This window comes from Nitrosomonas nitrosa, from assembly GCF_003051105.1.
Classification (GTDB): Bacteria; Pseudomonadota; Gammaproteobacteria; order Burkholderiales; family Nitrosomonadaceae; genus Nitrosomonas; species Nitrosomonas nitrosa.
In genome coordinates, this window is the sequence record NZ_QAOO01000003.1 from 1 (window position 1) to 57,671 (window position 57,671).

The following is a 57,671-nucleotide window of genomic DNA, read 5'->3' on the forward strand; positions in this document are numbered from 1 at the left end:
TGGGGTTTATATAGATACCGGCATTTGGTGGAGAATGCTTTTGCACGGCTAAAGCAGTATCGGGCAATAGCGACACGATACGACAAACTGAAGCGGAATTACGAAAGTAGGGTAGCCATAGCGTGTGGGTATCTGTGGCTACCTATGTGAAATGTCAACAGACCCTAGGCGAAATCGATATACCGCAATCGTTTACGCAAAAACTGGCAGCGGAAGCACAGCAGCATATCAGAGCCACAATCAGTCAATCCCTGGAAGCGAATAACCATTTTTTAATGAAGCCCGGGAGAAACTGGAAAAATGGGCAGACGACATGATACTTGCCGCTGAAAAAGCACTTAAAGATACCAAAGAACAAATCAAAATTCAGCAACGGCAAGCCAGGCTTGCGACTAATCTCGATGAACAGCATGAAGTCCAGAAACAGATTCAAAAACTGGAAAAACAGCAACGACGCCAGCGGCAGGATATTTTTCAGGTGGAAGACAGCATTATTGAAAAACGCAACGCCTTGATAGATTCGCTGGAGCAACGTCTTTCCCAAAAAACCGAATCTAGCCAGCTGTTCACGATTTCCTGGGAAGTGATGTGACGTGTCGATAAATACAAAAAATATCAACATATTTTGTTGACGTGTCGTCGATATCGACATAAGCTGAGAATGTGTCGATAAAGCTGAATAATATAAACATGATTAATGAAACATGGAAGCCAGACCAACCCTACAACAGCATTCCTGTGCTGCCGCCCAAAGCGGACTTGGAGACCAAGACGGTATTGAAGCATTGCATTGCAGCAAGAGCTGCATTGGCAGAGCTTAGGCAGGCGGCTGAGCTTATTCCTAATCAGGGAATGTTGATTAACACCTTGCCATTACTGGAAGCCCGCGCCAGTTCTGAAATTGAAAATATCGTGACGACCACTGACAAGCTGTTCCAGCACATGTCGGGAGAAGAACACGCCGATCCTGCCACAAAAGAAGCTTTACGCTATAGCCATTCTTTGCTTAAGGGCTATCTTTCCCTGCGTGACCGTCCATTAAATACCACCATCGCCGAAGCGATATGCAGCCAGATCAAAGGGGTGGAAATGACGGTACGAAAAGTACCGGGCACAACGCTGACCAATGAATTGACCGGTGAAGTCATCTACACGCCGCCGGTAGGCGAATCACTGCTGAGAGATCTGCTTGCCAATTGGGAGCGCTTCCTGCATGAGCAAGTTGAACTGGACCCGCTGGTGCGCATGGCTGTGGCGCATTACCAATTCGAGGCGATCCACCCCTTTACTGATGGCAATGGCCGCACGGGACGGGTGCTGAACAGCCTGTTTCTGATTCAGGAAAACTTGCTGACTTTGCCTATCCTGTATCTGAGTCGTTACATCATTGCCAATAAGGCCGACTACTATCGTTTGCTGCTAAAGATTACCAAAGAGCAGACATGGGAAGAGTGGCTGCTATATATTCTCAAGGGAGTAGCGGAAACCGCTGCCTGGACGACCGCCAAAATTGGCGCAATTCGTGCACTGTCAGACCACACGAGAGAGCACGTGCGGCTTAATGCGCCAAAGATATACAGCCACGAACTGGTCAACCTGATTTTTGCATTGCCCTATTGCCGTATCCATAGCCTGAGTGAAGCCGGAATCGCCAAACGTCAGGCCGCATCCGTTTATTTGAAAAAACTGGCCAGCATTGGCGTCCTAACGGAAAATCAAATAGGCCGGGAAAAGCTGTTCATTCACCCCAAACTCATGCAGCTACTGACGCGCGATGGCAATACATTCACGCCATACCCATAACGAAAAACCGCTGCCAAGCCGGATGCTACAGCTGAATCCGCCAACAGTTTTCACGATCGAATGACAAATCGTTTGACGTAATCGAAGAATGTAAATTCTTATCCTGCCCCCTAGGGTCTGTTGACGTTTCAAGATAAGTATTTCATAGATATGAACAAACTCGTAATATTGGGGTTCCTATACCACCAACAAAACGAGTTTGCGATGCCCCGATTGATGCTCAGTGATGAGTTCTGGTCGAAGCTGGAGAAGATTCTGCTTCAAGAAGCGATTTATAACAAGCGCAATCTGCGCATGACGGTAGAAGGCATACTGTATCGAATGCGGGTTGGCGTCCGTGGCGAGACCTACCCAAGGCGTTCGGCTGCTGGAATTCCATCTATAAAAGATTCAATGCATGGTCATTGAGCAGGAAATGGCTCAGAATTTTCAAAGCGTTATCCATTGATTCGGATTGTGAATGGGAATTTATTGATGGAAGCTATGTTAAAGCACATCAGCATAGTGCGGGAGCAGCGAGTGAAGAATCGCAGGCTGAGGGTCAAAAGCCGTGCAGGCAATACCACAAAGATCCATTTGGCGGTCGATGGTTATGGTTTGCCAATTGAGTTTGAAATCACCGGTGGAGAAATCAATGACTGTTCTGCAGCACCTGGTTTGATTACCAGGCTGCCTGACACAAAAGCGATTGTTGTGGACAAGGGCTATGACAGCGAATGTATACGGGAACAGATAACGAAGAAGGGGGCTCGGGCTGTGATACCGAGAAAGCGCAACTCGTTGAAGGGTAACACAGATATGGATTGGGGTTTGTATAGATACCGGCATTTGGTGGAGAATGTTTTTGCACGGCTAAAGCAGTATCGGGCAATAGCGACACGATACGACAAACTGAAGCGAAATTACGAAAGTATGGTAGCCATAGCGTGTGGGTATCTGTGGCTACCTATGTGAAATGTCAACAGACCCTAGCCGATGCCGAACTTTTTTCGGCTAGCTCGTGAGAATTTTGCAAGAGACTCTCTTCAAGTCAACTCCCTGTGGAACTTATCACTCCGCCCCGTCCAACCGAGGAATCTGGGATCATTGCTGCGTTGGAACTCAATATTCTCCCAATTCGCCCCACGTGACTGCCGCATTGCCTGAAAGTGGCGTTGTGCCACAGGGTGATCTGGGTGATAAGTTCATTGCTGGAACTGCCAACAATATCCATGATTTGCTCAATCGCACCATGCTGGAAATACCGGCAATGTTTTAAAGAACGCCATATCGTGATTGGGCCAGAGCTGAGCGTTTTCCTGATTGGCAAGGGTTTTGAGTTTACGAATGCTGGCGAGCGCCAGTTCTACGTTATTCTGCCAACAACAGCCAGGTGCGATTTCATCTGCCAGATTCTCGTTCAGATCGGCTGCGTCACCACAGAGAATGACGGGTCGGCTTTGTGGAAGATCGATGAACAACGACATGTGCCCCGCTGTATGACCAGGGGTCGTGATAGCGTGGATGCCGGGAGCTAGCTCATACTCATCGGTTTGTACGCGCCACTGATTCGCATGAATCAGCTCATCGAGAAATATTCCGCTATCCAGTCCAGTCAGGGCTGCTTGTAATTCATTTTGGTGGACATGGACTTCACAGCCGGGCAGGTCGCACAATCCGCCCACATGGTCGAAATGCAGATGACCGATAAATACTAGATCAATGTCGGAAGAGGTCAACCCCAGCCGCCCGAGGTAATGCGGAATCCGTTGAGTGGGCTGCATGCAAGGGGCCTCGACAGTCGGGAGCATCGGCGTGAAGTGACGCGCACGCAGGGTCGGGTCGGTCACCTTACGGTAGTCGCATCCCACGTCATAGAGGATGCGACCATGAATGGTTTCAATCAGATAAGCCAATATCGGCGCATCAATCCATTGGCCATGCCCACGGTCATGCGTAGAAATCGTTTTTTCATAACGAATCGTGCCCGTCAGCAATGGCCAGATTTTAGTCTGATTGGGCATAGCCGGGCTCAAGTAAGCTATCAGCGATTATCGCTTGCGTTAGCGGGTAATCGGTTTGTAGCGTATGCGCTTCGGTTTGGCGCCTTCTTCGCCCAGGCGCTGGCGCTTGTCGGCTTCATATTCCTGATAATTACCCGCAAAAAAGGTCACTTGCGAATCGCCTTCAAAGGCCAGGATATGCGTGGCAATGCGGTCCAGGAACCAGCGATCATGTGAAATGACCAAAACGCATCCCGCAAATTCAAGAAGGGCATCTTCCAGCGCGCGCAGTGTTTCTACGTCAAGGTCATTGGATGGTTCATCGAGCAATAGGACATTACCGCCAGAAATCAATGTCTTGGCCAGGTGCAACCGGCCGCGCTCACCACCGGAAAGTTGTCCCACCATTTTTTGCTGATCGGGGCCCTTGAAGTTAAAGCGTCCAATATAGGCGCGGGAAGGCGTTTCATATTTGCCCACAGTGAGGATGTCATTGCCATCCGATACTGCTTCGAAGACGGTTTTATTGCTGTCGAGGATATCGCGCGATTGATCAACATAAGCAATTTTGACGGTTTCGCCGATTTTGATATTTCCCGTATCGGGTTGTTCACGACCGATGATCATGCGGAACAAGGTCGATTTGCCCGCACCATTGGGGCCGATGATGCCAACGATGGCGCCAGGCGGTATTTTGAAGCTCAGATCGTCGATCAATAAACGGTCGCCAAACGCTTTGGAGACATTGGTAAATTCGATGACTTCATTTCCCAGCCGATCGGCCACCGGGATAAAAATCTCTTGTGTTTCATTACGCTTTTGGTATTCCTGCGAGCTGAGTTCTTCAAAACGGGCAATCCGCGCTTTGGATTTGGCCTGCCGTCCCTTGGGATTTTGCCGCACCCATTCCAACTCTTTCTTGAGTGCTTTTTGCCGGGCAGATTCAGAAGATTCCTCTTGCTTGAGGCGAACTTCTTTTTGCTCGAGCCAGCTTGAGTAATTTCCTTTCCAGGGGATGCCATGTCCCCGGTCGAGCTCCAGTATCCATTCTGCGGCGTTATCCAGAAAATAGCGGTCATGCGTGACGGCAACGACCGTTCCGGGGAAACGTACTAAAAATTGCTCTAGCCATTCGACCGATTCCGCATCCAGGTGGTTGGTGGGTTCGTCCAGCAAAAGCATGTCCGGTTTGGATAGCAAAAGACGGCACAGCGCAACACGGCGCTTTTCGCCGCCCGATAGCTTTTCAATGACGGCGTCCCATTCGGGAAGGCGTAATGCATCTGCCGCAACCTCCATTTGCTGGGCAGTGTCGCCGCCACTCGTTGCGATGAGCGCTTCGAGACGGGTTTGTTCGGCAGCGAGTGCGTCGAAATCGGCATCCGGCTCCGCGTACGCAGCATAGATTTCATCCAGCTTTTGTTGGGCGTTGACGATATCCCCTAACCCTTCTTGCACCGCTTCGCGAACGGTATGTGCTGGATCGAGCTGGGGTTCCTGCGGCAGGAAGCCAATCTTCAGATTGGGCATGGGGGTCACTTCACCCTCGAAATCCTTATCGATACCGGCCATGATTTTCAGTAATGTGGATTTGCCCGAGCCATTCAGGCCAAGCAGTCCTATTTTTGCGCCGGGGAAGAAGCTGAGAGATATATCTTTAAGAATCGTGCGCTTGGGTGGAACAACCTTGCTGACGCGATTCATGATTAAAACGTATTGAGCCATAAAAATGTGAATAAAAGTAGGAGTTATTAAGAATTTAAATTTATGAGATTACTCTAAAATCTGGATCGTTCATCAATTGATGCTGCCAGTTAACGCGCGAGGGTTCTATCAATCTGCCAAACCGCACATGTTACCAGCCTATCGACCCGGAATTAATCTGATCGTCATCCGCTTGCTATTTTCTTGAATGATGCAAGCAGCCAGGAGAAAACCTATGAGTGTTATGGTTTATTTCAAATCAGGTGTGAGCCAGGTATTTATCGTTCCCCACAATATTTCTGCTGTCGAATTCCGGCGTATCGCAGAAACGGTGGGAGGGGGCTTTTATAAAGTCGATTTCATGCAGAGGCAGGTAAAACCAAGAAAATTGAATACATCATACTAGATTTTCGGCTTCATTAATTCCATATCCGGTTAAAAATGAAAAACCAATCGATTTATAGCGCTTCAAAAACGCCCGCAGCGCCCATGCCACTTCCCACGCACATGGTAACCATGCCATAGCGCTGGTGATGCCGGCGTAGTCCATGCAGCAGTGTCGCTACGCGAATCGCACCGGTGGCCCCAAGCGGATGACCTAACGCGATAGCGCCGCCCAGCGGGTTGACTTTAGCGCGATCCAGGCCAAGTTCGTTGATGACGGCCAAACTCTGCGCCGCAAAAGCTTCATTGAGCTCGATCCAATCGAGATCATCTTGATGTAATCCAACTTGCTTCAATACTTTGGGAATGGCCTTGATCGGCCCGATCCCCATGATTTCAGGCGGTACCCCCGCTACGGTATAGCCGATGAAACGGCCGATCGGCGTGAGATTAAAGCGTTGTAATGCGGCCGCGCTCATGACCATAACGGCCCCGGCGCCATCCGACATTTGTGAACTATTGCCTGCCGTAACCGAGCCATTCGCAGCAAACACCGATTTTAATTTTGCAAGTGCTTCCAGGTTGGTGTCGGCTCGCGGCCCTTCATCCGTGTCCTTCACAGATTTTATGACCTTGACCTCGTGTGAGGTCAGATCAGGGCGTTTTTCTTCAACAGGATAGGGTGCGATTTCCTGCTGAAATTCACCGGTTTCGATCGCTTTGAGCGCACGTTGATGGCTGGTCATTGCAAATTCATCTTGCTGCTCGCGACCGACTTTCCATTGTTGCGCGACCTTCTCGGCGGTAATCCCCATTCCATAAGCGATCGCTACATTTTCATCCTTAATGAACATGGCCGGATTCATAGCGACCTTGTTGCCCATCATCGGGATCATGCTCATGCTTTCCGTGCCTGCAGCAATGATCACATCCGCTTCACCCAAACGAATGCGATCGGCCGCCAAGGCCACGGCTTGCAGTCCGGACGCGCAGAAGCGATTGATTGTCATGCCTGGTACATTATCGGGCAATCCTGCCAGCAACAAGGCCACACGAGCGACATTGATACCTTGTTCGGCTTCAGGCATCGCGCAACCGGCGATGACATCATCGATGGCTGCCGGATCGAGCCCCTCGCACTGTTGCATGACGGCCTGCAGAACATGAACGAGCATATCATCTGGGCGAACGTTCTTGAACATGCCTCGTGGCGCTTTGCCGACGGGGGTACGTGCAGCCGCAACAATGTAGGCATCTTGAGTTTGCTTGGACATGGGTTTCTCCATCAATCTTAAATATCGTATTGAATCAACGGGCTAGTTTCTGAGCGGTTTGCCGGTTTTCAGCGTATGGGCGATGCGCGCTTGGGTTTTCTCGGTCGCCAGTAATTCGATGAAAGCGGTTCTCTCTAATCTGAGGAACCATTCCTCATCGACCAAGCTGCCTGGCGTGAGATCGCCTCCACATAGGACATGCGCAATCTTGCTGCCAATCAGATAATCGTGCTCCGAGATGAAATGACCTTCCAGCATATTGACGAGCATCCCTTTGATGGTCGCGATGCCTGTTGAGCCTGCTACCGGGATGGCGCGTGGCATCAAAGGCGGACGATAACCTGACTCGGCCAGCGCCAGTGCCTGCACTTTTGCAGCATGAAGAAGCTCAAAACGGTTCATGATGACCGGATCAGCCTCGCGCAAATAACCCAATTCTTTGGCTTGCTCGGCACTCTTGGCCAGTTGGGCCATCGCGACGGTTTGGAAGGTGTGCTTCAATTGCGGAAACGGGTCGTTATCGATCGCATTGCGTGCAGCTCTTAACGCAAGCTCTTTACAACCACCGCCAGCAGGCAGTAACCCTACCCCGGCTTCGACCAAACCGATATAGCTTTCCAGCGTTGCGACAGCACGATCGCAATGCATCACGAACTCGCAGCCTCCCCCTAAAGCGAGTCCATCAACAGCCGCCACGGTGGGAACCATCGAATATCTGAGGTGTTGTGAGAGCTGCTGAAAGCGTGTAATCAGCATTTCCACTTCTGCGAGCTTGCCTGCCATCAAAGCATCGGCCAGATCCAGGCTGCGCGCGGCTTGGAGCAGGGTCGACTGTGCCGATTTTTTGACTTTCTTCATGAATTGATCGAAAGCGGAGGGCGGCTCTTCTCGTTTTGGTTTTTCGGTGGCTTTTTGCAAGTTGGCGCCAGCAGAAAAAGGCGGCTCCGTTTGCCAAATCACCAAAGCGCGCCAGCGATGCTCGGCTTCTTCAATTGCTTGTTGTAATCCGTTGAGCACGTCGATATCGACCGTGTGCATTTTACTTTTGAAGCTGACGATGGCAATTTCGTCGCCGGTATGCCACATGCGGACGGCATCGGTTTCAAAGATGGTTTCTCCATAGACCACTTCTTCACCGGCTAAGCGGTCGGGGAATAATTGTCTTTTATAGACGGGCAAAGCCGAACGCGATTGCATCGACCGCGTGGCGGGTGCATAAGACCCCTGGGCTGTATGGACCGCCCGCCGCTCGCTTGTTTCGATGTCTTCGACCCATGCTGGCAGCGGTGTTTTGCTCATGCTCTTGCCTGATGCGATATCTTCCTTAATCCACTGGGTGACCTGTTTCCATCCGGCGATTTGCCAAGTTTCGAAAGGCCCCTGGTTCCAGCCAAACCCCCAACGGATGGCGAGATCGAGATCGCGCGCATTGTTTGCAATCGCAGCAAGATGAACGGCGCAGTAATGGAACAGATCGCGGTGTATCGCCCATAGGAATTGAGCCTGGGGGTGCTCGCTCGCGCGCAATGCTGCAAATTTCTCAACGGGGTCCTTGCGTTTTAACAACACTTCGATATCACTATCCAAGGTGCTTGTCGCGAGCTGGTAGCCATTCTTCTCAAGATCAAGCACATGAATTTCCTTGCCGATTTTCTGATAGATCCCTTTGCCAGATTTTTGCCCAAGCGCGCCTTGGTCGACCAAAGCCTGCAACCAGTCAGGCACTTGGTAATAAGCATGCCATGGATCATCGTGCAGCGTATCGTGCATAGTGCCGATGACGTGCGACAGCACATCTAGCCCGACCAAATCCGCGGTCCTGAAAGTGGCGCTCTTAGGACGGCCAATGAGCGATCCTGTCAGTTTATCGACCAGATCGAACCCAAGTCCAAATGCTTTCGCGTGATGCATGATCGCCAACATGGAGAAAACACCGACGCGGTTGGCGATAAAGTTGGGGGTATCTTTGGCGCGGATGACCCCTTTGCCCAAATAGGTGACCAAAAATGCTTCCAACGCGTCGAGTACGCTGATATCGCTTTCCTGGCAAGGAATCAACTCGATCAGATGCATATAACGCGGCGGATTAAAAAAATGGATGCCGCAAAAACGGTGACGCAGCTCTTCAGGAAGCGCTTGCGCGAGTTGATTGATGGATAGCCCGGAAGTGTTGCTGGCAAAAATCGTATGTTGGCCAAGATGCGGCGCGATCTTGAGGTAAAGATCGGTTTTCCAGTCGATGCGTTCTGCAATCGCTTCGATCACAAGATCGCAGTCAGTTAGCAGACCCAGATGTTGATCGTAATTAACGGGTTGAATGCATGCGGCCTTAGCGGCAAGCGAGAGCGGAGCGGGCTCGAGCTTTTTGAGTTTTTCGATGGCCTTGGCTGCGGGTGCGCTTGGGTCGCTCGACTTTTCATCTGGTAACTCAAATAACAGTGTTTCGATATTGGCATTGACTAAATGCGCCGCAATCTGCGCACCCATGACGCCTGCGCCTAATACCGCGGCTTTACGCACCATAAAGCGATGATTAATCAATTCGTCCTCCCCGCTCGATTTTGTTGTTCGATCATGCTGATTGCTGGATGTCTGCTCATTCAGATCATTCAGCTAATGATATTTCGTTCATTGATGAGGAGATTACAAGCATGAACTGTAAAGAGCAAGTGGCAATTGCCTCCTTTCTCTTTTACAGAAGCCTCTGATGCCTGGTTGAGATCGAATGCTATTCGCTGTTCCTTGCGTTCACGCAATATTGCCTTGCCATTGTCTTACCCAGTTCAGGCTATACTCGCGCATCATGCTTATTTTGAGAAGGAAAAGGAGGGGGTAATGAAATTAGTGACGATGCTGTCTATTGGATTGATCCTATTGGGGTTGACAGGTTGCTCGACCATGCAGCCTGTTTTGTATCCCAACACGCATTTTCTATCGGTGGGCAAGTCGGCTGCAGAGCAAGATATCGAAGCTTGCGAGCAACTTGCAAAAGCGGCTGGCGCCGATAAGGGCTATGGCAAAAGTGGCGATGTCGCATCGAGCACTGTGATCGGCGCAGGTGTGGGAGCTGCCGGAGGGGCAGCAGGGGGCGCGGTGACCGGTGCTGCGGGTACGGGTTCCATGGTGGGTGCGGTCAGTGGTGCGGTCTGGGGATTGCTGCGCGGGTTGTTTTATTCAAGGCCTTCTCAACCTAATCCAGCGTATGCCAATTTCGTGACGCGCTGCCTGCAGGAAAAAGGCTATGAGGTTACCGGTTGGCAATAACGCGGATTCATGTCCCACAGAACGTCTGATAGACGCGCTCTGTAGGAGAGGGCGGGGTGCGGTATATCTGATGAACTGGCATATCCGTATAAGGGTGGGTCACTGCCGACAATAACTGCTGCAGCGGCGAATAATCCCCCTGTTCGGAAGCGGCAGCCAGTGCGGCTTCGACATGGTGGTTGCGCGGGTGGATCGCCGGGTTATGTGCCTGCATCAAACTGAATGACGATTGTTTTGACTGAGGCTGACGCGCTAATCTTGCTTGCCAGTGTTGGTGCCACATGACAAATTCGCTATCGTTAGATAAGTTCTCCGCAGGCATGACTTCTTCTTCTGCCAGCGCACGGAAAGTATTGGTGTAATCTGCCTGATGCTGGTGCATCCAGGTGAGCAGGTTTTCGGCCAGCATTCTGTCCTCAGATTCCTCGGTGAATAACCCCAGTTTTTTGCGCATTCCGGTCAACCAGTGATCCTGGAAAATTGCGGGGAAACGATGAATCGCTTCTTCCGCCAATGCAACGGCCTTTTGCGGATCAGGGTGGAATAGCGGAAGGAGCGTTTCAGCGAAACGAGCAAGATTCCACTGAGCGATATGAGGCTGGTTGCTATAGCGATAGCGGCCATGATGATCGATCGAACTGAACACGATGTCCGGGTCGTATTCATCCATAAATGCGCAAGGTCCGTAATCAATCGTCTCGCCACTGATGGTCATATTATCTGTATTCATCACACCATGAACGAAACCGATCAGCAGCCATTTTGCCACCAACGACGCTTGACGGGCTATGACGGCCTGCAAGAGCGCTAGATAGGGGTTATCAGCCCCAGCAATATCGGGGTAGTGGCGTTGAATAACATAATCCGCCAAGGTTTTGACGCCTTCGCCATCACCGCGTAATCTCGCAACGTACTCAAACGTGCCGACACGAATGTGGCTTGACGCGACCCGGGTGAGGATCGCGCCGGGCAGCAGGGTCTCACGCAATACGGATTCTCCGGTGGTAACGACGGCAAGGCTGCGTGTGGTAGGTATCCCTAACGCATGCATGGCCTCGCTGACGAGGTATTCACGCAACATGGGGGCAAGCGCTGCCCGGCCATCGCCACGTCGCGAGAACGGCGTTTGGCCGGAGCCTTTTAGCTGGATGTCGAATCTGTCACCCGCCGCTGTAAGATGCTCGCCCAACAAAATGGCCCGCCCGTCGCCGAGCATGGTGAAATGCGCGTATTGGTGGCCAGCATAGGCCTGTGCAATGGGTTGTGCAGCTTCAGGCAATGTATTGCCCGCAAATAGCGATGCCGCTTCTTCATCGGACAATGCATGGCTATCCAACCCCAACGATGCGGCGAGGGCATGATTCAATATGGCGACGCGTGGCGCAGGGACAGGCACAGGGTGAAGCTGCACATAAAAGGAATCGGGTAAGCGGATATAGCTGTTATCGAATCGCCAGCCGATGGTGTTGCTTATGTATTGCTTGTTGGGTTTCATGTCATTAGATTGTGTTTTTGATGGGGTGCGGTCGATTGAAATGGTCATTGCTTTGTTTGATGTATACGCTTCGCACCTCAAAATTCGATTTTTATCATCCCTCATCCAACCTTCTCCCAGCGGGAGAAGGTATAGTTGCCGAATTTTGAAGTGGATGAGTATAGATGGCGTATTCAGTGTGATTCAATGTTTCATTGAATGGTTCGGCCAATTGTCAAAAAAGTTTTGGCTCTTCAGGAAAATTTGTGGGTAATGCTATAACGAATAGGTAACAAAGACGCTAGTTTTTTTGGGGTTTTTGAGGTAGGAGGTGTGCATCCTGTGCGATGAAATTACCAATTTCAAGGTAGAGGGGCTGCTGTCCTTGCTCACGCTCGCGCATGTGTACGGGCGTGAAAGTCTGGAGACGCTGCTATCTCAAACGGAAGTCAAGATTATCATAGGTGATCGTTCTTACAAGACCTGCCAGTTGATCTCGGACATGCTGGGCGAATCCACGATCATGGCGCTCTCCCATAATATCGGGCAGAGTATGTTCGATGCGCCTACAAGGTCGCTACAGGACGCCCCGCGCCGCCTCATGACCGCTGATGAGGTGCGCCGCACCGACGATACCATCCTGTTCGTGCGCAATCACCGGCCCATCCGTCTGTCCAAAATCGGCTACCATGAAATCAAACCCTGGTCGAAATGGGTCGGCATCAATCCGCTTTTTGGAAAACCGTTTAAGGGGAAAACGCGGTTGCGACTCTAAGCGTAGCCAACGCCTTTCATACCGGCACAATCGGCTGTAATATGGAATCGAAATTGAGTTTTACCGATTATGTATGTTCCTGAATCCCTATGAGCCTTTTTGACGTTTCAGCGCTGTTCATTATCATGATAATGCTTGCCGCCATGCCCAGCACGAGTGTGGCCCTGGTTATCGCCCGTTCGGCCACGATGAATCTGGCAAACGGTGTCGCCGTTTCAATGGGCATCGTGCTCGGCGATTTGATTTTTGTTGTGCTGGCAATACTGGGGCTAACAGCCCTGTCCGAACTGACGGGCGGGTTCTTTTTAGCGGTCAAAGTCGCAGCGGGTATGTACCTGATCTGGTTCGGTATCAATCTGATCCGCAGCCGGACGAAGAATTTGACCTGTAAATACTCCAGTACCGGTGGCGGATTACCTGCCAGTTTCCTCGCAGGGCTATTTGTTACGCTTGGCGATATAAAGGCGATAATCTTTTATGCCAGCCTGTTTCCGGCATTCGTTGATATATCCGCGCTGACCTTGCTGGACATCGCGATCATTCTGTTCATTACGGTCGCAACGGTCGGCGGCGTCAAACTGGCTTATGCTTTTGCGGCAACGAAAGTGATGACGATGGGCAAAAAATTGGGAGCCGAAAATAAAACCCGTCTGGCATCGGGCGCTCTTATGGTTGGCACAGGCACTTACCTGATCGCCAGGACTTAGCAGCGCATGGTTCTGGCCTGGCCCGGTTCAGATATCGGCTTCCGGCATCCAGATTAAATCCGTGACGCCGTAATCCAGACCGCACTGACTCAGCAATGTCGTTAACTGGCCTCTGTGATGCGTCTGGTGATTGAAAAAATGGATGACGGCCACGGCCATTTTATGAGTGCGCTCCACCGGATTAACGATGCTGGTATAGGTCAGGTCGCCATTCAGCGCCGTATCGGATAATCCTTCGGCCCATTGTATGATCTGCGCATCCGTCAGACTGCGCTCTTCCCTAAGTTGATCGAAGTCGGAATAGAGCTCCTGTGCCAGCGATTTCACCTGGAAGGGTTTGTTTTCGAAACGGCCAAGCCACACTCGATCCCCCAGCAGCAAATGGTTAAGCGTGCTGTGTAAGGAACCGAAAAAAGCTTTTCGGTCTTTTTTACGTTCCTCATCCGGCAGACGGCTGCATACATCGTATAGCCGTTCGTTCATCCACCGGTTATAACGGGCCAGCAATTTACATTCATCGACATGCATGCTTCTTTTTACGTCTGTTCGCGTTTGTATATTTTGATCCGGCACTCAATAGCGGATACCGGCGTTCAATCCTATCATTTGTCACTAATTTGCCGTGAGCGGTTTGTTGGAACGTGACCCGGTGCATATACGGCGCACATTTTTCAGCGCGGCTACATAAGGCTGACTGCAAGAAGTGTACTGTAATACAGTACCATCTTGGCGAGGGGGTTCACTGCGCACCCCCGTTGCATCCCCGGCTGAGATGGTGTGCTTATGGGAACGATTTTCGTTTCATACTTCACCACACCATCAAAACCTATCGCCGTTTTATCACTCGCAGGACTTGGAGATATGCCTCTCCACCTGCACCGAACCATGCGTTGGTCATCTAGCTCTGTTCAAAATTATGTCATTTGACATTCTTTGCGGTTGTCATTGTGTATTGGGTTGTTTTCCAATATTCTCCTGCTTGTTATTTGAGTGGATCGTTATATGACAGGGAAAAAATAAAACATGTTTGAGCAGGCATTTAAGAATATCGACGATGTGCTCTGGAAAGAAGCCGGATGTACGACCGAGCTGGATTATACCGAACAGACATCGTGGATGCTGTTCCTCAAATATCTCGACGATCTGGAGCATGAGCGTGCCCTGGAGACCGAACTGGTCGGCAAATCATACGATTTTATCATTGATGAGCCGCACCGCTGGTCGTCATGGGCTGCGCCGAAAAAGGATGACGGTTCGTTTGACCACGATACGGCCCTGACCGGCGATGACCTGATTGATTACGTGAACCGCGACCTGTTCCCGTATTTGCAGAGTTTCAAGCAACGCGCCCCCAATCCCGACACGATTGAGTACAAAATCGGCGAAATCTTCAGCGAGATAAAAAACAAGTTCCAGAGCGGCTATAGCCTGCGCGATGCGCTGGAATATATGGACGCCTTGCAATTCCGCTCCCAAAAACAAAAGCACGAGCTGTCGCACCTGTACGAGGCCAAAATCAAGAACATGGGCAATGCGGGCCGCAACGGCGGGGAATATTACACGCCGCGTCCGCTGATCCGCGCCATGATACAGGTCACAGCCCCCAAAATCGGTGAGCGCATCTATGACGGCGCGGTCGGCTCGGCGGGCTTCCTGTGCGAGGCGCATGATTACCTGCGGCAGTGCGAATTGACGACCAGCCAGCTCAACACCCTCCAAACCAGGACCTTTTACGGCAAGGAAAAGAAGAGCCTCGCTTACGTCATCGCCATTATGAACATGATCCTGCATGGTATCGACGCGCCGAACATCATCCACACCAACACGCTGGCGGAGAATATCAGCGATTTGCAGGATAAAGACCGCTTTGACGTGATCCTCGCCAATCCGCCCTTCGGCGGGAAAGAGCGCAAGGAAGTCCAGCAAAACTTCCCGATCAAGACCAGCGAAACCGCCTTCCTATTCCTCCAGCATTTCATGAAAAGCCTGAAGGCAGGCGGACGCGCCGCCGTGGTCATCAAGAACACTTTCCTGTCCAACGGCGATAATGCCTCCCGCGCCCTGCGGAAGGAACTGCTGGAGAGCTGTAACCTGCATACGATCCTCGACTGCCCGCAGGGGACGTTCCTTGGCGCAGGCGTGAAAACGGTTGTGCTGTTTTTCGAGAAAGGCGCACCGACCCGCAATATCTGGTATTACCAGCTCGACCCAGGCCGCAATATGGGCAAGACCAACGCCCTGAATGACGACGACCTGAAGGAATTTGTAAAATTGCAGGAAAGCAGCGCGGTAACGGAAAAATCATGGCTGCTAAATGTCGGCGATATTAACCCCGACACCTATGATCTGTCGGTCAAAAATCCCTTCAAACCCGAAGAAGACCCGATCCGCGAGCCGGAAGAGATCATAGCCGAAATGATTGCCCTGGACGCCGAAAGCGCCGACATCCTCGAAGATATACGGGGGATGTTATGAGTTGGGAGAGCAAAAAGCTCAAAGATATTTGCACCATCCGCCCTCCCAAAAAAGAGGCATCACAGCGTCTTAGACCGGAAGACATCGTGTCTTTTGTTCCTATGGATTGTCTTGGCATCCTCTCCAAAAACTTGACTTTGAGAGAAGAAAGAAAACTGGAGGATGTACAGGGCAGCTATACATACTTCGCTGATAACGATGTGCTTTTGGCTAAAATCACCCCTTGCTTCGAGAACGGAAAACTGGGGATAGCCAAAGGCCTTACAAATGGTGTCGGCTTTGGCTCCAGTGAATTTGTTATTTTGCGCTCTAGGGGAGAGATTAATCCCGAATTTCTCTTTTATTTCCTTTCACAGGATAAGTTTCGTGCGGACGGAGCACGTGTCATGACAGGGGCTGTCGGTCATAAACGTATCCCGAAGGAATATGTTGAAGATCACGAAATCCCGCTTCCACCGCTCGAAGAACAAAAGCGGATTGTCGCCATTCTGGATGAGGCGTTTGAGGGAATTGAAAAAGCGCAAGTCAATGCCGAACAGAACCTCGCCAACGCCCGCGAGCTTTATACGAGTGCGCTTCATGCCTGCTTTGGCCAAGAGAAACCTGAGCCCTCATGGATGTCTTGTGAAAAACGTAAATTTCTATCAAATGAAAAGACTCCTATCCCCCAAAAAGCAAATTCTACCGCGCGAGGCCGAGCGGCTACGGATCGCATCATTGAGGGAGAGCTTTCCTTATCCGTGGGAAAGCCGGGAATAACACCTCGGCCCGGCTGGATTTGGTCAAAATTAACTGATTTGGCGCGTCTTGAAAGTGGGCATACGCCCAGCCGTAGACATCCTGAATATTGGGCTGGTGATGTGGGCTGGATTGGGATTAAAGACGCAAAGGCTCATCATGGTCAGGTTATCTATAAAACCAACCAGCATACTAATCAGCTTGGTTTGGATAATTCGGCTGCACGGCTACTACCAAAAGATACTGTATGCTTATCACGCACGGCTTCTGTTGGATATGTCGTTGTTATGGGCACGGAGATGGCTACCAGCCAAGATTTTGTGAACTGGGTCTGTTCTCCAGAACTTGAACCACATTTTCTCAAATACCTTCTTCTTGCAGAAGGGGACGGGTTTCTAAAATATTCCAGCGGGGCGGTGCATCAAACAATTTATTTTCCAGAGGTGAAGGCCTTTCATATATGTCATCCTTCGATTGAGGTTCAGAGAAAGATCGTCGAGTTTCTGGATAAAACCTATGTTCTTTCTAAAAAATTAGAAGCTATTTACGAACAAAAACTCAAAGACCTTGCCGAGCTGAAGCAATCCCTCCTGCAAAAAGCGTTCAGCGGCGAGCTGACCTCCAGCAATGTTGTCGCTTTTACGCGCCCTGTGGCGGAGCAGCAGGCAGTGGCGACGACATCGCCGGAATTTGCGGCGAATGTGCTGGCTTACGCGCAGAACTGGCATGCTTCCCAGCAGCGGGATCGCACCTTTGGGCGCGTGAAGGCGCAGAAAGTCCTGCACATGGCCGAAAGCGTGGCCGGTGTTGATATGGGGCGGCAGCCGATCAAAGACGCGGCGGGGCCGAATGATTTTCAGCATATGCTCCGCGCCGAGGATTGGGCGAGGAGCAATCTGTTTTTCGAGTTTACCCCGCGCCTGACCGGCAACGGCTATGATTTCAAAAAACTCGGCGATTATAACAAATTGATCGGCGGGGCTTTGGAGACTGTGAAGCCGTATAAGGACAAGCTGGATAAAATTCTCGCCCTCATGATGCCCTTGAATACGCGGGAGGCGGAGGTTCTGGCGACCGTCCATGCCGCCTGGAACAACCTGGTGCTGGATAGTGCCGAAGTAACCGACGATAAAATTCATGAGGCTTGCAAAACATGGCACGAAAGAAAGCAGCCCATTACAGAGGCAGAATTTCGTAAGGCGATCACGACCATACGCAATAACGGCATTGTTCCTGACGGTACAGCCAAGCGCGTAATCGGCCAGGAGAGCCTGCCGCTATGAACCATTCCCCTTCCAACAATGTTGTTGTGAGCGCCATGATCAGTCAGGAGCGTGATATTGCCCTGATTGATGAATTGCGCGGTGCGGATGCTGAAACGGCTTGTGTTGAATTTAAGCAGAATAATGCCGATCCCGACCGGATCGGGGTTTTATGCTCGGCATTATCTAACTCCGCCAGAATAGAAGACAAGGCTGTGGCCTATGTTTTGTGGGGCATCAATGATAGCAGCCATAACGTCATAGGCACTACGTTCAGTCCGGACGCACAGAAAGTCGGTAATCAGGATTTTCAATTCTGGCTGACACAGATGCTTAAACCGGATATAGCGTTGTCGTTCCGAACGCTTCAGCATCCTGATGGCAAAGTCGTGATGCTGGAGATTCCGGCGGCCACATCCGCGCCCATTGAATTTAAAGGTACTGCCTATTGCCGCATCGGCAGCGCAACACCGAAATTATCGGATCACCCTCAGCGTTTTCAGAAACTGATTAACAACCTGCGCCCCTATCGCTGGGAAAAAGAAAATGCGAAAACCTATCAGGACGCAGATGAGGTTTTAAAACTTCTTGATTATCCGAAGTATTTTAGCCTGACTGGACAGAATCTGCCGGATCACAAGGCAGGTATTCTGGAACGCCTAGAAGCTGATCATCTGATTGTTCGTGATGTTGGTGGACGGTGGAACATAACCAATCTCGGCGCTATCCTCTTTGCAACAGATTTGGGAAAGTTCGATACTTCACTTGCTCGTAAAGCTGTGCGTTTTATCGCTTATGGTGGTCATAACAAATCAGCTACCGTTACTCATCGTCATGACGGAGTAAAAGGCTATGCTTCAGGTTTTGAGGGACTGGTCGGGTATATTAATGGGCTCTTGCCAGTAAATGAGCATATCGGCGCTGCGTTTCGGGAAAGTCGGCCATTATTTCCCGAAATTGCCATTCGGGAATTGATTGCCAATGCATTGATTCATCAGGATATGACAATACAAGGTGCAGGGCCGCAAATAGAGCTGTTTCAGGATCGCATCGAAATCACTAATCCCGGCGATCCTCTGGTGCAGCCGGATCGGATGATTGATCTGCCGCCACGTTCACGAAACGAAATGCTGGCCTCCCTTATGCGGCGCATGCGCTTTTGTGAAGAACAAGGCAGCGGCCTTGATAAAGTTGTTATGAACATTGAGGTTTACCAGCTTCCGCCATTAAAAATTCAGGCCGAAGGTGGATCAACCCAGGTCATTTTATACGGCCCGCGTTCTTTCGCTGAAATGAATAGATCGGAGCGGGTGCGGGCCTGTTACCAGCATGCAGTGCTTAAATGGCTAAGCGGCGAGAAAATGAAAAACTCTACGCTGTGTGAGCGTTTCGGCATAGATAAGAAAAATGCCGCCCAGGCAAGCCAAGTCATCAGCGCCGCGCTGGAGGAAGGGAAAATTAAAGTCGCTGATCCAGATCATCCGAGAGCGGGATATTTTCCGTTCTGGGGGTAAGTATATTTTCTTGATCCATTTTTGATTATTAGAGTAAGAAAATTAGTCTAGAGTATAAACAGTTTATATATATCAAATGGTTATGCTGTATTCTTCCAATAAAATTTTCTTGATCGGGTTTTGATTGTAAAGAACTAAAAGCGAGTATTAATGAACGAAGCAGAAACACGAGCGGAGCTGATCGATCCTGCCCTCAAATCAGCAGGATGGGGTGTCGTAGAAGGTAGTCGCGTCCGCCGTGAGCTGATAACGCTAGGCCGTTTGCAGGGTGCTGGCCGTCGCGCCAGTCAGGACATCGCCGATTACGTTCTGTTTTACAAAGGGCAGAAGCTCGCCGTGATCGAGGCCAAGCGCCGTGATGCACAGGATACTGAAGGTGTAGGACAGGCGAAGCGATACGCCGAGATGCTCCAGACTCGATTTGCCTATTCCACCAACGGAGATGGCATTTACCAGATCGACATGCTCACCGGCGCGGAAAGCTACATCGATGCTTATCCTGCACCGGAAGAATTATGGACGATGACCTATGCCGCGGAGAACGCCCGCAAGCAGGAATGGCTGGAGCGGTTTGGCGATGTGCCGTTTGAGGATAAGGGTGGACAGTGGGAAGCCCGTTATTACCAGCACAATGCGATTAACAAAACGCTGGAGGCTCTGGCGGAAGGACAGGAGCGCATCCTGCTGACGCTGGCGACCGGCACCGGTAAGACCTTTATCGCGTTTCAACTTGCGTGGAAGCTGTTCCGCAGTCGCTGGAACCTAAGCCGCGAGCCTTCCCGCCGCCCGCGCATCCTGTTTCTGGCCGACCGGAACATTCTGGCCGATCAGGCGTACAATGCTTTTTCCGCCTTTCCTGAAGATGCGCTGGTGCGGATTGACCCTGAAAGCATCCGCAAGAAAGGCCGCGTTCCCAAAAACGGTAGCATCTTTTTTACGATCTTCCAGACCTTCATGTCCGGTAGCGATGCAGAAGGAAGGCCCGCGCCCAGCTTTGGTGAGTATCCGCCGGATTTCTTTGATTTTATCATCATCGATGAGTGTCATAGGGGCGGTGCCAATGATGAAAGCAACTGGCGCGGCATTTTAGAATATTTCTCGCCTGCGGTGCAGCTCGGCCTGACGGCCACGCCGAAACGCAAACACAATGCCGATACTTACGCCTATTTCGGCGAGCCGGTTTATATCTACTCCCTGAAGGAAGGGATCAATGACGGCTTCCTGACCCCGTTCAAGGTCAAACAGATCGCCACCACGCTGGATGAATACGTCTATACCTCCGACGATGAGCTGATAGAGGGTGAAGTCGAGGAAGGCAGGCGGTATGTCGAAGATGATTTTAACCGCGTGATCGAAATAAAAGAGCGGGAGAAATACCGTGTCAAGCTGTTCATGGATATGATCGACCAGCGGGAAAAGACCATCGTTTTCTGCGCCACGCAGGAACATGCGCTGGCGGTGCGCGATCTCATCAACCAGATCAAAACCAGCAAAGACCCGCATTACTGCGCCCGTGTCACCGCCAATGACGGCGCTATCGGAGAACAACACCTGCGCCATTTTCAGGATAATGAGAAGACTATTCCGACGATCCTGACCACATCACAGAAACTCTCGACCGGTGTGGATGCGCGGAATGTGCGAAACATCGTGCTGATGAGGCCCGTCAATTCCATGATCGAGTTTAAGCAGATTATCGGGCGCGGAACCCGCCTGTATGACGGCAAGGACTACTTCACGATCTACGATTACGTGAAAGCCTATGAGCATTTTAACGATCCTGAATGGGACGGCGAGCCTATTGAGCCGGTGACGCCAGAGCCTCGTGGTGGCGATGACGGCCACGACGAGGCCGATGAACCCAATTCAGGCGCTCATGAGGGCGGTGACGAAGGTGAAGGTCCTGACGGGGACGGAGAAAATCCACAAAGATCGAAGAGAATAAAAATCAAGTTGGCGGACGGCAAAGAACGCACGATCCAATACATGGTAGCTACAACATTCTGGAGTCCTAACGGCAAGCCGATGTCGGTGGCGGAATTCATAGAACGCTTGTTCGGCGAGTTTCCTGCCCTGTTTCGCGATGAGGATGAACTGCGGAAGCTGTGGGGCCAGCCGGAAACCCGAAAAGCCCTGATGGATACGCTGGCCGAGAAAGGCTATGGCGAAGATCAACTCGTCGAAATCAGCCGTATGATTAACGCCGAAAAAAGCGACATTTTCGATGTGCTGGCCTATATCGCCTTCGCCCTTTCCCCCATATCACGTCAGGAGCGTGTCGAACAGCACAGGGAGGTAATCTTTTCCGAATACGACGACAAGCTCCAGGCGTTTCTGGATTTTGTTCTGTCGCAGTATGTGCAGGAAGGCGTGGGCGAGCTGGATCAGGAAAAATTACCGCACCTGCTAGAGCTGAAATACCGCGCCATCAGCGATGCCGCCGAACAACTCGGCGGTGTCAGCCGCATCCGCGAGGCTTTCGTCGGATTTCAGCGGCATTTGTATTGAGGAGAAGAGTATGGGGGGTATAAACGCACAAAAATATTTCAAAACGGAAGAATTAAAAACCGCAATTGGCTCTGTATCAGAAAAGAATGCCGATGTCTCCGGTAATAGCCCGTTAGATTATGTTTTAAACTCCGATGACAAGCTGGCTTCTATTTCGCAAAAATGTCTCAATGGAAAATATAAATTCCCTCCATATAACCTGAAGCTGTTTCTGAAGGGGCCGGGCAAACCTCCTAGGGAAATTTCTGTACCATCTTTACTTGATCAGGCGCTTTTAAAATCAATAGATCAAGCGTTAAAAAATACTTGCCCAATAGAAAACCAAACGGCTCTGGCATTTTTTATTATTCAGGATTTGAAAGATTATATGCAAAACCTACCAGAAGCAGCCCAAGTTATGCGTTTGGATATCAAGCAATTTTTTGATCGTATCCAGCATGAAACGTTATTGCAAAAATTGAACGAAAAGAAATGCCCAGACTGGCTTATGAAGCTAGTTTCAACAGCAATTACAACACCAGCAAAAGAAAAAGGTATTAAAACACCTCGAAAAAAAGAGATTGGTGTACCACAGGGAATTTCTATAGCGAGCTATCTTGCCGATCTTTATCTTGAGAACTTTGATAAAGAACTTCAGAATCATTGTTTGAAATCAGCACGATATGTAGACGATATACTTATTATCTATTCGCCAAAACAGGAAACGGGTTTGCTTTCCTTCCTAAAAGAGCATCTGGCGTCATTGGGGCTAGAATTCCATGAAGAAGGGAACGAGCATAAGTTTTTTAAAGGCAGCATATACGCAGAGAACGGAGTTGATTTCCTAGGATATCACTTTTTCGTAAAGCAAGATGGATTACTCGTTTCTGTAAGAAATTCAAGCGCACAAAAATTTGTAAATTCACTTGTTGGCTTAGTAACGAAATATAAAAAAGGGGGGTATGGCCTGAACTACCCAGATACGTGTCTGGCGGAAGATGTTTTTCGCTATGACCTTAATGAAAGGATCACCGGAGCGTTTAAGGGTGATCAAAGATATGGGTGGCTGTGGTATTTCCGACAAATGAATGACCTGCCTCTTTTAGACCGGATTGATAAAATCGTAAAAAGAGAATTGGCTAAATCGTCTGATACCAAGCATATAAAGACCAAAAGATTAAAAAGAGCCTATTACGAAATACAAAATTTTTCTCCAGGGAACACGTATATTTTAAATTACGGCCTTACTGATGCAGAAAAAATCCAAAAATATTTTGGTTTTCTAGATGCAAGGATTTCTAGGTCGCAGACGGACGAAAAAAACTTTGGCGGCTTTTAACCATTTTACAAATACACGATTAAAACGCCTAATTCTTGATGAAATCAGAGCTTCCTGATAGATTCATGATCGAGAGGGCCTAATCCAGAAATGGATAGACTGCTGTGCATTTTCAATGTCCACCAGTAATTCTGTTACCAACAGTCTTTAATGGCTACCCTGCAAAGGAGCACCCCATAGGGGTAAACTTGTAACTACCGATTATTCGGAAGGCCCTCTCACTTATATCTTGAAAAGGTAACGATGTATGGCTGATAAAGAAAATAAAGCGCCGATAGAACAGCTTCAGGATGATTTGTATCGTACTAAATGTGCCCGTTTCAATGCTGATGAACGGTTGAGAATTGAACATAAACTGGCGCATTTTTCTTTGATGTTTTTGGCTGTGTATAATTGTTGCCTTATCAGTTGCGCCCGCATTTGATGTATTATCATGGGCTAAAGGAAACGATGTAGATTTTTGGTCTTTGGTACTGTCGGTAATATTGCTCGGAATTGCGGCTCTTGAAGCGGGTGACAATAGATTGGAAAAAGCATCCCGTCTGCATGAAAATGCTTTAAAAATTGATGATTTGTATAGAAGAACCAAAACTCTTGCAAAGAACGAGATCAGTAAAGAAAAGCTGGATGAACTGGCGACAGAGTATGGCTCGATTTTATCGAAATGTCAGTTCAATCATAATGAAATTGATATTTTACGAAATAATTTTACCAATTCATGGCTTGGCTGGTGCGTAAGAGGGTTCAGTTTATTGGGGTGGTTTTTGCTTTCAATAAAACACTATGGAATTTACTGGTCGGTTATATTAGGGCCTCCAGCGGCTTTGTTTTTGACTATGAAATAAATTTTTTACCGCCTCATTATCAGCAATGTCTGACGTATAACAGCTACTATCCATTGTATTTTTTTCCAATATCAGAGCTGCATCTTAGAATAGGCTTCTTTGTAGTGGGAAAACTCAGGATGTTGGTCAACCCTCATGTGGGAATCCAGGGTTTAAAATACAGTTCTGCCGTTCAGACGGTACAAAGGAAGGTGGCAGAGCGATAGCGCGGTCCTATTCCTTCATTCTGGCATCGATGGCGGTGGCGATATTATGTGGTGTCTCCTACTGAGAGACAGTTTCGTCACCGTGTATTGCTGCCAATACCAGTTATGCTTTGAATTTACTCGAATATTGCGTGTACTTTTTACTTATCGTCATAAGCTCCTTTTTAATTTTGTTAGAGCTTAACAATCTGTACAGTTTTGCGATACCACTTCTGGGCCTTCCCCCCTCGAATATCAAGAAAAATGACGGTTTCCGCCTGATCCACTCACGTGGGGCAGACCCTCCGCAGTTTTTCTTGACTTTTTTACGCCCGCCTTAGTGCCCTAGTCGGCAGAGGTTCATGAGCGAGCAAAACGCTTCGCTTAGAACCTCAACACCGAACTTTAGGAGAAAAGACTATGAGCAACGATATCAGAATCTATGTGGCAGATTTGGCGGCTTACAATAACGGCAAACTTCATGGCGTTTGGATCAACGCGACCGATGACCTGGATGATATTTGGGAGCAGCAGGTTAATCAAATGCTGGCAGAAAGCCCGGAAGGTTTCGCGGAAGAATACGCGATTCATGACTATGAAGGTTTTGACGGTTACGCTTTGAGCGAATATGAAGGGCTTGAAGCGGTGCAGAAAATCGCCTGTTTCATTGAGGAATACCCGGATTTTGGTGGAGAGTTGCTGAACAATTTCGGCGGCGACCTGGGGAAGCCAGAACAGCGGCAGAAGACAATTATTGCGGCTGTTATAAATCGCTGGCTGATTTTGCGGATGAGCTGACCGAAGACACCACGCAGATTCCTGAAAACCTGGCTTATTATATCGACTATGAGCGCATGGGCCGGGATATGGAATTAAACGGTGATATCTTCACCATAGAAACGGGCTACGAGGAAATTCACATCTTTTGGAATCACTAAACACTTAAGCGCTGCCGGTTTGAAGCTGGCAGTGCTTTTTTTATCTGAGGGGTGAAAATTCGTGCCGCCGAAACCCTGCGGCTTTCGGCGGGTCTTGAATCAGGGCCATACAATATTGAGAACAGCATTACAAATGCTGTTCGATATCCATACGGTCATGCAGGATGCGGACAATCTCGACTTGGCCTTTACCGGCGCGACGGTAAAAAATCACATGTTTGCCAACGCCGTATTTGAAATAGCCTTCCCGGATGTCATCGCATGAGCGGCCAAGATCGGGTTTGTCCGCCAGATCGTGAAACGCACAGTCAATCTGCGTCAGATAGCGGATTTGTTGCGCTTTTCCCCATTCTTTCCGGGTATAACGGCCAATCGCAAGTAGATCATCTCTGGCTTTTTGCTTGAGGATAAACGACCCCATCTAATCTTCACTTTCCAGCTCATCCAGTACGTTTTGCAGGGAATAATCGGCAGAACCGCTTTGCTCGCCCTCGATCAGAGCGCGGCGCAGCGCTTCCAGTTTAGCCTCGCGCTCTTCCAGCAGGCGCAGCCCGGCGCGGATCGCTTCACTTGCCGAGCCGTAACGCCCGGTTTCGATCTGGTGCGCCAGAAACTTCTCAAAATGTTCGCCCAGCGTGACGCTGGTATTCTTCTGAACAGGCATATACCCCTCCCTTTATTCAAATATCTATACCTAATTATAATATTTGTTGGTATCAATAACAATTTAAATCCGATTTGAGAGGCATTCTGCCCTTGTACGATACCATTCTCCCTGATCCGGTTAAGGAATTTTGGCTCTTCAGGAAAATTTGTGGGTAATGCTATAACGAATAGGTAACAAAGACGCTAGTTTTTTGGGGTTTTTGAGGTAGGAGGTGTGCATCCTGTTGTTCTTCTGAGAAGATGGAGGTGTTGAGCAACCATCAACCAGAAGGAAAGGAACAGGATGCACATCAAGACTATCCTCAATCGTGTTCAAAAATTCAAGTCTTTTGTATATGGAAAAGTCTGTTGGGTGGAAAATGCGTTAGTCCCGACAGTAGATGTTGAACTACAGCCACGCAGGAATAGCCGCCCGGTGTGTAGCGGATGCAGGCGTGAGAGGCCTGGTTACGACAGGCAGCCGACTCATAGCACTGAATTTATTCCATTGTGGGGCATCAAGGTATTTTTTCTCTATGCGCCACGTCGTGTTGCGTGTCCTGATTGTGGTATTCGGGTGGAATGGATGCCTTGGGTGTCAGGCAAACATCGGCTGTCCGAGCTGCTAAAGCATATTTCGTCAGCGATTGGGTTTAGGTTTGTTCATGAGCGCAATAAGCGTTGCGGTGGGGATGAATCCATCTATCTGCTCGGTCATGTCGAGCGCCTCCAACCCGTATAAAAGCCCGCTTGTACCAAACATGGCGGCGCAAAGCGCGCAACCGACCAGTTCCCCGCCAAATGGAATGACGAACAGCGTCCGTCCCAATGTCAGATCGAGCACATCATAGATAATGCAAACAGCGAGCTTGAGTTCCCACATAAAAAATCATCTCATTCTAGTTATTTTCGGGATAAGTTGTTTTTGGAAAAATCACCCTAGGTTAGATTCCTCCGTCGATCGCTCAGCGTCTCGATGGAACCCATGAAAGCGATCGAGCAAATGAACTCATTTTTTACCCAGATCGTTCAGCATGTGTTCATTTTCTTCATTATAAAGTGATCACTACCAGAGCAATTCTGGAGAAAAGACATCATAGAGGAGGTGTATTATGAACACAAAAACCAGAATACTCGCACCTAAAAAATGGTGGATTGGCATGGTGCTGAGTATCGCGCTGGCCGTTCCGATGGTCGTTGAAGCGGGAAGAGGCCATCATCGTCACCACCACCATCACCACCATCATCACGATCATGGGCATCACTATTATAATGCCGGGCCGGGTTATGGGGGCTATGGTTATGGCCCTCCAGGTCATTACCGACCGCGACACAAACACCGGCATATTCAGCATCACCACCATCATTACAACAATAGCCGGCATATTTATTATGGTCAGCCGTACTATCCCCCTGCGTATGGCGCCGGCTATTATGGTGTAGCGCCTGGCAATTTTTTCCTGGGCATCAGCACGGGAGATATGCGTTTTATGTTAGGCTATTAACTCATCATGCTCAGTGGCAGGCAGGCAGGCAGGCAGTCAGACAGGGGAAGCCTGCCACGGGTACTTTATAGCCTATAGAAAATGATTACCTATCGTTACTGTGTGTTAATGCTTGTACTGATTGCAAGTTTTTCATCAGGAGCAACGACTGCGTTTGCGCAAAAAAATCTGCGCTATCATCATGCGAGCAACCAGCTAGCCGAAATATCACAGCAGCAAGCGGTTGCCATCGCACAGCAACATGTGCCCGGGCGCTTGCTGTCCGTCCAACGTACGACAGAAAGCTACCGCGTCAAAATTCTAAGCCACAAAGGGACCGTTCACGTCGTGACAATAGACTCGAGAAGCGGGGCGGTCATCGCGACCCATTAGCAATCAAGGGGTACGTTATCCTATCACTTCATCCAATAGCTTGATGACACCATGCGTATTTTGATCATTGAAGATGAAATCAAACTGCAAAAGCAAATTCGCCAGCAACTGGAAGCGGATGGTTACATGGTCGATACTTCCGATAACGGCGAGGAAGGTCTGTACTTTGCGAGCGAATATCCATTGGATGCCGCCATTGTCGATATCGGCTTGCCAGGGATGTCAGGTCTCGAGGTCATCGCCGCATTGCGCAAGCGCGGTAGCCTGTTGCCCATCCTCATTTTAACTGCGCGCAATAGCTGGCAGGACAAGGTCAAAGGCTTGGAAATGGGGGCCGATGATTATCTTGCCAAACCTTTCCAGATGGAGGAATTGCAAGCCCGGCTCAGGGCACTGTTGCGGCGTGCGAGTGCCGTTCCCAATACGCTTTTGCAAGCCGGACCGATCACATTGGACATGGCCGAGCAAACCGTGAAGATCAATGAGCAGGCTGTCGAACTGACAACCTTCGAATACCGTTTGCTGGAGCTCTTAATGCGTCACCATGGCGAGGTCATTTCCAAGCAGACATTGACAGATTATCTCTACCCCCATGATGACAATCATGACAGTAACGTGTTGGAAGTGATGATCGGGCGCCTGCGCCGTAAGCTGGATCCGGATGGCAAGCTCAATCCGATTGAAACGCTGCGTGGCCGTGGCTACCGGTTCGCCATCAAAACTTCGTCATGAGATCGCTCAATCAGCGTATTTTAGCCAGCGCATCGCTGGTGTTGCTGGTGTTTGTCGTGGGCACAGCCTTGACACTTGATCGGGCTTTTTATGACAGCGGAAAGACGGCATTGCAAGATCGTATGCTGGGAAAGCTGTTTCTACTGATGGGCGAAGCCGAAGTCGATGACCATGGCAGGCTTGTCATGCCCGAGGAGCTGCCGGGTTTGATGGAATTCGAGCACCTCAATTCAGGTATTTATGCGTTTATCGCCGATGAAAGGAATACCCAAGTCTGGAAATCGATGTCTACGCTGAGCATTCAGATACCCTTCCGGGCATCATTGCCTGAAGGAGAGAAAGTATTCGAGCAGATCGAGCTCAACGAAAAGCCGCATTTTATCTATAGCTTTGGGGTAGCATGGGAAACGGAAGTGCGCGACTACCCGTTTACTTTTCACGTGATCATGGATAGTACCTCGCTCGAGGAGCAAATCGATCTCTATCGCCGAGATTTGTGGGGATGGCTGGCTGTGATGGGTGTGTTGCTGCTGATCATGCAAATGTCGGTTTTGCGCTGGGGGCTTCGCCCGATGCGGCAGGTTTCATCCGAATTGAGTGCGGTCGAATCGGGGCTGCAAGAAAGCGTGCAGGGGATTTATCCGGTCGAGCTCAAGCGCCTGACCGATAATATCAACTCCTTGATCAATCATGAAAGAAAGCACCAACAGCGCTACCGCAATGCACTGGCCGATTTGGCGCACAGCCTCAAGACACCCCTGACGATTCTGCGGGGAGCGATCAACACGGAAAACGATGCCCAGGTGATGCGAGCTTTGCTCAATGAGCAGATTGATCGAATGGATAATATCGTTCAGTACCAGTTGCGCCGCGCCGCGACAGCCGGGAGTTCGCCCGGTACGCGTTTGATCGCTTTACGCCCGGTTGTCGAGAAAATCGTCAATACCGTCCATCGTGCTTATTACGAAAAATACCCCAAAGTGACCCTTGAGATACCCCCCGAATTTTGTCTGAGAATGGACGAAGGCGATTTGATGGAGCTGCTCGGGAATGTCATCGATAATGCTTATAAGTGGTGTCGGCAGGACATCACCATTTCGGCATCCTACGAGCATGATGAAGTGGTGATCAGAGTGGAAGACGACGGACGGGGGATCAAACGCGAGGAATTGGGCAAAATACTCGAACGGGGCGTCCGGGCGGATCAGTCGATCCCCGGGCATGGCATCGGTCTGGCCATTGTCCGTGATATCGTCGAGGCTTACGACGGCAGTTTGTCGATCGATCCGACGAGGACTAGTGGTGCCGCTTTTGTCATTCGGGTCAAACGATAAGAGCGGTTTCAGCCAGTATATGCCTGCTTGAAACCAGTAGTGCCCTGATGATTTTCTACATGTGGCTGCGTCATGAAAGAAATGATATGAGATAATACGGCATAATCATTTTAGTCAGCTTTGACCTCAGCCCTATTATCGTCGCTTGATTCACTGAAAAACCAAGCATGTCCAGATTAATTGCACTGATTCCCGCAGCCGGTTCGGGTTCGCGTATGGGGAATCAACTCCCTAAACAATATCTGCCGTTGGCAGGCAAGCCAATGATTTACCATGCATTAGCTACGCTGTGCCATGCTCCGCGAATCGACCAGGTTTGTGTCGTGCTCGCACCCGACGATGAGGTATGGGTTCGCTACGATTGGTCACCTTTTTCCAATAAACTCAAAGTGCTTTATCGGGGTGGCGCCACGCGTGCGCAAAGCGTGCTGTATGGTTTGAATGCCCTGCAATCCGAAGGCGCGATCCAAGATGATGATTGGGTGCTCGTGCATGATGCAGCACGCCCTTGTCTGAGTTCGGCCCAGCTTGACCGGCTCATCGATGCGCTCGTGCAAGACGAAGTAGGCGGATTATTGGCGATACCGGTCGCGGATACCCTGAAACGAGCGGATGAAAAGCAGTGCGTGATTGGCACGGCAGCGAGAGAGGGGCTTTGGCAAGCACAGACCCCCCAGATGTTTCGCATGGGCTTGTTGATGGCTGCATTGAATAAAGCGGACAATACCGCGATCACCGACGATGCGAGTGCCATCGAGGCGCTGGGGTTAAGCCCGCGGCTGGTACTCGCGGATGCTTATAATTTCAAGGTAACCTATCCTCAGGATTTAGCACTGGCAGAACTCATTTTGCAGCAAAGGGGGACAACGTGACAAATTTTAGAATCGGTCAAGGGTTTGATGTGCACCAATTGGTAGCCGGGCGCGATTTGATCATCGGCGGCGTGACGATTCCTTTCGAAAAAGGCTTATTGGGGCATTCGGATGCCGATGTGTTGCTCCATGCGCTATGCGATGCCTTGCTCGGTGCGGCGGCATTAGGCGATATCGGCCAGCATTTTTCAGACAGAGATGCCCGTTTCAAAGATATCGACAGCCGCTTGCTGGTACGCGAAGTTCACCGCATGCTCACCAACAAACGTTATCGAGTGGTCAACATCGATGCGACGATTATTGCCCAAGCACCTAAAATGGCGCCCCATATTCCGGTCATGATCGATAACATTGCGCACGATCTGAACATGTCCAGCGGCGATATCAATATCAAGGCGAAGACTGCGGAAAAGCTGGGTTTTGTGGGCAGGGGAGAAGGGATTGTGGCGGAAGTCGTCTGTTTGATCAGCACGCATGCTGATGATATTTACTCGTGATCGAAACGCCAATCAGCCGAGAAGCCCGTTCGAAAGTTTTCTTTGCTCTATGGCCCGATGCGGCCGCGCGCAAAAAATTGAGCAAGCTGGCGGGTGAGCTTGCCACCGTTTGCGGCGGTAAACCAACGCGTTCGGACATGATCCACCTTACGCTGGTATTTATTGGCAATGTGACCCAGCAGCATCTGCAAATGCTGCGTGAAGCCGCCGACGGGGTCAAGCAGCTTAGTTTCGATCTGACCCTCGATCAAATTCAATATTGGCCGCATAATCGTATTGCGCATGCTGGCCCAAAGCAGTGCCCAGCCGAATTGCTCACCCTGGTGGCCGATTTGTACAATCGATTGACGCAAGCAGGCTTTACGCTCGAACAGCGCCGTTACATTCCGCATGTGACGTTAGTCAGGAAAGCGAAGTGTACAAATGTGCTGGATGTGACAGCCTCGATCACTTGGCGCGTAAACGAGTGGGCCTTGGTGGAATCCAGGCAGACGCGTCGCGGCGCTGAGTATACTTCGCTTGCTCGTTGGTCACTGCAGCCAGTCTGAAAGTTGTAGCGCATGATGGAATTGAACTGCCGAGATATACCCGAGACAACTACCTGCGTCGCTTCATGAAAATTCTTGCACTCGATACCTCCACCGAATATTGCTCGCTTGCGTTATGGCTGGATGGGGATGTGCTCACCAAAGAAGTGCTCGCCGGCCAGCAACATACCGAATTGTTGCTGCCGATGGTGCAAACAATGCTGGCGGAATCGGGGCTGGCGTTGACGCAGTTGGACGGTTACGCTTTCGGTGCGGGTCCGGGATCGTTTACGGGATTGCGCATCGCCTGCGGCGTCGTTCAAGGGCTGGCTTTTGCAACCGATCTGCCGGTCATCGGCATCAGCACGCTGGAAGCGATGGCGCAGAAAATCAATGCGCGCCATGTCATGGCAGCACTGGATGCCCGTATGGGCGAGATCTATTTTGCGGCTTATCGCCAAACAGAGTCAGGTTGGTCGGTTGTACAAACGCCGGTGCTTTGTTTGCCGGAGCTCGCACCGCGGATTGAAGAAAGAGTGAAGTGGGTCGGTTGTGGCAGTGGCTTTGATCTCTACGGCGAGCGACTGAGTGCATATTATGGCGATTGTTTGGTTGGAATCGAATCGGGATGTTATCCGCACGCCCGCGAAATCGCACAACTTGCAGTACCAAAATTGCTGGCGGGTTTGGGAGTGTCTGCCGAAGAGGCCGCGCCGGTATATGTTCGGGACAAAGTCGCATTGAAAGTGAGTGAACGATGAGTGTCATTCAGCAAACCGATCAAATCAGAGAAATGCAACTGGAGGATGTGGGGCGTATCATACTGATCGAGCGGGAGATTTTTCTTTTTCCCTGGTCAGTGATGAATTTCATCGATTCCATCAAGTCAGGCTATTATTGCCGCGTGCTGGAACAAGATGATGAACTCATCGGTTACGGCATCATGATGATGGGACCGGATGAAGCGCATATTCTGACACTGGGCATCGCGGCCCAACGGCAGTATCAGGGTTGGGGAGGCAAGCTACTGGATTATTTCATTCAGCTCGCTAAGCAAAATAACGCCTTGGCAGTGATACTCGATGTGCGTAAGTCCAACACCAGCGCCATCAATTTATACCGCCGATTGGGATTCAAGCAAATTGCACTACGCAAGGGATATTATCCTGCGATGTGTGGACGCGAAGATGCATTGGTAATGAGATTGGATTTATGAAGGATCGGCGCAAGGCAGTTCTGCAAGAGCTGGGCCTCATCCCTGTTTGGCGGCACAAGAAAGAAGCCACCTTGACCGAGTGCGAATCTGACGTAAATCAAGCGGTCGAGACAACCCAAATGACAGAGCCTGATGAAAAGCGGAGTGACGACCGATCGGCACGCATTGCCAGGATGGATTGGGCGGCGCTGAAAGCATCTGTTGCGAGTTGCACGGCTTGCCCACTCAGCCAATCCAGAACGCAAACCGTTTTTGGTGTAGGCGATGAGCAAGCCGATTGGTTATTCATCGGAGAAGGGCCCGGTGCAAAAGAGGATGAGCTGGGCGAACCGTTTGTCGGGCAGGCCGGTAAATTACTTGACAATATGCTGATGTCGATTCAATTGCGGCGCGGCGAGCGGGTTTATATCACCAACATCGTCAAATGCCGTCCACCGAACAACCGTAACCCCGAATCTTTCGAAGCTGAGCAATGCCATCCCTATTTGGCACGGCAAATCGTGCTGATCAAACCCAAGCTGATTGTCGCGCTCGGCAAGGTGGCTGCGCAGAACTTGTTGCATAGCAGTGAGAGCATCGCCAGCTTGCGCGGAAAACTCCACTACTATGAAACCATTCCTGTGATCGTGACCTACCATCCTGCGTATCTATTGCGTTCCTTGGCCGATAAAGCCAAGGCATGGGAAGATCTATGCTTCGCCAGGGAGACGATGCAATCACTATCGGCTCATTCGGCGTGACGGCATTTCCATGCTTTTTCCATGCAAGGAAGTAACCGTTTATTTCTTTGGATAATCAGTGTATTTTGCGCATTCCGATCAAGTGCAGCGAGTCTTGTTTGCTCTGATTGGTGAGATGCCATTTGCGGATGATGACCATCGAGATCGATACGAACGCGCCAAATAGCCCGATGACGATGTAGATATGCACATCCAACATGATCAGCAGCGCATACAGTAATAGCATGCTCAGGATGCTGAGGTTTTCGTTGAAATTCTGTACCGCAATCGAGTGCCCTGCACCCATGAGAATATGACCGCGATGCTGGAGTAAAGCATTCATCGGTACGACGAAGAAACCTGCCAACCCGCCGATCAAAATGAGGAGGATGACAGCGAGCCACAAATCACGGACAACGATCATGATCATGACAACGATACCCATGGCGATCCCCAGCGGAATGACCTTGACCGAATCGCGCAACGTAATCATCTTGGCTGCCAGAACGGAGCCAGCGGCTATGCCTAACGCCACCACGCCTTGTAGCTGAGCGGCCTGATTGAGCGCGAAGCCCAACGCGATATCGGCCCATTTCAACACGATGAATTGTAAGGTTGCTCCTGCTCCCCAGAACAAAGTAGTCACGGCGAGAGAGATCTGGCCCAGCTTGTCGCTCCACAATAACTTGACGCAGTGTGCAAATTCATGGATCAGAAAGAAAGGGCTTTTTTTCGGAATACGGTGATCGATGCCCGTATCCGGGATAAATAAGTTGAAGGTAGCAGCAATCGTATAAAAGAAGGCAATCAGCAAGATAGCTGATTCGATCGGCGAATCGATCCCGGTATCGATGAGCGGGAAATCGATAGACAGCAAGGCCGAGGCAATGGCAGGCGTAATCAGCAATCCCCCTAGCACCGTTCCCAATACGATGGAGCCGACAGTCAATCCTTCGATCCAGCCATTGGCGATCACCAGTTTTTCCGGCGGCAGCAACTCGGTCAATATACCGTATTTGGCAGGTGAGTAAGCCGCCGCACCTAATCCGACGATCGCGTAAGCACCAAGCGCGGAATACTGGTGCGTCGCAAAGAACAAGAGAATACACCCTGCGATTTTGATGGAATTGCTGATGAACATGACGCGGCCTTTGGCCATGGAATCAGCGAATGCGCCTACGAAGGGCGCCAGGATGACGTAGAACAGTACAAAAACGAATTTAAGAATAGGCGTTAGAAAAGCAGGTGCATGCAGATCGATTAATAGCGCGATCGCAACGACCAGCAACGCATTGTCGGCGAGCGACGAGAAAAATTGTGCCGCCATTATCGTATAGAATCCGCGCCCCAAATGACCTCCTCAGTAGCCTCTATTTAAAATTTTTCTTAACACTCAGCAGATGACGGCAGGGTGATATCACAAGGGCACCACTTAAAATTCAGAGCACTCAACAGGGCGGGGCGAGACAAACACATGCCGACGCAGCCTATTGCCGATAAATAAGGAAACATTTTATTTATGAGCGACGATGTATCGTGACGAAAAATGAAAGTTTAGGGTGCCCAAGATTTTCATGATTATATAAGCGAAATGATACTGCTGATGCATTTCATCGCGATGAAAATTTATCTCAGTGCGCTACTACTTATACCCCTCGCACCTCAAAATTCGCAACTATACCTTCTCCCGCTGGGAGAAGGTTGGATGAGGGATGATAAAAAATCGAATTTTGAGGTGCGAAGTGTATAAAAATATATTAGGGGCAGTTGGTTCGGGCAAAAATAGGTAAAGTGACCATTGGGTCAATCGTTAATAAACGAGTAGCCCAATCTTTTCAATTATTTGGCAGAGAGGTTATGTTCTTCGTTTGATGGAAACGGCTATGTGCTCTAATGAAGGGCGTACACAGTCACCCAAACACCCAAAAAGTTTATGGGGTTTATGGCAGCAAGTTGATAAGTGTGATGCAATTATCTACGGATTGCTCGCCACGCTTTCGAGATATTCCACTTTTACTTCGGTAAGCCCCTGTTTATGTAAGCCAATGCGTTTTGCTGCCCCCTGCGATAGATCGATCAATCGATTTTTCTTGAAAGGCCCGCGATCATTGACAATGACATCGACGCTGCGGCCATTGCGAAGATTGGTCACTCTGACTTTACTGGGAAGCGGCAGCGTTTTGTGAGCGGCAGTGAGTCCATGCGGGTTGAAACGCGTGCCCATCGCTGTGCGGTTACCGGATTCTGAACCATACCATGATGCGATACCCCGTTCCTTGTATCCGATGGCTGAAGACATAGGATAATAGGTTTGGCCGCGTACTTTGTAGGGTTTGTTATAGGGTTTGTTGTGGGGGGCGGTCGATTGAGGGCGGCTGAGCGAGGGTGTGGGGGATTTAATGGGCGCAGAACAACCGCTGAATAAAAACACCATCAGCAATAACGATAAACCAGCGAGTCTGAGAGAGGTGAATATCTGCGTTGTAGACTGAATATGCGCGGGCGGTTGATTGAATAAACACTTTGTTGATTCATTTATCGTCATAATAATCATTACCTTCTATTATCAAAATTGGTTAGTTTAATAGCTGCAAGCAGCTTGCGAATTTGTGTAAAACAGGCTGCACGCACTGTAATGAATGATACGGGTTGCCTATCATAACAATCGTTGCCCAGATTGACCAAATTAGGCGGGCCAAAAAATAAATTGGGAGACCCTGCAAACCATGGCGGATCAACGATTCTGAAACCTTCCGGCATTCTGTATGTCAATTATTTATTTATATTAATCATTGAGTTATCAATAATATTTCATGCCAACACCCACCACATCCAGCAATGTTATTTCCGTTAATTGGTCAGGGGATATCCGGATCGATGCGCTCATGTTTGGCCAGCGATGGACGAATTCGACTATTTCTTACAGTTTTCCTAACCAGTATTCCTTCTGGTCGACGGATCCTTTTACTGGCTACGGCCCAGAAAATGGGGATGAAGAACCCTGGAGCAGCGCTTTTTCGCCGCTTACGCCCTCCGATCAGGAAGCGTTTAATCTTGCTTTGCAGCGCTGGTCGAATGTCGCCGCGATCCAATTCAATCCGGTGACCGAATCGCAGTTTACCGTGGGTGACCTGCGCGCAGCTTATACCTTCACCACTGAAATGACGGGGGCAGAAGCATGGACTTATTTGCCAACCGGTATTCCAGCGGGAGGTGATATCTGGTTCAACAAGGAAAGCAACAGCGCCAGAGTGAAATGGTCTGAGGGCAACTATTCGTTTCTGACGGCCATGCATGAGATTGGCCATGCGTTGGGTCTTACGCATCCGTTCGATAATAGGCAATTTCCCGCTTCGCTTGACACGATGTCATCGACCATCATGAGTTATTCGGCTATCGCTGGAGATAAGAGCTCGGGGCTGACATTTTATCCGACGACCCCGATGCTGTTGGATATCCTGGCCATTCAGCATATGTATGGCGCAAACGAACTTTATCATCGGGAAGATAACGTCTATCAGTTCGATGACACCCGAACTTACCATGAGACGATTTGGGATGGCGGCGGCATCGATTGGATTCAATACCACGGAACACAAGCCGCGCGCATAGACCTGAGAGAAGCGGAAGGGTCCTCTATCGGCAATACCGTTATGGCCTTGGATAGTAACAGCGAGCACGCCATACCCAATGTCTGGATCGCTTATGGAACGGTGATCGAGCATGCGCAAGGAGGACAGAGCGACGACTTGCTGATCGGTAACGATCATGACAACATTTTGGTCGGCGGCAATGGCCGGGATACCTTGGTCGGGCTAGGGGGGCGCGATACGTTCCACGGCGAGGCAGGGGTCGATACCGTTTTGTATTTGGGAGAGCGCGCACGTTACGCGGTATCCCAATCCGAGGGTGGCTATACCGTCGTTGATCAAGCGGGATCCGATGGGCAGGACAATGCAACGGGGATCGAGCGTTTGCAATTCAACGATATGGGATTGGCACTGGATTTGGATGGTTACGCCGGTCAAGTGGCAAAATTGCTGGGTGCTGTCTTTGGCGCGGCCGAAGTGGATAACAAAGCGTATGTCGGTACGGGTTTATGGCTGTTTGATGGGGGCATGAACCATGAAGCGGTAGCGACAGTCGCGCTCGATGCGGTCGGGGTAAGCACGCATGACGAGGTGGTGACGCTGCTCTGGCGCAACCTGTTTGGCAGCAATCCCACCCAAGCTGAAAAACAACCTTATTTGCAAGTATTGGAGAGCGGAGAAGTTTCGGCGGCTGCTTTGGCGATCTACGCTGCCGATTCGGCGATCAATACGGGCAACATCGATCTCGTCGGCTTGATGCAAACGGGGGTCGAATACACCCTGTAGACGATGGTAAACGGGTGATCAGGTTCAATTAGCATTATAATAACAAGCCTATTTATACGCATCGCACCTCAAAATTCGATTTTTTATCATCCCTCATCCAACCTTCTCCCAGCGGGAGAAGGTATGGTTGCCGAATTTTGAGGTGCGATGCGTATATCAAATCAATTTTTTGGATAGCTCATGGACATAGAACAAATCAATAGCCTTACGCATCAATTGACCGATTTGCAAGATCGGCAGAAATCCTTGCGGAGGTATCTTTGACTTCGATAACAAGAAACTACGCTTAACGGAAGTCTCAAGGCAGGCAGAAGATCCCTCGGTCTGGAACGATGCGCAGCGCGCCCAAGAACTCGGGCGTGAAAAGAAAGCACTGGAAAGTGTGGTGTTGACGCTCGAAACGATCGAGCGGCAATTGCAGGATGCCGTCGAATTACTGCAAATCGCCAGGGAAGAAAACGACGAAGCGACGTTGCAAAGCATCGTCACCGATGTGACGGGAATCGAAAAGACCGTGGCGGACATGGAATTTCGCCGTATGTTCGCAGATCCGATGGACCCGAATAACTGCTTCATCGATATTCAATCCGGATCGGGTGGAACGGAAGCACAGGATTGGGCGTCCATGCTGGAGCGCATGTATTTGCGTTACTGCGAACGCCGTGGCTTCGCCGTCGAATTGCTGGAAGAGTCTGCGGGGGATACCGCAGGAATCAAGAGCGCTACCCTTAAAGTGACGGGCGAATACGCCTATGGCTATCTGCGCACCGAAACCGGCGTGCATCGACTAGTGCGTAAATCCCCGTTCGATTCAGGCAATCGCCGCCATACTTCTTTTGCGAGTGTCTTCGTTTACCCGGAAGTCGATGACAGCATCGAAATCGACATTAACCCTGCCGATTTGCGCATCGACACTTTCCGCGCTTCCGGCGCCGGTGGGCAGCATATCAACAAGACCGATTCGGCCGTGCGGATCACGCATCTGCCCACCAACATCGTGGTGCAATGCCAAAGCGGCCGCTCGCAACACCGCAATAGAGCCGATGCTATGGCCATGCTCAAATCCCGTCTTTACGAAGCGGAGTTGCGCAAACGCAACGAAACCAAGCAAGCGGTGGAAGACGCCAAAACCGATATCGCCTGGGGATACCAGATCCGCTCCTACGTACTGGACCAATCCCGCATCAAGGATTTACGCACCAATGTCGAGATCGGCAATACCCAAGCGGTGCTCGATGGCGATTTGGACGATTTTATTCAAGCGAGCCTGAAGCAGGGTGTCGATGCATGACGGCCCGAGGTAGGGTGCAAAAAGCCAAGCGCATTGCAGTGTAATGCATCGTGAGGCGGGTATAGGCTACATTTGGCGCAATGCCCTGTGGCTATTGCGCCTTTACGGTTTACCGTCTAACGTGGGTTTGAATCATTTTGAGCGAGCTGGATCGTTTCTTGTTTGTTGAAAAATGCCACTTCGCTGGCGATATCTTGGCCGAGCAAGATTTTGAGCTGGGTGTCTGAACGCAGTTCGGCTGTTTCCATTATCTTGACGGAACTCGGCATGAGTTGACTGATTTTCTCGGCAAGCGCCAACGCGCTTGGATGGTAATGAATTTCGGTATGGGCTTGCCGGAATGTTTCATGATTCGTCAGACGCGTATTGTCAAAGCCGAATTGTTTTAGGTAAGTAGCGATGTTTCTCGCCATGCCGGTGACGCCATTGCCGTTGGATACTTCAATTTTATGAGGGTGTATTGCGGCGGTGTCTGTTTTTTCCCTGGGTTGGACTTCTGCTGCACGGTCTGCAACCAGGGGTGTCAGTTGGATAGGCTGATCGATCGTCGATGCGGTAACAGGGATTGCCCTGGAAGCCCGGATGGGTTCGGGTTCTGCGGTTAACGTTGTAGCGGGGGCTGCAGGCAGTGCTTGTGCAGGTTTTTGATCTTCGTTTCTGAACTCATAAACCTGCGGTGCAACCTGTACAAGCGATTGAGAGGATTGGGGGCTACTGAGTTGCATGATCTGCGATTGTGGCGCATTCGCGGTGAGCGTAACGATCGCAGGTCTTTGCTCGGTAGCTGGATCGATCGACGCGATGGCATCCTGCTCGTTCAATCCCATACGTTTTTGTACAGTAGCCAGGTTGCGGCTGGCTTTCGAGTTGCTCGGGTCAAAATGCAGCGCTTCCCGAAATGCGTCGGCCGCTTCTCGATACCGTTCCTGCAGGAGATAGGCATAACCAAGATTGTTATGCAGATAAGTGGCAGTCGGAGTCAGCTCGATCGCTTTCTGAAAATGCTCCAATGCCAATGAATAGTCTCCCTGCGACGAATAGACCACGCCCAACGCATTGTGCGCTTCGACGTAATCGGGATCAGCCATGAGCGCTTTTTGATAGGTGGCGATGGCATTCGCGTAGCTGAGCATCCTGTGGTAGTAGCGGCCCAGGTGATACAGATTCTCTGCACTGGTGTCCGCATGCCGCACATTCATGACGGGATTGATATGCAATGCCGAGTATTCCTTGCCGGAGTAGAGGGAAGAACAGCCCGATAACGCGGTCAGGCAACCCAATGCCCAAGCCAGCTTTTGTTTGTTTGCATCCATAATTCAGTCTCCCGTGGTTTCTGTTTTGTTACGAATGGCGTTCAAATTAGCGCGTGCGTTCACGTTTTCCGGGTCGAGCCGCAACGCGTGTTCAAACGCCCCGATCGCCTCTGCGTCGCGCCCCATCAATAAATAGGCATAACCGAGGTTGTTGCGTAAATGCGAAGCCAGCGGCGCCAACGACACGGCTTTTTGTAGGTGCTGAAGCGCAGGTTCGAATCTACCCTGGATGGCATAAATCACCCCCAGCCCGTTGTGCGCCTCGGCATGATTGGGATCGATCGCCAGAATATGTTCATAGGTGGTGATCGCCTCTGAAAATTGCGCCGCTTCCTGCTGTTTGCGGCCGAGCTGGTACATTTGTTCCATTCTTTGGGCAAGTTGCTGCTGGTTTTTCTCGCTTGCGCCAGCCGATCCGGTAGCCTGTTTGCCAAGCTGGCTGGCGCAGCCGGTGAAGAGGAAGAGACAGCCGAGCACCCACAATAATCGTTTTAGATTCACCATAATGTTTTCCTTTATTCGCCTGCAAAGGTAGGTAGCAAGATACGGTATATACTGATAAACGCTGGTCCCATGAGCACGACCATCAGGGAAGGGAAGATAAAAAAAATCAGCGGAAATAGCAGCTTCAATGCAATTTTAGCAGCCGCTTCTTCGGCTCGCAGACGGCGCTTGGTACGCAAGGTATCCGAATAGACACGCAGCGAATCTGCCGTGCTCGTACCAAAGCGGTCTGCTTGAACGAGCATGGCAACCAAAGCTTCTATTTCCTCAACGCCTGTACGTAAAGCAAGATTACGCAGCGCTTTTTCCCGAGAAGCGCCCGCGCGTAACTCCAGTCCTACCAAATGGATTTCTTCTGCCAGAACTTGACTACTGATTTTCATTTCCTCCCCGACTTTGGCTAATGCTGCATCTAGACCCAATCCCGCTTCAACGCAGACGGTCATCAAATCAATTGCATCAGGAAAATTCTCGAAGAGCTCGCGTTGACGGGAGGCTATGAGGCGAGCAAGTATTATATTGGGTAGGTAATAACCTAGTGTCGCCAATAGTAGTAATGTGAAAGCGGCGCCACTAGCGCTCAATTCTAGCCGACCAATACCTGTCGATAATAAGAAGATGGCCGGCAACATCAAGGCAAGCACTGTTTTGGTAGCAAAATAAATTGTAGGTGCTGCGCTTGAACGAAAACCAGCATGCATGAAGCGTGCACGAAATGCCGATTTATTCCAATCTTCTTCGGGTAAAGAGAGTTTTGCTAATGGTTCCGATAGTTTAACCACTGTTTCCTTCCAAACATCAGCTTCTTTGTCTTTATCCAGTGTATTGCCTTTTCTAGCAATCTGTTTTAGACGGACCTGGGTGGCGCCTGGCGATACTATTAGCATTATTGCATAAGCAATGCCCGCAACGGCAAGAAAAACTATGACTAGAAAAATAGTTTGTTCAGAAATCATCATATGCTCACCTTTATGTCCAGTGGAGAGAAACAATTAGTAGATTCATGATATTTTTTATTAATCAGACATGTGTGACTCATACGCGTATTTTTATGATACGCGACATGGCAAAAATACCGACTACCATCATTCCGAGTGCAACCGCGATGATGAATGGACCTGCTGGATCAGTCCACAAGATGCTCATGAAACTTGGATTAACGATATTGAGTAATACTGCCATGGCGAAAGGCAAGGATGAGAGAATCCATGCAGATAGACGGCCTTCTGCTGATAGGACGCGTACCTTACCAAGAAGAGTGAGCCTAGCGCGTATCAAACTACTGATTTTATCCAGGAGCTCGGCTAAATTTCCGCCACTCTCGCGTTGAATAAGTACAGCAATGACAAAATATCGCAAGTCAGTAATAGGTACACGCGTGGCGAGACCCATCAGTGCAGTGTGTATGGGCACGCCGTAATTGACCTCATCAAAGACCATGCGAAATTCGCTGGCAGTGGGTTCGCTGCTTTCGGTTGCTGCCATTTGAAGTGCGCCAGGAAAAGCATGACCCGCTTTGAGTGCGCGCGACATTAGATCTATGGTTTCAGGCAGTTGCTGCTCAATTGCGCGTAGACGTTTATTTTTTTCCCTGAATATAAAGAAAAAAGGCAGCGAACCGCCAACAATCGCGCTTAGCAGAATGACGGGCAATGACATATTGAACAATGCGGCAACTGCCATTGCACCTATTCCCATTATGAAAATATAGCCTATAAATCTGGAAACCAATAGCGGCTGCCCTGATTGCAGCAATAATTGATCCAGAATATGCACGCGTGGAATGCTGAGCAACAATTTTTGGAGGGGGGGAGAATGACTCAGCAGTCGTTGTTTGAGCAAAGATACATTGCCATCTTCGTTTTGGCTGATAGTAATTTCTTGTAAACGTTTCTGGATGCGCTGGACCTTTTTCCCCAGATGTGCGTTCCAAATCAAGTAGCCGCCCTCTAATAACAAAACGACTGCAAGAAAGGCAAGTACTATAAAGAAATAATAAAGGTAGTCCATAGATGCCTCCTATTCATAGCGTCTGGAGGGGTCAAAAATTTCATCCCGTAATGGATAGCCATGGACACGCAAACGCTCTGCAAATTTGGGGCGAATACCGGTTGCGCGAAAATGCCCCTGTACCATACCATCCGCTGCAACGCCAGTTCGCTCAAATGTATAAATTTCCTGCATAGTGATGACATCACCCTCCATGCCGGTAATTTCTTGAATACTCAATATCTTGCGTTTGCCATCAGGTAAACGGGAAGCTTGAATTACCACCGTAATGGCCGAACAGATTTGCTGACGGATTGCCTTGGCTGAAAGGTTGAGTCCGGCCATACCTACCATGTTTTCGATCCGGCTGATTGCATCGCGTGGGGTATTAGCATGTATCGTAGCCATTGATCCTTCATGGCCAGTGTTCATTGCTTGCAACATATCGACCGCTTCTGCTCCACGAACTTCACCGATGATTACTCGGTCAGGGCGCATGCGCAAACTATTCTTAACTAGAGCACGTTGCGATATTTCACCTTTACCCTCGACATTGGGAGGCCTTGTTTCCAAACGAACGACATGAGGTTGTTGCAATTGAAGTTCAGCAGCGTCTTCAATAGTGATAATCCTTTCGTCATGTGGAATGAAGCTGGATAAGATATTAAGCAAAGTGGTCTTGCCACTGCCCGTGCCTCCGGAAATTAATATGCTGCATTTTGCCTTAACTAGCCCATTAATAATTTCGGCTACTTCAGAAGTCATCGACTTATAGCGAATCAGATCATCTACCTTGAGTGGGACGACAGCAAAGCGACGAATCGAGACGGATGCCCCATCGATTGCAAGAGGTGGGATGATCGCATTGACACGGGAACCATCTGGCAGGCGCGCGTCGACCATGGGACTGGATTCGTCGACACGGCGGCCAACTCTTGACACGATGCGGTCAATAATTTTTCTCAAGTGATTTTCATTAGCAAAGTGAATATCGGTAAGTTCCAGTTTGCCCCGCCGTTCAACATAAACCTGGCGATGAGAATTTACCAAAATATCCGAGATAGTCGGATCTGCAAGCAGTGGTTCGAGTGGACCAAGACCCAATATTTCATGCTGAATATCCTGGATGATACGTAGGCGCTCCGTATCATTGATCGGGGTATGCTCTTCAATTAAAAGCCGCTCCACCAGGCTCTTGATTTCTGTCATTAGTCGTTCTTGCGGCAGGTTTTCCATGACTGCCAAATCCATTCGATTGAGCAATCCTTCGTGGATGCGGGATTTTAATTCATGGTATCCCGCATTGTCATGCAGTGCCTTTTGATTGTTAACTATTGCAACAGCGGCTAAATTGGAAGATGCTTTATGAGTGATGCCTATTTCCTGAAAACGATCGCGTATTGACATGATAAGTGTTCCTTAATGGTGAAATAATTTCATGAAATCTGGAACGAAAATAGCTTTTTAAGTAATCCGTTTTGCTCATTACCCTGAGTCAATTCACGGGTGATTTCTTGCAATGATTTCGCGACTATACTTCGACGTGCGAGCTTGATAACAGGTATGCCTTGATTAACAGATTCAGCAACCACGCTATAGTCATTGGGGACTGTCTTGAATACGTTCAGATTCAATGTGTTGGTTACATCGGTAACAGTGATGTCATCCTTCTTACCGAAACGATTCAAAATCAAGCGGATTTTATTAGCGGGGTACCCTAATGAGTAGAACGTATCAATGACACGTTTTGCGTTCCGAATAAACGGCAATGTTTGTTGTAGCACCGGAAAAATCAAATCAGCATGATCTAAGCACTGGATTGAAATGGCGTCGAACGAGCAACCGATATCCAGAATAACAAAATCGTAATGTTTTTTAGCAACCTGTATCAGGGATTTAACATGCTCTGGCTTGATCTCGGCTGCCTTTTCTGGTTCCTCTGGAGCTGCCAACACATCGAAATTAGGCAATACATGGATCGAGCTGGAAGAGAGGAACGAGCCATCCAGCCGCTGGATTTGTCTCGTTACATCGGCAATGGAAGTGGTAGGGGTGCTATCTTGTACAAATAGTGAGGCATCCCCAAGTTGCAAGTTGAAATCGATTAAGATGACGCGTTTGCTTTCTATCGCGGCTAAGGAGTAAGCAATATTGCTCGCGAGAAAAGTAGCTCCGCTGCCGCCTTTGCAAGGAATAAAAGCCAGCACTTGGCCATCATGCAATGGGGCTTTAGCCAGCGCTTTTCTCTGTCTAAAACGCTCGACAGCATCGATCAGTACATGTTGATTGAGAGGGGTAGGGACAATCTCACGTATTCCTACTCGCATAGCTTCCAGCAAAAACTCTTGAGGTTGTGGTGGACATAGCATAATGACACCCAAATCAGGAAAATGAGATGTCACAATACTCAGGATTTGTTGCTCTCCTGGATTAAGTTTTATGCCCTCCAGTAACAAGAGATCGGGATGTTCCTGCTCGATAACAGCAGGGATTTGCTGCGCACCCCCTGTTATCGCTACCATAGGGGTTGATGCACAGGCATCCGCAAGGTATTTCTGGATATCATTCAGACATTGTGGGTCTTGGGCGATCGTTGCGATTTTCACTTGCAGAACTCCTTTGTTTTGTGGCTACCCATGTATCGTTCCATTATGAGAATGTTCGTAGCATTGTCATGACACTGCATTAATAGCTCAATGATTAAATGGTTCATGGTCTTCTAACTGCAATCTGGGTTGATATTGCCTTTACCATCGTTACTGATCATACTTTCACGGGGCAGAGTCGTGCTGAAGGGGGGCATATCAATATCCAACGGTATGAGTGGAATCAGCGTAGATACGGTTAAACCGGAAATGCTGACTGTGACGGATCTGCAGTCATCAATGGTACAACCACTCGGTAAGTAATCGACATCGATATGACTTGGCGAAAGTACACCGAGTATGCTCTGCATTTTTGTCTTAATTACGCTTGCATCCTGATCGCAGACAACAGCGAGGCGTGCGCCTAGCCGTGTTGCTTCGGTAGCGGTATTCCAGTAGAACAATACGCGGCTCATTTCGACGACACCAAATAATAGGGTGAACAGCAGCGTGGCCATCAAGGTAAACTCAACGGCAGCCGCGCCACGCTGGTGAATGTTATGGGTCGCCTGCTGTTTAAGAATGATTCTTTGCGAAGATTTCATGATTGCCTCATCGTTGCGCGAATATCACCGAATGTTAACGATTCTTCACCACTTCCAATCAATGAGAGCGGATTCAAAAAGAAATTGAAGGAATAACCCGTAATTCTGACTTCTACCAGCGTTATGGGTGTGCCTTCCTTTGTCGTGTCGTTAACGGGGTTGATTGACACCATGTCGGTCGTCAGGCCAGGCGCAAGCGGTTGCCCCGTACAGTCGGTATTGCCGTACACGGCAAGACATTTAGCTTCAGTCTGGGTTTTTGCATAGTCGGGCGATACTGGATTCATGTGCGACAGATGACGGACAGCATCGCGGGCCGCTTTGACAACCGTATTGTATTGATAAAGCGCGCGGCCATATTCGGCAGCCCCGAGTGCCAGTACTAACAATGGGATCATGAGAAGTGCAAGCTCAACCGCAATTGCGCCACGCATGGCATCCTGTTTGCCACCAGAGCATTTTTGTAAAGTGTGTAGTCGAGACATGTGATTTACCTCACTAGCGTTGGCACCATTGGACCAATTGCATTCGGTCCCGCAGGTACACCATTCGTTGCGCAAGGGCTGTTCTGCATATTCGAGCGGCCAAGATATTCCAAATACATGCGGGTTGACCCTGTGCCGCTTCCGCCTTGCGAATTATTGATCGGGTGCAACATCATGACACATGCCCAATCCACGACAGCTGAAGTAGTGTTGCCACCTGCAAGGGCATCGCAGTCTACGACCGCAGCGGTAGCCAACCTGCGATCTTCGCCATTCTCTTTGAGGTAGGTGCTGTCTTTAATGGTGCCCTTTACATTCAAACCGGTATCTTTATTGCCCTGGTAGGCAGCGTTGCTGCCGCGCTTGTTCAGAAAATCGGAAAATGCATTGAATTTCGATGGCCAGTTAATTTCCGTGTAGGCGTAGCCGCTATAATCTGGACGTGCATCACTTTGATTGACATTTCCTTGATAAATACCAAATCGGCTGTTCCAGTCATTGCCGAGTGAGGATATTACGCCAGCCTGGCCAACTTGAGAGCCGAGCGCGGGTAGATTGCATTGCCCTGGTCCTGTCAGAAGTTCTGCCAATTCGGCAGCACCGCCCGCTGGTGGCGTAAAATCCACCCACATGAAATTACCTGTCAGGTTTACGTTATCCTTATTATTTCCTCCTCCTCTAGGTGGGCCCAACACACTTTCCACCCATGTGCCGACTGGGGTGTTGGGAGGTACATCATCGATGCAGATACCGACGGGTATCGCGCATGAAGTTATCTGCGATGGGGATAGCGTCGCAACAGCGCTGGCGACTACTGTTTGATCACCGATATCGATACCTGGAAAAAGATTGAGTATTTGGATAAACCAGTTAGCGATACCTGACCGATTCACTTCGCAACGTGCAAATCTCAAATTGGTCGCGCCGGGCCCAGAAAAGGCGTCTTGGTAGCTGCCTGCGAGCATATCGCTGAACGTCACACTGCTGACCTTAATTTGCTCGTCCTGGAACATGACGTTATGCCGTTCTCCCGTGGTAATACCAGCGGCTTCGGCTATTACCAGTTGGTTGGTGTTGGCGCCTGTCAACTCGCGTGCGGCAGCCAGTGCGCACGCGTCCGCACTATTTTGCAGCTCGGTTTTGGCAACATAGAGCTTACCCACATCCAGTGCCAGGCCGGCAGCGCCAATCAAGCCCACCAGCGATAACGCGACGACGACAGCGACGGCTCCCGCCTCTTTTCGGGGGAGGCGCTCGTAGTGGTGACAAGATGATCTAATCGGCGATAGATTCATATAGAGTTCTCCTTTCATAAAGTAGCGCTGGTCATGACACATTGCCTAGTTGCCGCTGCCACCTTGAGCACCACCGCCGCCTGTTCCCAAATTAAGAACGCCTCTCATTGGCGGTTGTGGATTTCTGAATGAATTACGGAAGTTGTCAAAGATCGCATCACCCGCTTGCCCATCAATACCCAGAAGTGGATCCAGTTAGTTGGACACTAGAGAGTCAAAGTTAAGGAGTTATTTTCTGTATGATTATTTTTATAAATAACAGGAGTACAGAAAATGAGCAAGAAACGCAGAAATCATTCACCGGAGTTTAAATCAAAAGTTGCACTGGCGGCAATCAAGGGTGACAAGACGCTAACCGAGTTATCCCAGCAGTATGGCATCAACAGCAATCTGATTGTGAAGTGGAAGAAGCAGTTGATTGAGAACAGCACTGAAGTATTTGCGTCGGGTAAGGGGTTGGCGCCGGATCGGGAGTCAGAAATTCAGTCACTGCAAGCCAAGATTGGTCAATTGACCATGGAGAATGATTTTTTGTCCAAAGCGCTCGGTCGCTAGATCGGGCGCGGAGGAAAGATATGGTTCAGACGGCGCATCAGCTACCAAAGGCGCGGCGTTGCAAATTGTTGGATATACCAAGATCGAGCAGTTATTATCAACCGCAACCGGTAGCTAAAGAAGACCTGTTGCTGATGCAATTGATTGACCGGATTCACATGGACAAACCTTTTCTCGGGTCACGGCGTATAGTTGATGCCCTGACAGAACAGGGGTATGAAACAGGTCGAAAACATGTGCGACGTTTAATGCGGCTCATGGGCATACAAGCGATCCATCCTGGCCCGAAGACTTCGAAGCCGCATCCGCGACACAAGATATATCCATACCTGCTGCGTGGCCTGGAGATCAACCGGGCCAATCAGGTGTGGTGCAGCGATGTGACCTATCTGCCGATGGCATCCGGTTTTCTTTATCTGACAGTCATCATGGATTGGTATAGCCGTAAGGTGCTGAGTTGGCGTGTGTCTAACAGCCTTGATGCCAGTTTTTGTGTTGATGCGCTTGAAGAGGCGATTTACCGTTACGGGACACCGGGTATATTCAATACGGATCAGGGCTCACAGTATACCAGTGAGGCCTTCACCGAAGTTTTGGAGAACCACGGGATTAAGATCAGCATGGATGGCAAAGGTGCCTGGAAAGACAATGTATTTGTTGAACGCCTGTGGCGCAGTGTCAAATATGAGGAAGTTTATCTTAATGCCTATGAGTCAGCTTCTGAGGCTAAACAATCGTTGGCAAAGTATTTTCACTTTTACAATGAAAAACGGAAGCACCAGACCTTGATGGCTACGCCAGATCAGGTTTATTATGAGTCAGTCAGGCTGCAAGGAGCAGGTTGATATGTCGGAAAATAACTCCTTAGAAACCTGTCCAAAAAATGGGGTCCACCTCTCTTCTAGGAAGTGCTTAAAAATTAGGCAGCTCACTGTCGAAAAAATGGGGTTTTCGGGCTGACACTAGTTAGATTATGCATGGTTTGCTTGATGACACTAGCGCGTCTTGGTATTTTATCCTAGGGTTGCTATTGACTATACCCATGATCCGCCACACAACCCATGATTATTATGAATGATGAGTAATCATCTCGTATTTCTCCCCTTAGATAAGAATTTGAGAATGGGGAATGCCGCATTTTCGAAATGACGCTTTATATGGATGAGAAGCCTTTTAATAACTCAAGGTTAACTCTAAAAATCCATATTTCGTTACAATATATCATTGCTCACAAAAAATGTTTCCTTACCTATTAATCATAGGCTGCGTCAACATTTTTTGCTTGCGCCTTATCCTGTTTAAAATTCTGAATTGTTAGAGGTACCTATGAAATTTACCTTTGTTTAACTGTACCCTTGTTAAGTATGGTACGGTTGTTTAGTCAGGCAATAATGATATTGCGTTAGAAACGCTATACGATTGATCCATTCCAGAAAAATTTGTTGGATGACCATTCGGATTTGCTTTGCCGAATGTTGGAACCAGTAGTTCATTCTCAGGGTGGCAAGTACTACTTCATTAATATCCCATGTATCAAGCGGCTGGGAGGCCTTAGCGTGACTAAGAACAATAGTGTTTCAGTTTGGTAGAACACTTGGTTGCTTCTGCCTACAATGAAGCAGGCAGAAGCAACCAATCTAGCGTTTTGCTACATTCTCCCATTGAAAATGGAGGCCATACAATATAGCCTATCAAAGCTTAACTTCTTTTCCTTCTGTTTGCCCAAAGCCCAATTAATGCAGCACTGAACAAAGCGATAGAACCCGGTTCTGGTATTTCTGCTGGAGGAAACCTTACCTCCGTTTTTTCTCCATTAATTTGGCTGATTTTAATAAAATCTAGGCTATCGCCAAATTTAGGAGCAAGAATTAAGTAGGGCCCAGAATAACTCGCTAGATTTTGCTGTGTATTGATAGGCACATCGTTGAAATCGAATTTGGTAAAGCCGAGACTTGCAAGGTCAGAAAATTTTTTGCTGGTGAAGTCATAGTCTGCCATCAGGCCTTCACCACCAATCCACACGCTAACATCAGAATCCCAATATCTCCAGCCAATTTCAAAACTAGTATACTCAAACGTAATAAAATCTGATGGAGACGCGTATTCAAAAACGACGAGGTCATCTCTGCCGTTATTATCGACAGCATGGTTAGGATTGGAGTTTTCATTGCTACTATCAGGATTCTTTACTCCGAGGCCACCATCCCAAATGGTGAGCGTTGCTTTCTTAAATGCACCTGTGCCACTATTATTATTCGTTGCATAAGCGCGTGCCTTGAGTATTTCGCCATCATTGCCCGTAAATGTGCAAGAGTTTCCTGCGCCGCTCGTACATGAACCCGTGCCTGAGACTGTATCCCAAGTAATTGGGCCGGCTACTGCAGAACCTATCCATCCAGAACAAAAAATGGCTATCCCTGCCACAATTATTTTTTTCATTATTTCTCTCCTTGATAAAAATATTTAAGCCGTCGAATGGCTGCATATTTTATCAAGCAAAATTTGTGCCAAATTTTATATAATTAAAAAAACAATAGGTTGTACATGAACTATAGTTGGATATTGAGACTTATGTAAAGCCAGTCGACATGTACTAAAGTACTAGAAATCCACGCTTGTGTCTCTTTCCTATCAAGGAAAAACCTGATTGCTGTCATCCCCAACTACCTATCGTTAACGTGGTTGCAACTGGCCCAATCATGAACCAGGGTCAATACGACCTGAGCGAGTATTGATATGACCGTAAGGCGTAAGGTGTCCGTTCGTGTTGGTTTAAGGCAATAGTGTCTATTATGCAGAGATCGTGGGGTAATCGCTGTCCTGATTGATATCGAGGTGGTTGGATGAGGTAGCGGTATCCTTGACCAGTAGCGCGAGTTTGATGCGGTCTGAAATAGCGAGTTTACGGAAGATTTCAGTGAGGTGCGCTTTGACAGTGCGCTCGGTAATGTCGAGTTGTCGCGCGATCTGCTTGTTGCTCTCGCCCTGGCCGACCAGGATGGCGATTTCATATTCGCGTTTGGTCAAATTTTCCAGCAGGCTATTGATGGCGCGTTCGATATGTTTTTTCTCCTGCATGGTCATGGCCAATTCGCTTTGCATGTATTGAACCAGTTTGCGCCGGATCCATAATTCCCCATTCAACACCGCGGTCACCGTGCGTCTGAGCAGCTCGGGCTCGATGGTTTCTTGGCAGAATCCTTTTACCCCGGATTTAAACAAATTCCACTCGGTTTCATCGGAAATGCCGGAAGTAGAAATGATGATTCGGGTTTTTGGACTCAGTATGAGCAAATTATCGATGATTTCTCCGTCCTCTTCATCCAGCAGGTCGTGATCTAGCAGCAGAAGCGTAGGCTTTCTTCTACTCATTTCGTATTTGAGCGAACGGAGGTTGCTCAAACTGAGCACGGTTGACACGCCGGTCAAGGCTTGCGACCAAAGCGCAAGCTTTTCTTCGCATGAGCTGGCAAGTAGTATCAAGATTTTTTTTCTCCTATATAACCGTGTTAGCTGAGGAAATGCATTTCTGAATCATCGAAAACCAGACCGATGTTTCAAGCCGGATAGTGGAGCGACTTGTGCGGCGTTTCTGTAACCTCGCTGATTCAGAGAGTGTTGTCACTTATTAACGACACATTTGTTTTGAACTTAAATATTGATTTGTGATTTCGAAGCTTCAGAGCGAGGGTGGCTTTATTAATCACACGCGGTGAGTGAGTGGATTCGTCAGAGAGATGAGCGCGGGATGGGTGAGAATGGGCTTGTAGGGAGAAAAAGACAGGTGATGGGGGTGTTCCCCATCACCGCTGCCTGATCAGGCTGCTGTGCGCCTGTTGGTACGATTTGTTTGCGAGTGCAATCAGGTGCATCCAGGTTTGCCGCTTACTCCAAGCATCATTCGCTGGGTGCGGCTAGCCTGAACGATTGGGTGTTCCGTCAATTCACCGGGGTTGCTTTGAGCAGGCTCAGTGTGTTGCTTTCCGGATGGTAGAGCATTTCGACCGAATAGACGATGCCGGACTGCGTATCGAGCACTTGCGGGAATCTCACGATCTGGTTGGCTGGATTATAGGTCGGCAGATAAGGATCGGCCGTCAAGGGTTCATCGAGCTGTTGAATCGACTCGATTCCAAAGGTGCTGAGCATATCGGCGCTGATAGGGGTATTCAGTTGTTCCAGCCTGACCGAGTAGAGCTGGTTGTTTACCCGCATCTTGGCGACATTGGCTTTGCGGCCAATCGAATCGAAAGTGACGCTGCTGGGTGAAAGCACCGCAAACGGATCGGCGCCGGTACGGGTGACTCGCAGCGTATATTGATCATCGGAATAGGGGTAAGCCACGATGAATTGTTCGATGATTTTCGAGCCATCCGGCAAAGTGGCTTTGACTCTTTCCAGTACCGTATCGCCCGAGCCGCAGTCCTCCAGATCGCTTTTTGCCGCACCCTGCGCATCGAGCCCGCTGCTTCGCAACAACGGAGACGTGATCAGCGCCAGATAATTTTTGGGTTGGGTACCCACGCCAATATCCAGGGTACGGCGATCGCCGAAACACGGATCGATGATACCGATTAGGCTATTGTTAAAAACCCTTTGTCGTAGAGTAAATAGAAATGGTTTGCTTGCGCGGTGGCTAAAGTTTCATTGGTCCGGTCCAGATAGGTGCGGAGCGTTACCGATTGATTTTCATTTCCTTCGCTAACGAATTTATCGGCATCGAATACATACATGACCCACGCTTTCTCGTCTTTACAGTGCGAGCCTTCCGGACAGAGTTCCAGGTTGATGATTTCATTACCGAGGCTGTTGAAAATAAACCAGTCTCGATCAGAGGAAGTGGTCAGTTGGCCGCGCATATATTGCCCCATTTGGGAAGCATTGCCTGCATGAATCGGGCTCGCTTCGTTCGAGCCATTGTTGAATTCGATCTCGACGTTATCGAAAGAAACCGAAGGATTGCCGAGGATATAGACGGTCAGCTTGGCATCGACGGTTATGTTGTTGGTCGTAGTCACCTCATAACGAAACACTTCTTGCGCGGTATCGTTAGGTCCCAGCACTTGTACTTGCGGCAAGTCGTTCTTCAGGGCGTAACGGAAACTGCCTTCCGCCGAGATATCCAAATAGCCGTAAGTACCAATTGGACTGTCTATCAGCCGCAGAGAAGCGCCATCCACGCCACCGAAAAGATTGCCCGATACTTCCTGCTTTTCGTTTTTGATAACGGTCATTACCAACTCGATTTTGCTGACGGTGGGCGTACCCCCCCCTGACGATCCTCCACCCCCGGAGGAGCTGCCACCGGGTGGCCGTATCGTTTGAGCGGAGGCGCCCCAGGCAAATATCAGCAGCAAAATTAATAATATAGCCGGTATGGATACCTTATTCATTACATTCCATTTTTTCATAATCGTTCGCAGTTGAGTGGTTGATCAAGGAAGATGGGTCTATTGTCATTCGCCAGTTTGACGTTTTGCGCTGAGTCAGGGCGCGGCATCAAAGCGGGGGGTGACGCTATAGCCAGATGATCGGTCGATTTTTGGTCAAAAATCAGAGTCTGGCTATGACTATTCCGTAAAACTTACGTAAAACCTCTTGCTGACGATTATCTAAAAATTTCTGGCATGATGAGGGATGGAACAACCCAATAAAATGGAGCTAATTCGAATTTATGGGGTCGGCACATCCGGTGGGGTGGATTGCTTCGAGGGATGAGGTATCGTTTCGCAGTGGGCGCTACTCGTCTTCGATGATTTCAAAATCGTGTGTGATATTGACAGAATTTTTCAGCATGATGGAAGCTGAGCAATATTTTTCAGCCGAGAGGCTGATTGCACGTTCGACCTGATGTGCGTTCAGTTTTTTTCCGGTGACGATGAAATGCATATGAATGTCGGTGAAAACTTTGGGGTCTTCAACCGCGCGCACGGCGTCGATTTCTACCACACAATCGGTAATTTCCTGACGGCTTTTTTGCAGAATGAGGATGACATCGATGGTGGAGCAGCCGCCTAGCCCTAGCAAAATCAGTTCCATCGGGCGCGGCCCCAAGTTTTTGCCGCCGATGCCGGGTGCGCCATCGATGACTACGCTATGACCGCTTTCCGTCTCGCCTAGGGAACAAATGCCTTCTTGCCATTTAATGCGTGCTTTCATTGGTTTTTTTTCCTATTTTTTAATATATATGCTTCGCACCTCAAAATTCGATTTTTATCATCCCTCATCCAACCTTCTCCCAGCGGGAGAAGGTATAGTTGCCGAATTTTGAAGTGAGATGAGTATAGATTGTTCGATTGCATCGTACTGGATAATTTGTGTCAATCCAAGTTGTGGGTGTTTGTTTGCACATAAGGCGATTACGGTTGAGCAAAAAACGAGATGATCAATCGTTGCGGCCATACGCAAATGGCTGATGGATAAACGACGGGCCGTTCGCAATCAGTAATCCCAGTTGCAATAATTCATTCCAGCTATCACCCCGTGCGACACCCTTGATGATTCTATCTATGTTGGCGGCATGCATCAGCGCCTGAACGAGTAGTCGGGGGGAGGTTCGCTTGATTGCGCTGGTCATGGTCTTTTGCTGATGGCGCCAAATGCGCGCGTCTTTGAATGCTTGCGCGAGTGGTTTGCCTGTTTTCAATGCTTGATGAATATGTAACAGGTTGCGGAGTGGTTCGGTCAATGTGCTCAGAATCAAGGGCGGGGGAATGCCTTCCCCTTGCAACCCTTGCAGAATGCGGGCGTAACGGACGCTATCTGCGGCGAGCATGGCTTCTGCTAAATTGAAGACATCGTAGCGTGCGACATCCAGCACGGCGTGCCTGATTTGCTCGAATGAAAGCAGGCCCGGTGGGTAAATCAGTGCCAGTTTCTTGATTTCTTGTTGGGCGGCCAAAAGATTGCCTTCTACTTTATCTAGCAGGAATTGCAGGGTGTCGGGCGTCACCTGCTGACCTTGCTGGCCAAGACGCTGTTGCAGCCAGTGCGCCAAACGAATGCGGTCCAGTGGATCGGCCGCGATCATGACGCCTGATTGTTCCAACGCCTTGAACCATTTAGTGGTTTGCGTTTGCCTGTCGATACGCGGAAGGGTGACCAACGTTATGGTATCGGCAGGAAGTGCATGACAAAGCGCTTCGATCGCAGCGCCGCCTTCTTTCCCGGGTTTGCCCGACGGGATGCGCACATCGAGCAGGCGCCGTTCGCCAAACAAGGACGATTGATGATTCCAGCGCTGCAAGTTCGACCAATCGAAACGTGCTTCTACGCTAAAAACATGCCGTTCCGTGTAGCCTTGCAGACGCGCATGCTCCCGGATGGCGTCTGCCGCTTCTTGGGCAAGCAGCAACTCGTCACCGACTATCGCGTAGAGCGGTGCGAGCTGTTTTTTCAGTTGATTTGGAAGCTGGTCAGGGGTGATGCTCATCGTTTAGCGATGGCTGCTTAGCTCTGACTGCGGCAATGCGGCGGACGATCTGTTGAACTGCATCTACCTGCATATCCTTGTAAAGCATTTCTTCTTCTGCCGCTTTGGCCAGTACCTGCGCGTCGAGGAAGGGGAGCACGCGAGTCAGGTTGATTTCTTCAAAAGGTGCGATTTCATTGCCTTGAGGATCAACGAGACGAGCGGAGACACGATAGCCTAACTGGAACTCGCGCACACGCCCCCCACCCGAGAGAGAAAGAATTTTCTTTTCGTTGACTGCGCTGATGATTTGCAGGATCGCTTGCGCATTCTCCGGTTTTCTGACCACTTTTGCATTGGTGCCGACACTGATGGCTCGTTCCACGTCGATTCCAATAGAATGACCCGGTGGCGCAACGACATGAATGGTGTCGAATGGCAGATTGGGGATTTGCCCGCGCAATTGAAAACCGCAAGCGGTTAGCAGGAGCAACAAACTGACCAGAAACGCGCGTATGGATAGCATATCGATAACCTGTCTTTAATGTAAAACCCTACTTTTGAGTCTGTTTGGCCGACAATAATTCAAACTGATATTCAAACCGATTCAACTTGCGAGTGGCGGTTACACAACGATATTAACCAACCTGCCCGGCACCACGATGATTTTCTTCACAGCCTGTCCCGCAATCGTTTTCTGGATATGCTCATGAGACAACGCAGTTCGCTCGATGGTGGCGCGATCGGCTTCTCTGGCAACACGAATTTGCGCGCGTAATTTGCCGTTGACCTGGACGACGAGTTCGATGTCATCCTGCACCAAGGCTTGCGGGTCAGCTTTCGGCCAGGCTTGATCGAGCAGCTCGGTGCCGGGTTTGAGTGTTCGCCAAAGCGCGTGGCAAATATGCGGAACGATAGGTGATAGCAAAAGTACGATGTTTTCCAGCGCCTCCTGCATCAATTGGCGTGTCGCTAAATCGTTGGTTTGCTGTTTGGTGAGCTCGTTCATCAATTCCATCACGGCAGCGATAGCGGTATTGAAAGTATGACGGCGATCCAGATCGTCGGTGACTTTTTCAATGGTCTGATGGAGCTGGCAACGCAACGACTTGAGTTGCGGTGAGAGGGTGTCGGCTTGAAGCTGTCCAACAGGGATACCTGCCTGAAGATGGCTATAAGCCAGCCGCCATAGGCGCTTGAGAAAGCGGAAAGCGCCTTCGACGCCGGTATCGGACCATTCCAGCGTCTGCGTTGGAGGGCTGGCAAACATCATGAATAATCGGGCGGTATCGGCGCCATAAGATTCGACTAATTGCTGGGGGTCGACCCCGTTGTTTTTCGATTTTGACATGGTGCCGATGCCCCCCGATTCGACGGGTTGGTTGTCGGCGCGCAGCACTGCGCCAAATCGCTTGCCTTGTTCATCGAAATGAATATCGACTTCTGTCGGATTGAAATAAACGAGGCGGCCCGTGTCCGTTTTGCGAAAGAAAATTTCGTTCAACACCATCCCCTGGGTCAGCAGGTTGGTGAACGGTTCGTCGAAGGTAACCAGTCCCAAATCGCGCATGACCTTACTCCAGAAGCGGGAATACAGCAGATGCAGGATGGCGTGTTCGATGCCGCCGATATACTGGTCGACGGGCAGCCAATAGTCGGCACGCGAATCGGCCATGGCGGAGCCTTGATCCGG

Annotated in this window: 57 protein-coding genes and 1 pseudogene (1 of these 58 running past the window's edge); 30 read left to right on the forward strand and 28 right to left on the reverse strand. The window is 49.5% G+C overall.

Features of this window, described 5'->3' with window-relative positions:
- The 4 genes and pseudogenes from C8R30_RS01830 to C8R30_RS01845 form a co-directional block, all read left to right on the forward strand.
- Positions 1 to 150: transposase (locus tag C8R30_RS01830; protein ID WP_146162670.1), on the forward strand; the 150-nt coding region annotated here is incomplete at its 5' end.
- A 163-nt stretch (positions 151 to 313) separates the two neighbouring features.
- Positions 314 to 592 carry a hypothetical protein gene (locus tag C8R30_RS01835; protein ID WP_090671632.1) on the forward strand — a complete coding sequence of 93 codons (279 nt, stop codon included), beginning with the start codon at positions 314 to 316 and terminating at the stop codon, positions 590 to 592.
- A 98-nt stretch (positions 593 to 690) separates the two neighbouring features.
- Entirely contained in the window at positions 691 to 1,803 is a 1,113-nt protein-coding gene (gene fic, locus C8R30_RS01840; RefSeq protein WP_090671629.1) for a protein adenylyltransferase Fic, read from the forward strand.
- Between the two features lie 204 nt (positions 1,804 to 2,007).
- Positions 2,008 to 2,757 (forward strand): annotated as a pseudogene (locus C8R30_RS01845) (IS5 family transposase).
- Positions 2,758 to 3,023: 266 nt separating this feature from the next.
- On the opposite strand, the gene C8R30_RS01850 reads toward C8R30_RS01845, so the two are convergent.
- Positions 3,024 to 3,806, reverse strand: a complete 783-nt coding sequence (locus C8R30_RS01850) for an N-acyl homoserine lactonase family protein (protein ID WP_107789401.1) — start codon at positions 3,804 to 3,806, stop codon at positions 3,024 to 3,026.
- A gap of 39 nt (positions 3,807 to 3,845) precedes the next feature.
- Positions 3,846 to 5,510, reverse strand: a complete 1,665-nt coding sequence (ettA, locus tag C8R30_RS01855) for an energy-dependent translational throttle protein EttA (protein WP_090671616.1) — start codon at positions 5,508 to 5,510, stop codon at positions 3,846 to 3,848.
- A 214-nt stretch (positions 5,511 to 5,724) separates the two neighbouring features.
- On the opposite strand from ettA, the gene C8R30_RS15775 reads away from it, so the two are divergent.
- Positions 5,725 to 5,895, forward strand: a complete 171-nt coding sequence (locus tag C8R30_RS15775) for a hypothetical protein (RefSeq protein ID WP_177182365.1) — start codon at positions 5,725 to 5,727, stop codon at positions 5,893 to 5,895.
- Between the two features lie 52 nt (positions 5,896 to 5,947).
- On the opposite strand, the gene C8R30_RS01860 is transcribed toward C8R30_RS15775, so the two are convergent.
- Together C8R30_RS01860 and C8R30_RS01865 are read right to left on the reverse strand one after the other, a co-directional pair.
- Positions 5,948 to 7,147 (reverse strand): acetyl-CoA C-acyltransferase, encoded by a 1,200-nt coding sequence (locus tag C8R30_RS01860; RefSeq protein WP_090671614.1) that lies wholly within the window; start codon positions 7,145 to 7,147, stop codon positions 5,948 to 5,950.
- Positions 7,148 to 7,189: 42 nt separating this feature from the next.
- Positions 7,190 to 9,688 carry a 3-hydroxyacyl-CoA dehydrogenase/enoyl-CoA hydratase family protein gene (locus C8R30_RS01865; protein WP_476703507.1) on the reverse strand — a complete coding sequence of 833 codons (2,499 nt, stop codon included), beginning with the start codon at positions 9,686 to 9,688 and terminating at the stop codon, positions 7,190 to 7,192.
- A gap of 294 nt (positions 9,689 to 9,982) precedes the next feature.
- Here C8R30_RS01865 and C8R30_RS01870 point away from each other — a divergent pair, with 294 nt between their 5' ends.
- On the forward strand, positions 9,983 to 10,411 hold the full coding sequence (locus C8R30_RS01870; protein WP_090671661.1) for a glycine zipper family protein: 429 nt from the start codon (positions 9,983 to 9,985) through the stop codon (positions 10,409 to 10,411).
- Positions 10,412 to 10,418: 7 nt separating this feature from the next.
- Here C8R30_RS01870 and C8R30_RS01875 read toward each other — a convergent pair whose 3' ends face one another.
- Positions 10,419 to 11,954, reverse strand: a complete 1,536-nt coding sequence (locus C8R30_RS01875; protein WP_258191910.1) for a protein adenylyltransferase SelO — start codon at positions 11,952 to 11,954, stop codon at positions 10,419 to 10,421.
- A 262-nt stretch (positions 11,955 to 12,216) separates the two neighbouring features.
- On the opposite strand from C8R30_RS01875, the gene C8R30_RS01880 reads away from it, so the two are divergent.
- On the forward strand, positions 12,217 to 12,660 hold the full coding sequence (locus C8R30_RS01880) for a type IV secretory system conjugative DNA transfer family protein (protein ID WP_258191911.1): 444 nt from the start codon (positions 12,217 to 12,219) through the stop codon (positions 12,658 to 12,660).
- Between the two features lie 89 nt (positions 12,661 to 12,749).
- Positions 12,750 to 13,367, forward strand: a complete 618-nt coding sequence (locus tag C8R30_RS01885) for a LysE family translocator (protein WP_107789403.1) — start codon at positions 12,750 to 12,752, stop codon at positions 13,365 to 13,367.
- A gap of 27 nt (positions 13,368 to 13,394) precedes the next feature.
- On the opposite strand, the gene C8R30_RS01890 is transcribed toward C8R30_RS01885, so the two are convergent.
- Positions 13,395 to 13,895: a DinB family protein gene (locus tag C8R30_RS01890; RefSeq protein ID WP_107789404.1), complete on the reverse strand. Its 501-nt coding sequence runs from the start codon at positions 13,893 to 13,895 to the stop codon at positions 13,395 to 13,397.
- A gap of 495 nt (positions 13,896 to 14,390) precedes the next feature.
- On the opposite strand from C8R30_RS01890, the gene C8R30_RS01895 reads away from it, so the two are divergent.
- The 9 genes from C8R30_RS01895 (at position 14,391) to C8R30_RS16610 (ending at position 25,150) form a co-directional block, all read left to right on the forward strand.
- Entirely contained in the window at positions 14,391 to 15,842 is a 1,452-nt protein-coding gene (locus tag C8R30_RS01895) for a class I SAM-dependent DNA methyltransferase (protein WP_107789405.1), read from the forward strand.
- On the forward strand, positions 15,839 to 17,863 hold the full coding sequence (locus tag C8R30_RS01900; protein WP_107789406.1) for a restriction endonuclease subunit S: 2,025 nt from the start codon (positions 15,839 to 15,841) through the stop codon (positions 17,861 to 17,863). Before C8R30_RS01895 ends, C8R30_RS01900 begins: the two co-directional genes overlap by 4 nt.
- Complete coding sequence (locus C8R30_RS01905; protein ID WP_219908809.1) at positions 17,860 to 19,356, forward strand: ATP-binding protein; 1,497 nt, start codon at positions 17,860 to 17,862, stop codon at positions 19,354 to 19,356. The genes C8R30_RS01900 and C8R30_RS01905 overlap by 4 nt, the downstream gene beginning before the upstream one ends.
- Before the next feature lie 150 nt (positions 19,357 to 19,506).
- Positions 19,507 to 21,864: an EcoAI/FtnUII family type I restriction enzme subunit R gene (hsdR, locus tag C8R30_RS01910; RefSeq protein ID WP_107789407.1), complete on the forward strand. Its 2,358-nt coding sequence runs from the start codon at positions 19,507 to 19,509 to the stop codon at positions 21,862 to 21,864.
- 10 nt (positions 21,865 to 21,874) lie between these two features.
- A complete protein-coding gene (locus C8R30_RS01915; protein WP_181258681.1) occupies positions 21,875 to 23,182 on the forward strand; it encodes a reverse transcriptase domain-containing protein in 1,308 nt (435 codons plus the stop codon).
- Positions 23,183 to 23,429: 247 nt separating this feature from the next.
- Positions 23,430 to 23,606, forward strand: coding sequence for a hypothetical protein (locus C8R30_RS15780; RefSeq protein ID WP_181258682.1), 177 nt, complete (start codon positions 23,430 to 23,432; stop codon positions 23,604 to 23,606).
- Entirely contained in the window at positions 23,575 to 24,027 is a 453-nt protein-coding gene (locus tag C8R30_RS01920; RefSeq protein ID WP_258191918.1) for an SLATT domain-containing protein, read from the forward strand. The genes C8R30_RS15780 and C8R30_RS01920 overlap by 32 nt, the downstream gene beginning before the upstream one ends.
- A gap of 605 nt (positions 24,028 to 24,632) precedes the next feature.
- A complete protein-coding gene (locus tag C8R30_RS01925) occupies positions 24,633 to 25,010 on the forward strand; it encodes an antirestriction protein ArdA (RefSeq protein ID WP_219908810.1) in 378 nt (125 codons plus the stop codon).
- On the forward strand, positions 24,986 to 25,150 hold the full coding sequence (locus C8R30_RS16610; protein WP_420812381.1) for an antirestriction protein ArdA: 165 nt from the start codon (positions 24,986 to 24,988) through the stop codon (positions 25,148 to 25,150). Before C8R30_RS01925 ends, C8R30_RS16610 begins: the two co-directional genes overlap by 25 nt.
- 127 nt (positions 25,151 to 25,277) lie before the next feature.
- Here the strand turns inward: C8R30_RS16610 and C8R30_RS01930 are convergent, their stop codons facing one another.
- The 3 genes from C8R30_RS01930 to C8R30_RS01940 all read right to left on the reverse strand — a co-directional run bounded on the left by C8R30_RS01930 (position 25,278) and on the right by C8R30_RS01940 (position 26,678).
- Positions 25,278 to 25,571 carry a type II toxin-antitoxin system RelE/ParE family toxin gene (locus tag C8R30_RS01930; protein WP_107783533.1) on the reverse strand — a complete coding sequence of 98 codons (294 nt, stop codon included), beginning with the start codon at positions 25,569 to 25,571 and terminating at the stop codon, positions 25,278 to 25,280.
- Entirely contained in the window at positions 25,572 to 25,814 is a 243-nt protein-coding gene (locus C8R30_RS01935) for a type II toxin-antitoxin system ParD family antitoxin (protein WP_107783534.1), read from the reverse strand.
- A 621-nt stretch (positions 25,815 to 26,435) separates the two neighbouring features.
- Positions 26,436 to 26,678: a hypothetical protein gene (locus C8R30_RS01940; protein ID WP_090672269.1), complete on the reverse strand. Its 243-nt coding sequence runs from the start codon at positions 26,676 to 26,678 to the stop codon at positions 26,436 to 26,438.
- A gap of 229 nt (positions 26,679 to 26,907) precedes the next feature.
- Here C8R30_RS01940 and C8R30_RS01945 point away from each other — a divergent pair, with 229 nt between their 5' ends.
- The 10 genes from C8R30_RS01945 (at position 26,908) to C8R30_RS01990 (ending at position 33,590) form a co-directional block, all read left to right on the forward strand.
- Entirely contained in the window at positions 26,908 to 27,300 is a 393-nt protein-coding gene (locus C8R30_RS01945) for a hypothetical protein (protein ID WP_107783535.1), read from the forward strand.
- 81 nt (positions 27,301 to 27,381) lie between these two features.
- The gene (locus C8R30_RS01950) at positions 27,382 to 27,672 is read left to right on the forward strand and encodes a PepSY domain-containing protein (RefSeq protein WP_090672275.1); all 291 of its coding nucleotides are present in this window, start codon (positions 27,382 to 27,384) and stop codon (positions 27,670 to 27,672) included.
- A gap of 51 nt (positions 27,673 to 27,723) precedes the next feature.
- On the forward strand, positions 27,724 to 28,404 hold the full coding sequence (locus tag C8R30_RS01955; protein WP_090672278.1) for a response regulator transcription factor: 681 nt from the start codon (positions 27,724 to 27,726) through the stop codon (positions 28,402 to 28,404).
- Positions 28,401 to 29,738 (forward strand): ATP-binding protein, encoded by a 1,338-nt coding sequence (locus C8R30_RS01960; protein WP_090672281.1) that lies wholly within the window; start codon positions 28,401 to 28,403, stop codon positions 29,736 to 29,738. Before C8R30_RS01955 ends, C8R30_RS01960 begins: the two co-directional genes overlap by 4 nt.
- A gap of 167 nt (positions 29,739 to 29,905) precedes the next feature.
- Entirely contained in the window at positions 29,906 to 30,610 is a 705-nt protein-coding gene (ispD, locus tag C8R30_RS01965; RefSeq protein ID WP_107789410.1) for a 2-C-methyl-D-erythritol 4-phosphate cytidylyltransferase, read from the forward strand.
- The gene (ispF, locus tag C8R30_RS01970; RefSeq protein ID WP_090672286.1) at positions 30,607 to 31,107 is read left to right on the forward strand and encodes a 2-C-methyl-D-erythritol 2,4-cyclodiphosphate synthase; all 501 of its coding nucleotides are present in this window, start codon (positions 30,607 to 30,609) and stop codon (positions 31,105 to 31,107) included. The genes ispD and ispF overlap by 4 nt, the downstream gene beginning before the upstream one ends.
- Complete coding sequence (gene thpR / locus C8R30_RS01975) at positions 31,104 to 31,655, forward strand: RNA 2',3'-cyclic phosphodiesterase (RefSeq protein ID WP_090672289.1); 552 nt, start codon at positions 31,104 to 31,106, stop codon at positions 31,653 to 31,655. Before ispF ends, thpR begins: the two co-directional genes overlap by 4 nt.
- 65 nt (positions 31,656 to 31,720) lie before the next feature.
- On the forward strand, positions 31,721 to 32,395 hold the full coding sequence (tsaB, locus tag C8R30_RS01980) for a tRNA (adenosine(37)-N6)-threonylcarbamoyltransferase complex dimerization subunit type 1 TsaB (protein ID WP_090672292.1): 675 nt from the start codon (positions 31,721 to 31,723) through the stop codon (positions 32,393 to 32,395).
- Positions 32,392 to 32,850 carry a ribosomal protein S18-alanine N-acetyltransferase gene (gene rimI, locus C8R30_RS01985; RefSeq protein WP_107789411.1) on the forward strand — a complete coding sequence of 153 codons (459 nt, stop codon included), beginning with the start codon at positions 32,392 to 32,394 and terminating at the stop codon, positions 32,848 to 32,850. The genes tsaB and rimI overlap by 4 nt, the downstream gene beginning before the upstream one ends.
- Positions 32,847 to 33,590, forward strand: coding sequence for a uracil-DNA glycosylase (locus C8R30_RS01990; RefSeq protein ID WP_107789412.1), 744 nt, complete (start codon positions 32,847 to 32,849; stop codon positions 33,588 to 33,590). Before rimI ends, C8R30_RS01990 begins: the two co-directional genes overlap by 4 nt.
- A 55-nt stretch (positions 33,591 to 33,645) precedes the next feature.
- On the opposite strand, the gene lplT is transcribed toward C8R30_RS01990, so the two are convergent.
- The gene (gene lplT / locus C8R30_RS01995) at positions 33,646 to 34,920 is read right to left on the reverse strand and encodes a lysophospholipid transporter LplT (protein WP_090672301.1); all 1,275 of its coding nucleotides are present in this window, start codon (positions 34,918 to 34,920) and stop codon (positions 33,646 to 33,648) included.
- Between the two features lie 624 nt (positions 34,921 to 35,544).
- Positions 35,545 to 36,114: a septal ring lytic transglycosylase RlpA family protein gene (locus C8R30_RS02000; RefSeq protein ID WP_090672321.1), complete on the reverse strand. Its 570-nt coding sequence runs from the start codon at positions 36,112 to 36,114 to the stop codon at positions 35,545 to 35,547.
- Between the two features lie 268 nt (positions 36,115 to 36,382).
- Here C8R30_RS02000 and C8R30_RS02010 point away from each other — a divergent pair, with 268 nt between their 5' ends.
- Both C8R30_RS02010 and prfB read left to right on the forward strand, forming a co-directional pair.
- Entirely contained in the window at positions 36,383 to 37,945 is a 1,563-nt protein-coding gene (locus C8R30_RS02010; RefSeq protein WP_107789413.1) for a M10 family metallopeptidase, read from the forward strand.
- A gap of 180 nt (positions 37,946 to 38,125) precedes the next feature.
- A protein-coding gene (prfB, locus tag C8R30_RS02020) for a peptide chain release factor 2 (protein ID WP_143068254.1) occupies positions 38,126 to 39,236 on the forward strand; the annotation gives its coding sequence in 2 pieces (ribosomal slippage) (positions 38,126 to 38,206 and positions 38,208 to 39,236; 1,110 coding nt in all).
- A 116-nt stretch (positions 39,237 to 39,352) separates the two neighbouring features.
- On the opposite strand, the gene C8R30_RS02025 is transcribed toward prfB, so the two are convergent.
- The 9 genes from C8R30_RS02025 to C8R30_RS02065 all read right to left on the reverse strand — a co-directional run bounded on the left by C8R30_RS02025 (position 39,353) and on the right by C8R30_RS02065 (position 48,012).
- Positions 39,353 to 40,549: a LytR C-terminal domain-containing protein gene (locus tag C8R30_RS02025; protein ID WP_107789415.1), complete on the reverse strand. Its 1,197-nt coding sequence runs from the start codon at positions 40,547 to 40,549 to the stop codon at positions 39,353 to 39,355.
- 3 nt (positions 40,550 to 40,552) lie between these two features.
- Complete coding sequence (locus C8R30_RS02030; RefSeq protein ID WP_107789416.1) at positions 40,553 to 41,053, reverse strand: tetratricopeptide repeat protein; 501 nt, start codon at positions 41,051 to 41,053, stop codon at positions 40,553 to 40,555.
- Positions 41,054 to 41,064: 11 nt separating this feature from the next.
- Positions 41,065 to 42,012: a type II secretion system F family protein gene (locus tag C8R30_RS02035; RefSeq protein WP_258191912.1), complete on the reverse strand. Its 948-nt coding sequence runs from the start codon at positions 42,010 to 42,012 to the stop codon at positions 41,065 to 41,067.
- A gap of 76 nt (positions 42,013 to 42,088) precedes the next feature.
- The gene (locus C8R30_RS02040) at positions 42,089 to 43,063 is read right to left on the reverse strand and encodes a type II secretion system F family protein (RefSeq protein WP_090672663.1); all 975 of its coding nucleotides are present in this window, start codon (positions 43,061 to 43,063) and stop codon (positions 42,089 to 42,091) included.
- 9 nt (positions 43,064 to 43,072) lie between these two features.
- Complete coding sequence (locus tag C8R30_RS02045) at positions 43,073 to 44,449, reverse strand: TadA family conjugal transfer-associated ATPase (protein WP_090672666.1); 1,377 nt, start codon at positions 44,447 to 44,449, stop codon at positions 43,073 to 43,075.
- A 29-nt stretch (positions 44,450 to 44,478) separates the two neighbouring features.
- Positions 44,479 to 45,648, reverse strand: coding sequence for a CpaE/TadZ family protein (locus C8R30_RS02050; protein WP_258191913.1), 1,170 nt, complete (start codon positions 45,646 to 45,648; stop codon positions 44,479 to 44,481).
- 113 nt (positions 45,649 to 45,761) lie between these two features.
- Positions 45,762 to 46,232: a TadE/TadG family type IV pilus assembly protein gene (locus tag C8R30_RS02055; protein WP_090672669.1), complete on the reverse strand. Its 471-nt coding sequence runs from the start codon at positions 46,230 to 46,232 to the stop codon at positions 45,762 to 45,764.
- Positions 46,229 to 46,717: a TadE/TadG family type IV pilus assembly protein gene (locus C8R30_RS02060; RefSeq protein WP_218143502.1), complete on the reverse strand. Its 489-nt coding sequence runs from the start codon at positions 46,715 to 46,717 to the stop codon at positions 46,229 to 46,231. The genes C8R30_RS02055 and C8R30_RS02060 overlap by 4 nt, the downstream gene beginning before the upstream one ends.
- A 5-nt stretch (positions 46,718 to 46,722) precedes the next feature.
- The gene (locus C8R30_RS02065) at positions 46,723 to 48,012 is read right to left on the reverse strand and encodes a pilus assembly protein TadG-related protein (RefSeq protein ID WP_090672675.1); all 1,290 of its coding nucleotides are present in this window, start codon (positions 48,010 to 48,012) and stop codon (positions 46,723 to 46,725) included.
- A 273-nt stretch (positions 48,013 to 48,285) separates the two neighbouring features.
- Between C8R30_RS02065 and C8R30_RS02070 the strand changes: the two genes are divergently transcribed.
- Positions 48,286 to 49,412 (forward strand): IS3 family transposase gene (locus tag C8R30_RS02070; RefSeq protein ID WP_258191914.1). Its coding sequence is split into 2 segments (ribosomal slippage): positions 48,286 to 48,553 and positions 48,553 to 49,412, totalling 1,128 coding nucleotides; the frame shifts between segments, so codons are not numbered across the junction.
- Positions 49,413 to 50,265: 853 nt separating this feature from the next.
- Here the strand turns inward: C8R30_RS02070 and C8R30_RS02075 are convergent.
- From C8R30_RS02075 to leuS, 8 genes are all read right to left on the reverse strand, one after another.
- Complete coding sequence (locus C8R30_RS02075) at positions 50,266 to 51,006, reverse strand: PEP-CTERM sorting domain-containing protein (protein WP_090667226.1); 741 nt, start codon at positions 51,004 to 51,006, stop codon at positions 50,266 to 50,268.
- 351 nt (positions 51,007 to 51,357) lie between these two features.
- Complete coding sequence (locus C8R30_RS02080; RefSeq protein ID WP_090667224.1) at positions 51,358 to 52,050, reverse strand: LuxR C-terminal-related transcriptional regulator; 693 nt, start codon at positions 52,048 to 52,050, stop codon at positions 51,358 to 51,360.
- Between the two features lie 456 nt (positions 52,051 to 52,506).
- Positions 52,507 to 53,091 carry a hypothetical protein gene (locus C8R30_RS02085; protein WP_107789418.1) on the reverse strand — a complete coding sequence of 195 codons (585 nt, stop codon included), beginning with the start codon at positions 53,089 to 53,091 and terminating at the stop codon, positions 52,507 to 52,509.
- Positions 53,092 to 53,141: 50 nt separating this feature from the next.
- Positions 53,142 to 53,960 (reverse strand): VCBS domain-containing protein, encoded by an 819-nt coding sequence (locus tag C8R30_RS02090; RefSeq protein ID WP_181258683.1) that lies wholly within the window; start codon positions 53,958 to 53,960, stop codon positions 53,142 to 53,144.
- A gap of 346 nt (positions 53,961 to 54,306) precedes the next feature.
- Positions 54,307 to 54,726 (reverse strand): OsmC family protein, encoded by a 420-nt coding sequence (locus C8R30_RS02095; RefSeq protein ID WP_107789420.1) that lies wholly within the window; start codon positions 54,724 to 54,726, stop codon positions 54,307 to 54,309.
- A 226-nt stretch (positions 54,727 to 54,952) separates the two neighbouring features.
- The gene (holA, locus tag C8R30_RS02100; RefSeq protein ID WP_107789421.1) at positions 54,953 to 55,999 is read right to left on the reverse strand and encodes a DNA polymerase III subunit delta; all 1,047 of its coding nucleotides are present in this window, start codon (positions 55,997 to 55,999) and stop codon (positions 54,953 to 54,955) included.
- Complete coding sequence (locus tag C8R30_RS02105; protein ID WP_107789422.1) at positions 55,983 to 56,504, reverse strand: LPS-assembly lipoprotein LptE; 522 nt, start codon at positions 56,502 to 56,504, stop codon at positions 55,983 to 55,985. Before C8R30_RS02105 ends, holA begins: the two co-directional genes overlap by 17 nt.
- A gap of 99 nt (positions 56,505 to 56,603) precedes the next feature.
- Positions 56,604 to 57,671, reverse strand: partial view of a leucine--tRNA ligase gene (gene leuS, locus C8R30_RS02110; RefSeq protein ID WP_107789423.1) — the final stretch only. Its footprint extends 1,530 nt past the window's final position; the window shows 1,068 of its 2,598 coding nt (coding positions 1,531–2,598); its start codon lies off the right edge, out of view; its stop codon occupies positions 56,604 to 56,606.

Excerpts from the sequence above, each read along its gene's own strand:
- C8R30_RS01835 (WP_090671632.1), top strand. The coding sequence starts at position 314 with ATGATACTTGCCGCTGAAAAAGCACTTAAAGATACCAAAGAACAAATC.
- fic (WP_090671629.1), top strand. The coding sequence starts at position 691 with ATGATTAATGAAACATGGAAGCCAGACCAACCCTACAACAGCATTCCT.
- C8R30_RS01850 (WP_107789401.1), bottom strand. The coding sequence starts at position 3,806 with ATGCCCAATCAGACTAAAATCTGGCCATTGCTGACGGGCACGATTCGT.
- ettA (WP_090671616.1), bottom strand. The coding sequence starts at position 5,510 with ATGGCTCAATACGTTTTAATCATGAATCGCGTCAGCAAGGTTGTTCCA.
- C8R30_RS15775 (WP_177182365.1), top strand. The coding sequence starts at position 5,725 with ATGAGTGTTATGGTTTATTTCAAATCAGGTGTGAGCCAGGTATTTATC.
- C8R30_RS01860 (WP_090671614.1), bottom strand. The coding sequence starts at position 7,147 with ATGTCCAAGCAAACTCAAGATGCCTACATTGTTGCGGCTGCACGTACC.
- C8R30_RS01870 (WP_090671661.1), top strand. The coding sequence starts at position 9,983 with ATGAAATTAGTGACGATGCTGTCTATTGGATTGATCCTATTGGGGTTG.
- C8R30_RS01875 (WP_258191910.1), bottom strand. The coding sequence starts at position 11,954 with ATGACCATTTCAATCGACCGCACCCCATCAAAAACACAATCTAATGAC.
- C8R30_RS01885 (WP_107789403.1), top strand. The coding sequence starts at position 12,750 with ATGAGCCTTTTTGACGTTTCAGCGCTGTTCATTATCATGATAATGCTT.
- C8R30_RS01890 (WP_107789404.1), bottom strand. The coding sequence starts at position 13,895 with ATGCATGTCGATGAATGTAAATTGCTGGCCCGTTATAACCGGTGGATG.
- C8R30_RS01895 (WP_107789405.1), top strand. The coding sequence starts at position 14,391 with ATGTTTGAGCAGGCATTTAAGAATATCGACGATGTGCTCTGGAAAGAA.
- C8R30_RS01900 (WP_107789406.1), top strand. The coding sequence starts at position 15,839 with ATGAGTTGGGAGAGCAAAAAGCTCAAAGATATTTGCACCATCCGCCCT.
- C8R30_RS01905 (WP_219908809.1), top strand. The coding sequence starts at position 17,860 with ATGAACCATTCCCCTTCCAACAATGTTGTTGTGAGCGCCATGATCAGT.
- hsdR (WP_107789407.1), top strand. The coding sequence starts at position 19,507 with ATGAACGAAGCAGAAACACGAGCGGAGCTGATCGATCCTGCCCTCAAA.
- C8R30_RS01915 (WP_181258681.1), top strand. The coding sequence starts at position 21,875 with ATGGGGGGTATAAACGCACAAAAATATTTCAAAACGGAAGAATTAAAA.
- C8R30_RS15780 (WP_181258682.1), top strand. The coding sequence starts at position 23,430 with ATGGCTGATAAAGAAAATAAAGCGCCGATAGAACAGCTTCAGGATGAT.
- C8R30_RS01925 (WP_219908810.1), top strand. The coding sequence starts at position 24,633 with ATGAGCAACGATATCAGAATCTATGTGGCAGATTTGGCGGCTTACAAT.
- C8R30_RS01930 (WP_107783533.1), bottom strand. The coding sequence starts at position 25,571 with ATGGGGTCGTTTATCCTCAAGCAAAAAGCCAGAGATGATCTACTTGCG.
- C8R30_RS01935 (WP_107783534.1), bottom strand. The coding sequence starts at position 25,814 with ATGCCTGTTCAGAAGAATACCAGCGTCACGCTGGGCGAACATTTTGAG.
- C8R30_RS01940 (WP_090672269.1), bottom strand. The coding sequence starts at position 26,678 with ATGTGGGAACTCAAGCTCGCTGTTTGCATTATCTATGATGTGCTCGAT.
- C8R30_RS01945 (WP_107783535.1), top strand. The coding sequence starts at position 26,908 with ATGAACACAAAAACCAGAATACTCGCACCTAAAAAATGGTGGATTGGC.
- C8R30_RS01950 (WP_090672275.1), top strand. The coding sequence starts at position 27,382 with ATGATTACCTATCGTTACTGTGTGTTAATGCTTGTACTGATTGCAAGT.
- C8R30_RS01955 (WP_090672278.1), top strand. The coding sequence starts at position 27,724 with ATGCGTATTTTGATCATTGAAGATGAAATCAAACTGCAAAAGCAAATT.
- C8R30_RS01960 (WP_090672281.1), top strand. The coding sequence starts at position 28,401 with ATGAGATCGCTCAATCAGCGTATTTTAGCCAGCGCATCGCTGGTGTTG.
- ispD (WP_107789410.1), top strand. The coding sequence starts at position 29,906 with ATGTCCAGATTAATTGCACTGATTCCCGCAGCCGGTTCGGGTTCGCGT.
- tsaB (WP_090672292.1), top strand. The coding sequence starts at position 31,721 with ATGAAAATTCTTGCACTCGATACCTCCACCGAATATTGCTCGCTTGCG.
- rimI (WP_107789411.1), top strand. The coding sequence starts at position 32,392 with ATGAGTGTCATTCAGCAAACCGATCAAATCAGAGAAATGCAACTGGAG.
- C8R30_RS01990 (WP_107789412.1), top strand. The coding sequence starts at position 32,847 with ATGAAGGATCGGCGCAAGGCAGTTCTGCAAGAGCTGGGCCTCATCCCT.
- C8R30_RS02000 (WP_090672321.1), bottom strand. The coding sequence starts at position 36,114 with ATGACGATAAATGAATCAACAAAGTGTTTATTCAATCAACCGCCCGCG.
- C8R30_RS02010 (WP_107789413.1), top strand. The coding sequence starts at position 36,383 with ATGCCAACACCCACCACATCCAGCAATGTTATTTCCGTTAATTGGTCA.
- C8R30_RS02025 (WP_107789415.1), bottom strand. The coding sequence starts at position 40,549 with ATGGATGCAAACAAACAAAAGCTGGCTTGGGCATTGGGTTGCCTGACC.
- C8R30_RS02030 (WP_107789416.1), bottom strand. The coding sequence starts at position 41,053 with ATGGTGAATCTAAAACGATTATTGTGGGTGCTCGGCTGTCTCTTCCTC.
- C8R30_RS02035 (WP_258191912.1), bottom strand. The coding sequence starts at position 42,012 with ATGATGATTTCTGAACAAACTATTTTTCTAGTCATAGTTTTTCTTGCC.
- C8R30_RS02040 (WP_090672663.1), bottom strand. The coding sequence starts at position 43,063 with ATGGACTACCTTTATTATTTCTTTATAGTACTTGCCTTTCTTGCAGTC.
- C8R30_RS02045 (WP_090672666.1), bottom strand. The coding sequence starts at position 44,449 with ATGTCAATACGCGATCGTTTTCAGGAAATAGGCATCACTCATAAAGCA.
- C8R30_RS02055 (WP_090672669.1), bottom strand. The coding sequence starts at position 46,232 with ATGAAATCTTCGCAAAGAATCATTCTTAAACAGCAGGCGACCCATAAC.
- C8R30_RS02060 (WP_218143502.1), bottom strand. The coding sequence starts at position 46,717 with ATGTCTCGACTACACACTTTACAAAAATGCTCTGGTGGCAAACAGGAT.
- C8R30_RS02065 (WP_090672675.1), bottom strand. The coding sequence starts at position 48,012 with ATGAATCTATCGCCGATTAGATCATCTTGTCACCACTACGAGCGCCTC.
- C8R30_RS02075 (WP_090667226.1), bottom strand. The coding sequence starts at position 51,006 with ATGAAAAAAATAATTGTGGCAGGGATAGCCATTTTTTGTTCTGGATGG.
- C8R30_RS02090 (WP_181258683.1), bottom strand. The coding sequence starts at position 53,960 with ATGAATAAGGTATCCATACCGGCTATATTATTAATTTTGCTGCTGATA.
- C8R30_RS02095 (WP_107789420.1), bottom strand. The coding sequence starts at position 54,726 with ATGAAAGCACGCATTAAATGGCAAGAAGGCATTTGTTCCCTAGGCGAG.
- holA (WP_107789421.1), bottom strand. The coding sequence starts at position 55,999 with ATGAGCATCACCCCTGACCAGCTTCCAAATCAACTGAAAAAACAGCTC.
- C8R30_RS02105 (WP_107789422.1), bottom strand. The coding sequence starts at position 56,504 with ATGCTATCCATACGCGCGTTTCTGGTCAGTTTGTTGCTCCTGCTAACC.